The following is a 55,234-nucleotide window of genomic DNA, read 5'->3' as shown; positions in this document are numbered from 1 at the left end:
AACCATTGACCCCGCCGGCCCAGCTGCTGGCCATGCTGCCCTGCGACGACGAAGCCTCCGATACCGTCAGCGCCTCGCGCGCGGCCCTGCACGAGATCCTGCACGGCCGCGACGACCGCCTCGCCGTGGTGATCGGCCCGTGCTCGATCCACGACCCCATCGCCGCCATCGAATACGCCCAGCGCCTCAAACCGCTGCGTGATGCCTTTGCCGACGAGCTGGAAATCGTCATGCGCGTGTACTTCGAAAAGCCGCGCACCACCGTGGGTTGGAAGGGCCTGATCAACGACCCGGACCTGGACGGCAGTTTCAACATCAACAAGGGCCTGCGCGTGGCGCGTGGGCTGCTGCGCGACATCAACAAACTCGGCCTGCCGGCGGGCGTGGAATTCCTCGACGTGATCTCCCCGCAGTACATCGCCGACCTGGTGGCCTGGGGCGCGATTGGCGCGCGCACCACCGAAAGCCAGGTGCACCGCGAGCTGGCCTCGGGCCTGTCGTGCCCGGTGGGCTTCAAGAATGGCACCGACGGCAACATCAAGATCGCCGCCGACGCCATCGGCGCGGCCTCCAACCCGCATCACTTCCTGTCGGTCACCAAGGAAGGCGGCACCGCGATCGTGGCCACTGCCGGCAATCCGGATTGCCACGTCATCCTGCGCGGCGGCAAGACCCCCAACTACGACGCCACCCATGTGGAAGCCACCAGCCAGACCCTGGCCAAATCGCACCTGGCCGCGCGCATCATGATCGACGCCAGTCACGCCAACAGCAGCAAGAACCCGGAGAACCAGCCCAAGGTCATCGCCGACATCAACGCGCAGTTGGCCAATGGCGAAGAACGCATCGTCGGCGTGATGGTGGAAAGCCACCTGTTCGCCGGTCGCCAGGACCTGGTCGAGGGCCAGCCGCTGACCTACGGCCAGAGCATCACCGATGGCTGCATCGGCTGGGACAGCTCGCTGGCGGTGCTGGAGAGCCTGGCCGAAGCCGTGCGCGCGCGCCGTGCCGCGCGGATCAGCGAAGCGGCCTGACGCGCTGCGTGTGACCGGACAACCACGAGGCTCTGGTAGAGCCACCCCATGGGTGGCTGCCCCCGTGACAGTCCGCAAGCCCACCTGGGTAGAGCCACCCCATGGGTGGCTGCTCTGGGGTCGGTAATCGCCGCACGCCCCGGCTCTGTTTGACAACGATTCTGTTTCGTTGTTACAACGCTCCTCGCTAGCTGCCCCAGCAACTGGGGCGGCAGGGAATGGCTCAGGGGAACAGGGATGCAGCACGTCGCACGGTATCTGGCCGGGCTCGGCCTCGCGTTGTCGTTTGGTTTTGCCCACGCACAAACACCTGGTTCGTATGGTCTGCACGAACGCTCCATTGAGCGTATCAACGGTGCAAAAGACCTGGGTGTGTTATCCGTCGACACACTGTTCGGTGAGCAGGTCAGCCTGTTCAACGGCAGCACCACGTTCGAGAACGTGGATATCAGCGTTCCGGGCAACAGTGCCTTGCCCGTGGAGCTTCGGCGCAAGCTCAATGTGGATGATCGGTCACGCCTGAACGGTCAACATTTGCTTGGCTTCGGCGAATGGGACATCGATGTGCCCTTCATGTCGGGCGTCTTCGCCACCGTTGCTGGCGGATGGCGACCGGCCGGCGGTACCGTTTTGGACGGCTGGAAAAGGGGAGCCCGGCTCAACCGCTCGCGAGGAGTCAGCTAATTCATTTGCTTTCGTGCATATTTCTGGACGGGACCGGAGGGAAATAGAGTGTGCAAATTGCAAGTAACTCAATGCGTCGGTTTCGTTCTTTTGATTGCCATGATTTTTTCAGGTCATTCGATGGCCGGGAATGTCGCCCCCCTGGATATCAAGGTATTTTACCCGGATGGCGAGAGTCGGGATGACGGATATGTTGTGTTGATGGATGTTTCTGGACAGAAGATTGTAGTCAATGGGGATGGTTTATTGATGAGGCCCTGCGGCGCCGTTGTTCCAGGCCGCGGATGCATTAATTCCGATTACTTCACTTTCTTTCGGGGTGATGGTGAGCTCGCGGCCTGGAGTTTTGGTGAAGTTTCCTTCGAAATGGTTGGCTCTTGCTCCCTCTCGTCAAGCGATGGAGGGCTCAATGCTGTCAAGGTTTCATCCGCGCAGAAAGGTAAGTACATCGATTTCTACACGGATCCTTCGGGTGAACTCTATGGTTGGACCGTGAGCTACCTAGGTGAGGTTGTTTCATTCTTGAGGAAGGGGGTGAGGCTTGGGAATTGCGCTGCCGGGAAGCCCGTCAGCCCTTAGGGATCATCTGATCAAGGCTCTCATACGCCGCATTTTCAGCAGTGCCGCAGTATGCGACGGGCTCAGTTCTTGGCCAGGCCGCGGTAGCGGACCTTTGCGTAGCCGAACTGACGTTGGATTACCCGAAACGGATGCTCGACCTTGGAACGTATGCTGGCCTTGCATGTCTCCCAGCGCTCTACCTGCTTGCGTTCACGCGCGTTGCCGATCGCCTTCACCCTCGACCGCTTTGCAGGGATGAAAAATGTTGCTTTACAAGCTTCCAATTCCAGTCTCTTGGCCGCACCGGTATACCCGCTGTCGCCAAACACGGCGTCCTCCTTCCCATGCAGCAGCGCGTGCGTCATCGTGACATCCCCCACGTTTGCGGCGGTACATATGGCGTGGTGGACCAGACCGGAGAACTCGCCCACGCCGATGTCCGCCTTCATACCGAAGTACTACTGTTTGCCCTTGCGGGTTTGGTGCATCTACGGATCCCGCTTCTTGTCGGCGTTCTTTGTCGAGCTGGGGGCATTGATGATCGTCGCGTCCATTCGAGTGGAATTTCAGGTGACGAACTATGAAATTGATTTCAGCATTTATCATCTTGTCACTGGTCGCCGGATGCTCCTTGGCAAAGTCGAGGAGTGATCCGGAGGGTTATCACCAAATACTTGATTCCTATTTTGAGGAAAACAGTGTATGCAGTGCTGCGTGGGAGCCCATCGTTGATGAATGGGTAGCGCACGGCGGCAGCATCAGTGATGATATGGCCGCTACCCGGGACAGAGTAGTAGATGACCGGGCCACCCTGTTCGCGTCGCTCATCCGCGAGGTTTGGAAGAGTCAGGACGCAGCGGGAACGGAGGGAGACCGGTCAAGCGCTTTCTCTGAAGTGCTTCTTTCCAGAAAGGTAGTGCCCGAGCGTTGTGCTTACCAGTTCTGGGTGCAAGGCGCTTTGATCGATACGCCAGGCGCCTTCGCTGCGGGTGCAATGACTGCAATCCAGCAAAGGCTGGGTATCGCAGACGACCGTTTGCAAACCGCTAGCTGGGCGATGTCCCAGTTGCTCATATCACCAGCCAATGCGCGGAAGTAGCTGTCAGCTTCGGTCAGAACGATCCGAGTCGATTGGCGCTGAAGGTCATGCAGGCGTTGCTCAACCCGGTGGATGGGGTGGCAGAGGAGCAGGTCACGTTGGAGCAGTTCGATCACCGCAAAAGGATCTGATGAGGCCTGTCATGGTGAGTTCCAGTCGCGAAGTGCGTTTTCTCCACGCGATGCGTCTTCTGGACGATGGACGCGCCCAGGAAGCGTTGCAGATCGGAAATGCGCTTGTTTCATCGGACGACGAGGGGGATCGGCTGTCCGGATATCTTTGCCTGGGGTTCACTTACGAGGACGGTGGCGAAGGGCATCGGCCAGATATGGAGAGAGCCATCCACAACTATCGTCAGGCGGCGTTGATAGCGCCAGATCCCGTGACCTTCTGTTGCCTGGCGCGGTCGAGCATGAAGCGGAGTGACGGCGACGGGTACCAGGATGCGCTCAGGTTCCTGCAGGAAGCGGCGAAGCTCCGGCTGACCCCGGCAGTTGCTCTCGGATTTGCCCACTACCATCGCGTGAAGCCACACAGGGATCTGGAGGAGGCGAAGAAGTTCTATCTGCGCGCGGCAGTGAGTGGCAGGTTCAGCGGTTTCTTCGGCTACTCGGCGGTGGCAAGGGAACTGAGTCAGCAGGGGCGCGCGCTCGTCGCGGATTGCATCCGCACCGTGCTGGGTCCGCTGATAGCCCTGCTGCTGGGAAGGCGTGCACAGGACAGGTTCTGATCAAGGGGTGAGCGATGAAGAAAACGAGATGCGCGAAAATTCTAGTCGTTGCTCTGATTGTTTCGGCAACTGGGGGTGCATCTTCCCAGGAGTACGAAAGGATCTCGGGCAGTTACGCGATTGTGTCGCAGAACATTGTTGATCCCGCGCCCGGTGAAAAGAAGGACAGGGTTGCCCTTTCATTCGACTCGGACACCGCCAGGCGTATTTTCATGAGCATGCCAGCGGCGTCCAGAAGAAATGCGTGTTCGGCCGACCTGGTGACCAAGTCATCGGGAGGGCTGGTGTGCTCCCATGACGTAAAGCGAGGTGAGTATCAATGCACCGTTGGCATTCTGTTGGAGACGGGCGATGCTGTCGACGTGAGTGTCTGTTGATGCTCCGCGCGCACTGCCCCCCTTGAGCTGCGATCAGCGTGGCACGTAGCGTCCAGAGGGAAGGAGCGCTTGGCACACTGGGCGCCATGGCTGCGCATGTGCTCTTGGGAGGCCTTCAGGTGAGTCAGTTCGGGAAGCCCTGTGAATAAAAAGACGATGGCTCTGTTGCTTGTGATTGGATTGATGTCAGTCGCATCCCTTGTCAATTCGGTTCGGGTCATGAGGCCCAATGAATGCCCCTGGCGCTCTTCGCAGTGGTGTGCGACCTCCTTTTTGCGAATAGCGTCCAATCCGGAAAGGTATGACGGCCGCCACCTCTACACGTTCGGATACGTGGCGGTATCTGCGGGAAACGTCTATCTCTATCAAAGTGAGGCTGCTTACATGCGGGGCGAGCCGTTTGATCGCATCCTGATCGACCTTTCGACGCTGGGGAAGATCGCTGAGTTGGAACATCATCTCTATACCTACAACGATATCTCCGGGGTGATGCATGAAGGCTTCGTTGGCAAGGAAGGGCCCGCAGCAGGTCGTTTCGAACACGCGGTGGTATCCCTGCCCATCGGAAAGCCTGAATCCAGGGAGGGTTGGGATGTCGTCGGCATTCCGGTTGAAAGGATCGGTCCAGACGGAAATCCCAGGTGAGGGTCCGTGCATCATGGTCGCCCAAGGGATGAAATGAATAAGGACGCGAGTGTTCCTGACGGCTGTCGGCTGACGTCGCTGTGTCCGGCGATTGTTCTGTCCACCACCGCGAGCTGTTCAACGGTCGGTACCTCTTCGTCCCGCCGCGATATTTCAAGCGAGATCGCGGCTCACAACGCCGTTTGTGCCGGGGCCTGGCAGGGGCTTGTGCAGGAGTGGCTGCAGAATGGGGGCGGTGTGGGGCCGGACGTCGACGAGACCCGTCAGCGGATTGCAGCAGATGGCGCCTCCCGGTTGTCCTTGATGCTGCAACAGGCGTGGGGGAGTCAGGACCCCGCGGACGTCAGAGCCAGTAACGCTCTCGACTGTTACGGCAATTGCAGCGCGCCCAATGCCAGGCGGGATGCCTTCGGCCACATGAGCAGCAGCGCGGTGTTTGGGATGGTTAAGCGCTCGGAGCGCCTGGCCGTTGGCGCTCGTCTGGCCATCCGAGATCAGTGCGCCTGCGTGTGAGTTTTCGGGCGGTCCATCTTGCGGTGTCCATAACGATGTTCAGCCGAATGAGGAAGATCTAACGAAGGTCAAGCAACGGGATGGAAATAAGGTTGCTCAGGATGCTGGATATGATGATGCGCATGATGCAAAGAAAGGTCGAGGTGAGGGCGGCGTTGGTATCTATCGCGACAAAAGTGGTGGGAATTGGCTCTGGGATGGCGTTCCGGGCGGAGAAAAGGAGTCGTTATGAACAAGAGCATGAAATCAAAGATCGCCTCACTCACCTTTAGGGGATTTGAGGTCTCGCCTCATGTGATAGAGGAGATGCTCAGTGTGAAAGCCAGTGAGACAGGCGAGCGGGGTCCCACGTGAGAGCGGGAGTTTCCGCGTTGCTGAAGCGATCCTTCGCGAGGTTCTCCATTGAACTGGAACCAGACTGCAGGCTGGATCAAGCAGTTCCAATACTGCTAGCCCACGCGGGTGGCTTGCAGCGCCTGAAATCCGTGCGAGAGGTGGTCACGCCCGAATGTCTTGAGCTGGATATCACTTGGCCGGTCAAAGGGTCCGATGAGCAGGAGGGCGGCTTTCTGCCTATCGCCGTGCTCTCGGATCTGGCGAACCTCGAATGCTCCCTTTCATTCGGTTTCATCTGACGCCCTATGGACATCCGGCCATTGCTACCCCGCCGCAACCGCGCCAACACCAGATAGATCGCCGGCGTCGTATACAACGTCAGCCCTTGGCTCACCAGGAACCCGCCCACGATCGCGATCCCCAACGGCTGCCGCATCTCCCATCCTTCGCCGGTGGTCAGCATCAACGGCAACGTGCCCAGTAATGCCGCCACGCTGGTCATCAGGATCGGCCGGGACCGCAGCCGCGCCGCCTCGCAGATGGCGTCATACGAGGACAGCCCGCGCTCGCGTTCGGCCGACAGCGCGAAGTCGATCATCAGGCCTGTCAATCAACGTTCCTTGCCACGAACGAGGCGCTGGAAGCGAGACGTGGCACTTCCTTGGGTGGTAGCGCGCATCACGACGCGTCTGTTTTCGTGGCAGCCTCTGTTTACAAATTCGCCGGGTGAAGGTGTCGAGGAGGTTCTTTGAAAGCTAGAGCGGTTTTGCTCATTGTCATGGTGTTGATGGTATTTCTCTTCTGTATCCTTATGTCGCTCAGGATCGCGATTCCTGGCGAGTGTCCTTGGAGGTTCTCTGAGAGATGCCAGACGTCATTTTCCAGGATCGCTGCGAACCCTGAAAGATATATCGGAAGATATCTGTTTACCTATGGGTACATCGCAGTGTCCGATGGTAATGTTTACCTTTATCGCAATGAGGCCAGTTATCGGGCCGGTGATTACTTTGATAGAATTTTAATCAACCTTTCAACTATCAAGAAGATGGATGAGGTAGAGAAGAGCCTTTACGTCTATACCTCGGTTTCTGGCGTGATGTACGCGGATGTCGTTGGAAAGGAGGGACCTGCAATTGGGGGCTTCGATGAGGTAAGTATCTTTGATCCCGACGTCAGGGTTACGAAGCGAGAGGGTTGGGGCGATGTCGGCATCCCGGTAGGAAGGATCGGTCCAGACGGGAATCCCCGATAAGATTCTGTGCACCGTCGGTTCGGCTGAGATGACGCTCATCACCAGCACCCATGCTGTGCAAGGCGTGGATGCACCGTGTGCCGTTCAACAACCAGGAGGGAGGAGGCGCCATGAAGATCAACGCAGGTGTCGCGATGTCGGCAGTTGCGGTATGCCTCGCGATTGTCGTCACGTTGACCGGGGCTGTCTTCAGGAACTACACCTACTTCGACTTCGAGCCCGCCCGATGCGGCAGTGACGACACTTGGCTGCGCGTGGATATGATGGGGACGTTCAGCGGAGCGGCTCCTTCTGTGAGAGGAAGCCCTTACTACCTGCGCGTACTGCGGGTGCCGGCGTCCGAATCTGGAGCCCAGCATCCGACCTTGCAGGGGCTGACCCTATCCTCGGTATCCACGGGGGTTGAAGTGGATTCAAGTCGATTCAAGCGATACGAGAAAACGCTGGCGGACGGAAGCACGGCGATGGGATACATCGCGGAGGGCCTTGACCTGCCTTACGACGACTATCGACTGACCGCCTTTCGTACGCGCGATTTCCCAGGCGAAGGGGCGGATGTGCCTGTCTCATGCCTGTTGAAGAAGAGCTACCGCGAGGAATGGAGGTTGCCTTGGTTGGATGCCCTCATGAGCGTTTGATGGGGTGCGGAATGGCTCTACCCACAGTGGGTCGCCTGCCCGCTGATCACGCGGTGCGCCTCAACCGCGCCAACGCCAGATAGATCGCCGGCGTCGTATACAACGTCAGCCACTGGCTCACCAGCAACCCACCCACGATCGCGATCCCCAGCGGCTGGCGCATCTCCCAGCCTTCACCGGTTGCCAGCATCAGCGGCAACGTGCCCAGCAACGCGGCCACGCTGGTCATCAGGATCGGCCGGAAGCGTAGCCGCGCTGCTTCGCAGATGGCGTCATACGAGGACAGCCCGCGCTCGCGTTCGGCAGACAGGGCAAAGTCGATCATCAGAATGGTGTTCTTCATCACCACGCCCACCAGCAGGAACAACCCCAACAGCGAAATCAGGTTCAACTCGTTGCCGAACGCCATCAGCGCCAGCAGCGCACCCACGCCGGCCGAGGGCAGGGTGGACAGGATCGCCAGCGGCTGCACGAAGCTCTCATACAGCACGCCCAGCACCAGGTACACGGCCAGCATCGCGCCCACGATCAGCCACAGCTGCCGCTCGCGCAGTTTTTCGAAGCCGCCGGCCTCGCCACTCAGCCTGGCCTGCACATGGGTAGGCAGCATGATCCCGGCCATTGCCCGGTCCACGGCTTTCACCGCCTGGTCCAGGGTCACCCCCGGTGCGAGCGCGAACTCGATCCACACCGAGGCGAACTGCTGGCTGTGGTAGATCCGGTCCGGCGCCATGCCGTAGGACCAGCTGGCGATCGAAGACAGCGGCAGGCGCTGGCCGTCCTTGCCGATCACATGGATCTGCTCCAGCGTGGACGGGTCCTGGGTGTAGCGCGGGTCCAGCTCCATCACCACGCGGTACTGGTTGAGCGTGTCGTACAGGGTGGCTACCTGGCGCTGGCTGAAGGCGTTGTTGAGCACCGAGGCGATCATGCGCATGTCCACGCCCAGCCGGGCGGCGGCGTCGCGGTCGATGTCCAGCACCACCTGGCGCATGCCCTCGTCGCCCTTGGATTCCACGTCCACCAGCTCGGGCAGGGCGCGCAGTGCGTCGGCCACCTTGGGCGCCCATTGCCGCAGCGGCTCCAGCTCGCCGGACAGGAGCTGGAACTCGTACTGGCCGCTGTCGCCGCCGCCCTCCAGCTTGATGTCCTGGTCCACCCACAGGAACATGCCACCGCCCGGGATCTTCGGCATGTTCACGCGCAGGCGGTCGATCACCTGCTGGCTGGAGACCTTGCGCTCGGCCAGCGGCTTCATCTTGATCATGATGAAGGCGTTGTTGACCCCGCTGCGCCCGCCGATGTAGCCGATGATGTCGCTGATTGCCGGGTCGGCCAGCAGCAGCTGGCGGTAGGCATCGATCTTGGGCTGCATCACCTGGAACGAGAGCCCGTCATCGCCGCGCGCGAAGCCGCGCAGCTGCGCGGTGTCCTGCTTGGGCACGATGCCCTTGGGCACCTGCTGGAACAGCCACACGTTCAGCCCGATCACCGCAGCAAACAGCAGCAGCGGCACCGCCAGCCAGCGCAGCATCTTCTGCAGGCTGGCCACGTAGCCGCCACGCAGCCGCTCGAACAGCGCGGTCCCGCCGCGCTGCAGCGCGTTGCCCGTGCCCGGGCGCTGCCGCCCGAGCAGCCGCGCGCACAGCATCGGGGTGAGGCTCAGCGAGACCAGCAACGACACGCCCATCGCCGCCACCAGCGTGAGCGAAAACTCGCGGAACAACTTCTCCACGAAGTCGTCCAGGAACAGGATCGAGACGAACACCACGGCCAGCGCGATGTTCATCGACAACAGCGTGGCGCCCACCTCACCGGCACCGCGCAGGGCGGCCTCCATCGGCGAGGCGCCGTTCTCGCGGTGGCGGGCGATGTTCTCCAGCACCACGATGGCATCGTCCACCACCAGCACCGCGGCCACGATCAGCGCCATCAGCGACAGCGTGTTGAGCGAGAAGCCGAGCAGGGCGATCACCGCCAGCGCGCCCAGCAGCGACACCGGGATGGCCACGGTGGGCACCAGCGCGGCGCGCCAGTGGCCGAGGAAGGCCAGCACCACCAGCACCACCAGGGCGATGGCCAGCAGCAGGGTCAGCTCGGCCTCGTGCAGGGTGGCGCGGATCACCGGCGAGCGGTCCATCACCACCTGCATGTCCACGCTGGCCGGCAGCAGCGCCTGCAGGTTCGCCATCTGCGCGTTGATCGCATCCACGGTCTGGATGATGTTGGCATCCGGCTGCCGGCTCACGATCAGCAGCACGGCCGGGCGCTCGTTGTGGAAGCCGCTGGCATAGCGGTCCTCCACGCCTTCGCTGACCGTGGCTACGTCCTGCAGGTGCACTGGGCGCCCGTCGCGCAGGGCCACGATCAGGGCGCGGTACTCGGCCGCCGTGCGCAGCTGCAGGCTGGCCTCCAGCTGCCATTGCCGGCTGTCGCTGGCCACGTTGCCCAGCGGCTTGAGCGCGTTGGCATTGCGGATGGCGGCGGCCACGTCGTCCAGCGCGACGCGATACTGGTTGAGCGCGTTGGGGTCCAGCGACACCCGCACCGCCGGCAGCGAGCTGCCGCCCACCTGCACTTCGCCCACGCCGGGAATCTGCGCCAGCTTCTGCGCGATCACGGTGGAGGCCACGTCGAACACCTGCCCGGGCGACAGGCTGTCCGAGCTCAGTGCCAGCGCCAGGATCGGCGCCTGCGAGGGATTGACCTTGTGGTACTGGGGCATGCCCGGCATGCCGCTGGGCAGTTGCGCGCGCGCGGCGTTGAGCGCGGCCTGCACGTCGCGCGCGGCGCTGTCCACGTCGCGGCCGAGTTCGAACTTCAGCTCGATCTGCGCCGAGCCCTGGGTGCTGGCCGAGTCGATCCGGCTCAGCCCGGGGATGGTGCCCAGCGCGCGCTCCAGCGGCGTGGCCACGTTGGCCGCCATCGACTCGGGGCTGGCCCCGGGCAGGCTGGCGCTGACATTGATGGCCGGGTAGTCCACCTGCGGCAGCGGTGCCACCGGCAGCAGCCGCAGCCCCAGCAGCCCGGCCAGCACCACCGCCACCGACAGCAGCAGGGTGGCCACCGGGTGCTGCACGAACCAGCCGATCGCCCGCGACAACGGACTCACGCCTGGGCCTCGGCCACGTCGTCGGCCGCCGCCGCGGGGCGCTGCCGGAAGCGGTCGAAGAACAGGTAGATCACCGGCGTGGTGAACAGGGTCAGCACCTGGCTCACGATCAGCCCGCCCACCATCACCACCCCCAGTGGCTGGCGCAGCTCGGCGCCGGAGCCGCTGGCGAACATCAGCGGGATCGCGCCGAACAGCGCGGCCAGGGTGGTCATCAGGATCGGGCGGAAGCGCAGCAGCGCGGCCTGGTGGATCGCCTGGCGCGGGGCCATGCCGGACTCGCGCTCGGCCTCCAGCGCGAAGTCGATCATCATGATCGCGTTCTTCTTCACCAGCCCGATCAGCAGCACGATGCCGATCACCGCGATCAGGTCCAGGCTGCGCCCACTCAGCAGCAGCGCCAGCAACGCGCCCACCGTGGCCGAAGGCAGGGTGGAGAGGATGGTGATGGGGTGGATGAAGCTCTCATACAGCACGCCCAGCACCAGGTACATCACCACCACCGCGGCCAGCACCAGCCACAGCGTGCTCGACAACGACGCGCGGAACGCATCGGCGGCGCCCTGCAGGCGCAGCTCCACCCCGCTGGGCAGGCCGATCGCCGCGCGCGCGCCCTCGATGGCATCCACCGCCTCGCCCAGCGACGCACCGGCGGCCAGGTTGAAGGAGAATGTCACCGCCGGGAACTGGCCCACGTGGTTGATCAGCAGGTGCGCGGGGCGTTGCTCGATCCGCGCGATGCCGCTCAGCGGCACCTGCCGGCCATCGGCACCGGCCACGTGCAGCCGCGCGATCGCCTCCGGCCCGAAGGCCACGTCCGGGCGCGCTTCGAGCACCACGCGGTACTGGTTGGCCTGGGTGAAGATGGTGGAGATCTGGCGCTGGCCGAAGGCGTCGTACAACGCATCGGCCACCGCGTCCACGCTGATGCCCAGCCGCGCCGCGGCCACCCGGTCGATCAGCACGTGCGCCTGCAGGCCCTGGTCCTGCAGGTCGCTGGCAACATCGGCCAGCGCACCGGACTGCTGCAGATGGGCCAGCAGTGTTGGCGTCCAGCGCGCCAGCGCGTCGCTGTCCGGGCTGGTCAGGGTGAACTGGTACTGGGTGCGGCTAATGCGGTCTTCGATGCCCAGCTCCTGCACCGGTTGCAGGTACAGGGTGATGCCGGGCACACGCGCCACGCGCTGCTGCAGGCGGGCGATGATCGCCTGGGCGTCGCTGCTGCGCTGGGCATGCGGCTTGAGCTCGATCAGCAGCCGGCCGTTGTTGAGCGTGGCGTTGTTGCCGTCCACGCCGATGAACGAGGACAGGCTGGCCACGTCTTCATCGGCCAGCAGCGCATCGGCCAGCGCCTGCTGGCGCGTGGCCATGGCCTGGAAGGAGATCGACTGCGGCGCCTCGCTGATGCCCTGGATCAGGCCGGCGTCCTGCACCGGGAAGAAGCCCTTGGGCACCCACACGTAGAGCGCGGCAGTGAGTACCAGCGTGGCCACGGTGGCGCCCAGCATCAGCGGCTGGCGCTGCAGCACCCACTGCAGCTGGCGGTCGTACAGGGCCACCACGCGGTCGAACGGGTCGCCCTGCTGCGCCGACTCGTGCCCATCGGCGTCGCGGCGGGTGGCATGGCCGGCCTTGAGCAGGCGCGCGCACATCATCGGGGTGAGGGTCAGCGAGACCAGCAGCGAGATGCCGATCGCCACCGCCAGGGTGATGGCGAACTCATGGAACAGCTTGCCCACCACGTCGGCCATGAACAGCAGCGGGATCAGCACCGCGATCAGCGACAGCGTCAGCGAGACCAGGGTGAAGCCGATCTGGCGCGCGCCCTTCAGTGCCGCCTGCATCGGCGTGGCGCCGCGCTCGATGTGGCGGGCGATGTTCTCCAGCATCACGATCGCATCGTCCACCACGAAGCCGGTGGCGATCGTCAGCGCCATCAGGGTGAGGTTGTTGAGCGAGAAGCCGGCCAGCAGCATCACCCCGAAGGTGCCCACCAGCGACAACGGCACCGCGATCGACGGAATGATCGTGGCCGGGATGTTGCGCAGGAACACGAACGTCACCATCACCACCAGCGCGATGGCGATCACCAGCTCATGCTGCACGCCGCGGATGGAGGCACGGATGGACTCGGTGCGGTCGCTCAGCACTGCCACGTCCACGCCCTTGGGCAGGGACGCCTGCAACTGCGGCAACAGCGCGCGCACCTGGTCCACCACCGCGATCACGTTGGCGCCGGGCTGGCGCTGGATGTTCACCAGCACCGCCGGCGTGGTGCCCGACCAGGCGGCCAGCTGGCGGTTCTCCGCGCCGTCTTCCACCGTGGCCACATCGCCGAGCCGCAGCGGCGCGCCCTCGCGGTAGGCCAGGATCAGCGCGCGGTACTCGGCCACCGAGCGCATCTGGTCGTTGGCATCGAGCATGATCGCGCGGGTGGGGCCGTCGAAACTGCCCTTGGGCAGGTTGACGTTGGCCGCGCCGATGGCGGTGCGGATGCTGGCCATGCTCAGGCCGTTGGCCGCCAGCGCCGAAGGATTCACCTGGATGCGCACGGCCGGGCGCTGGCCACCGGCCAGGCTGACCAGGCCCACGCCGGGCAGCTGCGACAGGCGCTGGGCCATGCGCGTGTCCACCAGGTCGTACACCTGCGGCAGCGACAACCCCTGCGAGGTCACCGCCAGCGTCAGGATGGGGGTGTCGGCCGGGTTGACCTTGCGGTACACCGGCGGCACCGGCAGGTCGTCGGGCAGGAAGCTGCCGGCGGCGTTGATGGCCGCCTGCACCTCCTGTTCGGCCACGCCCAGTTCCACCGCCAGGGTGAACTGCAGGGTGATCACCGAGGCGCCACCGGAGCTGGTGGAGGACATCTGCTTGAGCCCGGGGATCTGCCCGAGCTGGCGTTCCAGTGGCGCGGTCACCGCGCTGGTGGTCACCCCCGGGCTGGCGCCGGGATACAGCGTGGTCACCTGGATGATCGGGTAGTCCACCTGCGGCAGGGCGGCGACCGGCAGCAACCGGTAGGCCAGGATGCCCGACAGCAGCAGCGCCACCATCAGCAGCGTGGTGGCCACCGGGCGCTCGATGAAGGGACGCGACAGGTTCATGCGCCAGCCTGTGGCGTGTCCGTTGCGGCCTTGGGCGCGTCGATCACCTCCACCTTGGCGCCTTCGCGCAGGCCGTCGATCCCTTCCACCACCACACGCTCGCCGGCCTTGAGGCCTTCGCGCACCGACACGCGCTCGCCGTCGGCCGGGCCCAGCACCACCTTGCGCAGCTGCGAGGTGGCGTCGGCGGCCACCACGTACACATAGCTGCCCTTGCTGCCGAACTGCACCGCGGCGTTGGGGATCACCACCGCATCGCTGCTGCTCACCTGCAGGCGGATGTTGACGAACTGGTTGGGGAACAGCGCCTCGTCGGCATTGGCGAACTGCGCGCGCAGCTTGAGCGTGCCGGTGGCGGTATCGATGCGGTTGTCCAGGCTGGACAGCACGCCGTCGCCGAGCGCCTGGCGCTCCTCGCGGTCCCAGGCTTCCACGGTCAGCGCCGGGTTGGCACGCACCGCCGCCACCACCGCCGGCAGGTCCGGCTCGGGCACGGTGAACAGCACGCTGATCGGCGCGGTCTGGGTGATGGTGGCCAGCGGGTCGGCGTCGCTGCTGCGCACCAGGTTGCCCACGTCCACGTTGCGCAGGCCCATGCGCCCGGCCACCGGCGCGGTGATGCGGGTGTACTGCAGCTGCAGGCGTGCCTCATCGACGGCGGCCTGGTCGGTCTGGCGCCGGCCCTGCAGCTGGCGCACCTTGCTCTGCTGGTCGCTCAGGTCCTGGGCGGAAACGAAATGCTTGGCCTGCAGTTCGCTGTAGCGCTTGAGCTGGGTCTGGGCGTTGTCCAGCTCGGCCAGGTTCTGCTGCTGGGTGCCCAGCGCACGCGCCAGTGCCACCTGGTAGGGGCGCGGATCGATCTCGGCGATGAGGTCGCCGGCCTGCACCTGCGCGCCTTCGCGGAACGCCAGCCGCAGCAGTTCGCCATCCACGCGGCTGCGCAGGCCCACCGTATGCAGCGGGGTCACCGTGCCCAGCGCCTTCAGCCGCACCACCAGGTCTTCGCGCACCACCGTGGCCACGCGCACCGGGGTGGCGTTGGCGGGCGGCGCGGCCGGCGCCGGCGCGGCGGGCGCAAGCCGCCACCACGCCAGCACGGCCAGGGCGGCCACCACGATGAGCCACAGGAGCGGCCGCGCAAACCGGCGGCGGGACGAGGACGAAGCGGGCAGTGGAGCAGTCATGGGGCATCCTGCGCGCCGGCGACAGACAGGCGCGTCCATGGGTCACCGGCCGGTGGGGGCAGGCGTGGTGAAGTGGGGGTTGTCTGGCGGGGCCGCTGGAACATGCCGCGGCGTGGCTGGATGCCGTCCTGCGTGGACGGGGTGCACATAGTAGCGTGCAGATGTGATCGCTTTCACATGACCTTGGTCATGCCCGCGTGCTCGATGCGACGCTTGGCGATTGATGTTTTCTACCGTTGTTCGACAGGTGCCGGCTCAATGCACCTCGTCGCGATACACGAACTTGGGCATTTCCCATTTGAAGTGGATCGCCAGCAGGCGCAGCAGGAAACCACCGCCCAGGCACCACAGCGTGGCCGCGTTGAGCGACACCCCCAGCTCCAGCAGGCCCAGGTAGGCCGCGCCGGTGAACAGGGTGATCACCGCATACAGTTCCTTCTGGAAGATCAGCGGCACCTCGTTGCAGAGGATGTCGCGCAGCACGCCGCCGAAGGCACCGGTGAGCATGCCGGCGATCAGCACGATGGGCATCGCATGGCCGGCCTCGCGCGCGATCGAACAGCCGATCAGGGTAAAGGCGATCAGGCCCAGCCCGTCCAGCACCAGGAAGGTGCGGCGGAAGTGGTGCATCCAGCGCGCCACCCAGGTGGCGATCAACGCCGCGCAGATGGTGAACCCCAGGTACTCGGGGTGCTTCACCCAGCCCAGCGGATAGTGGCCCAGCACGATGTCGCGCAGCGAGCCGCCACCCAGCGCGGTGACGCAGGCGATGATGACCACGCCGAACAGGTCCATGCGCCGCCGGCCGGCCGACAGGGCACCGGTCATGGCTTCGGCGGAGATGGCGATGAGGTAGATCAGGGAGAGCAGCATGGCAGGGGCATCCGGACGCGTCGGGCGGGGACGGAAACACGCACCGGGCACGCCAGCGCCGGGCACTGTCGTGGGTGGGGTTACCGTTGCCGCTCCCGCTGTCCTTTTGCCTGAGAGTTCGGTGGCCAAGGCCACGTGCCCCTTCGGCGGGTCATTGAAGACCTCTCTCCAGATCGGCGTATCGGATGCATGGTTGGTGGCGTGTGCTGCCACCGGCCTGAGCGATTATGGGAGCCTGCGCCTTCGGCGGGCGCCAGCGCGGCGCCTCTCTCCTGCATCCGGGGCGGATTCTAGCAGCCAGCGGCCCCGCGCCGGTGGATAATCCCGGTATGCCCGCTGAACCCGCCCCCTGGTACGTGTACCTGCTGGAATGCCGCAACGGCAGCTATTACGCCGGCATCAGCAACGACGTGGCGGCGCGTTTCCAGGCGCACCTGGCCGGCAAGGGCGCCCGCTACACGCGCGCCAACCCGCCGTTGAAACTGCTGGCCATGCGCGCCTATCCCGATCGCGCGGCCGCCTCGAAGGCCGAATGGCAGCTCAAGCGCCAGCCCCGGGCGCGCAAGCTGGCCTGGCTGCAGGCCACCGACGCGTTGCCCTGAGCGCAGGCGCCGGTACTGGCTGGCGGCGGTGGCATGGGCCACAATCGGCGGCATCCGCAGGAGGGACCCTGGATGGCCGCTCTGTATCGACGACTGCTTGCCTGGCTTCGCGCCCGCACTACCTCGCCGCCGCCGCCGCGTGCGCCTGGACAGGCCGACGACGCCCCCGCCGCGCCGGGCCCTTACTCGCCGGCACTGCGCCATGGCGAGATCGCCACCGCCGCGGCGTTCCGCGCCCGGCTCACCGACGACGCCGTCGCCCACGCCCGCATCCCGCTGGACCCGGCCAAGGTGCCCGTCGCGCTGCGCGCGCTGGTGCCGCTGGCCGCGTATTGGGGCATCTGCGATGACGCCATCCGCGAGGAGATGCAGGAGGCGGAAAGCCAGGCGGACAAGCAGGCCATGGCCGACGCGGTCAACCCGCACAACGCGGCGATCACCGCCTGGCTGGACAGCTGGCCGCCCGGCCAGGTGATGAGCGATGAGGCCGCCGCCTTCATGTACATGCAGTTGGGCCTGACCGAACTGGATCTGTTCGCGTTGGAGTAAGCACCCTTTCGCCGTAGGACACCCCGCCATGACCCCGCTTGCCCTGCTGCTCGCCCTGGCCGGCGCCACCGCGCCCGAGCCCGCCGCCGTACTGCCCACGGTCAACGCCGCCACGCGCGCGGCGATCGAGGCCACCTGCCTGGATTATGTGGACGGCCAACTGGAAGGCGACCCGGCCCGCGTGGCGCGGTCGCTGCACCCGGACCTGGCCAAGCGCGCCGTACTCGGCGACACCCCGGACGAGCGCCTCGGCCTGCGCCGGATGTCGCGCGAGGAACTGGTCGACCTCACCCGGCGGGGCGCGCTGAAGACCCCCAGGGACCAGTGGAATCGCCGCTGCACCCTGCTCGACGTGACCGGCAATGCGGCCTCGGTGCGGCTGGAAACACCCTGGTTCGTCGACTACTTCCACATGGGCCGGTTTGGCGAGCGCTGGGTGATCGTCAACGCGCTGTGGTACCCCAAGCCGAAGGCGGATTGAACGATGCGTGCCGCCGGTTGGGCGTGGGTGTCGGTCATCGTGCTGGTCGTCGGCATCGCGCTGTTGCCGGGCCTGCTCTACCTGCTCGGGCTGGCCTGGGTGGAAGGCTGGCCGACGCCGGCCGATCGCGTGCCCAGTGGACACGCCGCCTGCAGCGATCAACCGCGCACGGGGCGGCAGCCGATGAATCCCTGGGGATTCACGATGCGCTTCTTCGATGCCGGTCCGCCGAAGAAGCAGGACGAGGTCGAGGTGGAGGCGTTCTGGGTCGCCCGCCAGCATCTGGACCGGCAGCCGCAGCACGCCACGGTGCGGCGGCACTTGAGCACGACGGCGCTGGCGATCTGGATCACCCGGCATTGGAGTGCGGCACAGATCGCCGATACGGCCAGCAAGGAGGACGCCTGCCGGAGCTGGCAAAAACGGCGCGTGCCTGGCGGGCCGATGAAGCGTTAGCGCTGCCGGGCGGGCGGCCGCGTCATGCCCGCAGGGCCGGGCGTCACCGCCCCGGCCGGCGATCGTCCTGGTCGTCACCGAAAATGATCCGCGCGCTGCGCTGGTAGCTCCAGTAGGCCACCGCCCAGTTGAGCAGCACCACGATGCGGTTGCGGAAACCGATCAGGAAGAACACGTGCGCGGCCAGCCAGAACCACCAGGCCAGCACGCCGGACAGCTGCAGCCTGCCCAGGTGCACGATCGCGGCCATGCGCCCGATCGTGGCCAGGTTGCCGAAGTCCTGGTAGGCGAACGGGCCCGGCGCCGGTTTGTCGTCCAGGCGCGCGCGGATGATCGCGGCCACGTGCTTGCCCATCTGCTTGGCGGCCGGGGCCACGCCCGGCACCGGCTTGCCGTCGGCCTGGCGCAGGGCGGCCAGGTCGCCGGCGACGAAGATCTCCGGGTGGCCCTCGATGGTCAGGTCCGGCCGCACCGGCACGCGCCCGGCGCGATCCAGCGGCACGTCCAGCGTGCGTGCCAGCGGCGAGGCGGCCACGCCGGCGGCCCACACCACGGTGCGTGCGGGCACGAACTGGGCGCCCAGCTGGAAGCCCTCGCCATTGATGTCGCTGACGGGGGTACCGGTGAGCACCTCCACGCCCAGCTTCTCCAGCTGGCGGCGGGCCTTCAGCGAAAGCACTTCCGGGAAGGTGGACAGCACGCGCGGGCCGGCTTCGACCAGGCGCACCTTGGCGCTGGCCGGGTCGATGTGGCGGAACTCATTGCGCAGCGTGTGCCGGGCGATCTCGGCCAGGGTGCCGGCCAGTTCCACCCCGGTGGGGCCGCCGCCGACCACCGCAAAACTCAGCCAGGCCGCCTTGCGCGCCGGGTCCGGCTCGGCCTCGGCGCGCTCGAAGGCCAGCAGCAGCTTGCGGCGCAGCGCGATGGCATCGTCCAGCGTTTTCAGCCCCGGCGCATCGGCGGCCCACTCGTCGTGGCCGAAATAAGCGTGCGTGGCACCGGTGCACAGCATCAACAGGTCATAGCCGAGCGGGCGGCCGTCGGCCAGGGTGATCTGGCGCGCCTGCTTGTCGATCGAGGTGACCTCGCCCAGCCGCACTTCCACGTTGCGCTGGTCGCCCAGGATGTGGCGCAGCGGCGCGGCGATATCCGGTGCGGACAATCCCGCGGTGGCCACCTGGTACAGCAGCGGCTGGAACAGGTGATGGTTGCGGCGGTCTACCAGGGTGATGCGCAGGCGCGCGCTGGCCAGTGCACGGGTGGCCCAGAGGCCGGCGAAACCGCCACCGATGATCACCAGGTGGGGCCGAGTATCGCGGGTCATGTGGGAGGCTCCTTGGCAGGGGCCGGCCATCCGGCCCCGGGGTTCATGATCGAGGCCACCATCCTCGCACGTGAAGCCGGATGTTCACGTGGATGACAGATACTGGGTTCAGGGGCCGTCGCCGTTGCCGCCGGCCGTGTTCTTTCGCCGTGGAGACGAACATGACCGAACCGGAAAAGCGCATCGCCCTGTTGATCGATGCCGACAACGCGCCTTCGTCCAAAATCGACGTGGTGCTGGCCGAGGTGGCGCGTTACGGGGTGGCCAACGTGCGCCGTGCCTACGGCAACTGGAAGAGCCCGCGGCTGAAAGGCTGGGAGTCGGTGCTGCACGAATACGCGATCCGGCCCATCCAGCAGTTCGCCTACAGCCGTGGCAAGAACGCCTCGGACATGGCCATGGTCATCGATGCGATGGACATGCTTTACGCGCGCAACCTGGACGGGTTTGCGATCGTGTCCAGCGATGCCGATTTCACCCCGCTGGTGATGCGGCTGCTCACCGACGGGGTGAAGGTGTATGGCTTTGGCGAGAAGAAAACCCCCGAGCCGTTCGTCAACGCCTGTTCCAAGTTCACCTACCTGGAAGCGCTGGGCCAGGGCCACGCCACCGACCCGGAAGTGGAGCAGGACAGCGAGGAAACGCGCCCGCGCAAGAGCGGCCCGGAACTGCGCAGCGATACCCGCCTGGTGCAGATGCTGCGCCGCGCGGTGACCTCGGCCGAAGCCGAGGACGGCTGGTCGCACCTGGGCCCGGTGGGCAGCCAGATCGGCAACCAGGCCTCGTTCGATTCGCGCAACTATGGCTACGGCAAGCTCAGCGAACTGCTGGCGGCCACCGGCCTGTTCGAGATGAAGAAGGACGGCAAGTCCACCTACGTGCGCGCGTTGCCGAAGAAGAGCGCGGCCAAGCCGGCCAAGTGAGCCGGCACCGCGCTTACAGCGTCCGCGTCTCCGCGCCCCGGTAGCCATCGACGAACCCGCGGCCAACGTCCTGCAGCGTGCCGAACGACATCAGGACCAGGGCGGCGACCAGCATCAGGTTGCGGTGGTTGCGGCGATAGCCCACCACCAGAAGCACCAGGCCGACGCACAACAAACTGATTTCGAGGATCTGCGCGAACATTCCATTTCATCCGTGAGGTGACGGTCCCGCCGTCGGTGGGCGTATCGTAGCTGCACCGCGCGGCCACCTGCCACGCCCATTTACGACAGGACACCAACCATGCTGAAGATCTGGGGTCGCCATAATTCGAGCAACGTGCGCAAGGTGCTGTGGTGTGCCGAGGAAATCGGCCTGCCGTACGAGTCGATCCAGGTCGGCGGCGCATTCGGTGGCACCCAGTCGGCAGAGTACCGGGCGATGAATCCCAACGGGCTGGTGCCGGTGATCGAAGACCACGGCCTGCCGTTGTGGGAGTCCAACACGATCGTGCGCTACCTGGCCGCACGCTATGCGCTGGGCCGGCTGTACCCCGAGGACGTGGTGGCGCGGGCGCGGTCGGAGAAGTGGATGGACTGGACCACGGCCACGTTCTCGCCGGCCTTCCGCGACCTGTTCTGGGGCACGCTGCGCACCGCCCCGGCCGACCGCGACGAAGCCCGCATCGCCGCTGCGCTGGTGCGCTCGGGCGAGCTGCTGGCGATGGCCGACGAGGCGCTGTCGCGGCAGCCATGGCTGTCCGGCGAGGCGTTCGCCATGGGCGACATCCCGCTGGGCGCGTTCGCCTATGCGTGGTTCGAGATGCCCATCCAGCGCCCCGACCTGCCGCACCTGGCAGCGTGGTATGCGCGGCTCAAGCAGCGCCCGGCGTACCAGCGCGGGGCGATGACCGAGCTGACCTGAGGCCGCGTGCCGATCAACGGTCGACACCTACGCAGTGTCCGGTAGATGCGGAACGGTGGTCCGCACACCGCGACACCGGCCTCAATACAGGTCGGTGGGATCCACATCCAGCGACCAGCGCACCTTGCGCGCCTGCGGCAGGCCATGGATCTGCGGGGTGATCAGGTCCAGCACCGCGTGCAGCGGGCGGCGTGAGGGCGCCGACAGCAGCAGCTGGGTGCGCTGGTAGCCGGCCCGCCGCGGCATCGGCGCGGGCATCGGCCCGTAGCGCTCCACCGGCGCATCCCCGGGTACCAGGCCACGCACCGCGCTGAGCATGGCGTTGGCATGCTCCACCTGCTGCGCCTCGGCGCGCAGCAGCGCCAGGTGCGCGAACGGCGGGAACCCGGCCGCGTCGCGCTGCTCCAGTTCGGCCTCGGCGAAGGCGTGGTAGCCGCCGTTGACCAAGGTCTCCAGCAACGGATGCCCGGGGTGGTGGGTCTGCAGCCAGACCTCGCCGGGATCGCGGGCGCGGCCGGCCCGCCCGGCCACCTGGATCAGCTGCTGGGCCAGCTTCTCGCTGGCGCGGAAATCGGCCGAGAACAGGCCTTCATCGATGCCCACCACCACCACCAGCGTCAGCTTGGGCAGGTCGTGGCCCTTGGCCAGGATCTGCGTGCCCACCAGGATCCCGGCCTGGTCGCCGAGCTGGGCCAGCTGGGTCTCCAGCGCATCGCGGCGCAGCGTGGTGCCACGGTCGATGCGGATCACCGGGTAGTCGGCGAAGGCCTGGACCAGGTGTTCCTCCAGCCGCTCGGTGCCGATCCCCTGCGGCTGCAAGGCCAGGCTGGCGCAATCCGGGCAGGCCAGCGGCGCGGCTTGGCGCGCGCCGCAGTGGTGGCATTGCAGGCGCCGCCCGCCGGCATGCACGGTCATCGGCGCATCGCAGCGCTGGCACGGCGCGGTCCAGCCGCAGTCGTGGCACAGCAGCACCGGGGCGTAGCCGCGCCGGTTCTTGAACACCAGCACCTGGTGGCCGGCCGCCAGGTGCGTGGCGATGCCCTCCAGCACCTCCGGCGACAGCCCGTCGCGCAGCGGCCGCTTGCGCACGTCCAGCACGCGCACCCGCGGCGGGCGTGCATCACCGGCGCGCACCTTGAGGCGCAGGTGGCTGTAGCGGCCGGCGCGCGCGTTGTGCAGCGATTCCAGCGACGGCGTGGCGCTGCCCAGCACCACCGGCACGTCCAGCGCCTTGGCGCGGACCAGCGCAAGGTCGCGCGCGTGGTAGCGGATCCCATCCTGCTGTTTGTAGCTGCCATCGTGTTCTTCATCGACCACGATCAGGCCGGCGTTGGGCAACGGGGTGAACACCGCCGAACGCGTGCCCACCACCACCTGCGCCTCGCCGCGCGCGGCTGCCGCCCACACCCGTGCGCGCTCGTTGTCGTTCAGGCCCGAATGCAGCACGTGCACGGGGATGCCCAGGCGGCTGCGGAAACGCGACAGCGTCTGCGGGGTCAGGCCGATCTCCGGCACCAGCACCAGCGCCTGGCGGCCGCGCGCCAGGCAGTCCACGATCGCCTGCAGGTACACCTCGGTCTTGCCGCTGCCGGTCACCCCGTCCAGCAGGTAGGCGCCAAAGCCGCGGGCCGCGGTGATCGCGGCGATCGCCGCGGCCTGTTCCGGATGCGGCGGCGGCCCGGCGCTGGCGCGCGCCACCGGCGCCTGGTGGGCCAGCGCGATCCGCTCCACCAGGCCTCGCTTGGCCAGTGCGCGGGCGGCGCTGCGCCAGGCGTCCATCTGCGTGTCCAGCACGTCCTCGTCCAGCACGCCTTCGGCCAGCAGGGTGGCCAGGCGCAGCGGGCGGGTGCCGGCGCGCAGGCGGGTGCGCTGGTCGTGGCCGTCGGCCGTCAGCTGCCAGCCCCAGCGGTGGGTGTCGGGCAGCGCCTCGCCGCGCCGCAACGGCGCGGGCAGGGCGGTGCTCACCACTTCGCCAAGCGGGGCATGGGTGTAGCGCGCCAGCCACTGCAGCGAGCTCCACAGTTCGCCGCCGAGCAGCGGGGTGGCATCGATCCAGTCCAGCGCGGCGCGCAGGGTGCCGCCGTCGGCGACCGTCCCGATCCCCGCCACCACCCCCACCAGCTCGCGCGCGCCGAACGGCACCCGCACCCGGCGCCCGATCATGCCGGCATGCGGCGGCTCGCCCGGCGGCGGCGCGTAATCGAACCACTGGGGCAGGGGGACCGGCAGCGCGACCTGCAGGGTTGGCGCATTCAGCAAAGGGGCGGGGCCACCGTCCAGGGACAGGGAAGGGGCCGGATCGGAACTGGGCATCGCAGCAGTGTAGCGGCCCGTCCGCGCCCCGGCAGCGGGGGGCCGTCGGTGGCCGCACGTAACGCGACGAACCTAAATAGCGGCTAAATATCTGTCCCGTCGAGAGATTCAGGCTTATCCACATCTTCTGTGGATAAGTCTGTGTGCCACTCGCTTTCTCTGGGCGGCGCGTCAGGGAGTTCCGACGTCTCCCTCAACTTGGTCAAAAAATAGCCACACAACAATAGTCAATAAAAACAACAACATGGCTGTGAAACAAAGCTGAAACATGCACACCGGTCTCCTCACATGACTGTCTACCCATGTTTTCCTTGATGCTGTGCACAACCTGCGCCCGCCATGGCCGGCGTCCACCCCGCCGGTCTTCACACGTGACCTACATCGGCACGCCCTATCGATGGCGCAATCGCTATCATTTCGGCACTTGATGGAGTTGCTATGACGGCTGCGACGGCCCCCGTTTCTTCTACCGCAGCCGGCGCGCTGTCGGCTTTTCTGCGTGGCGTGGAGCGCCGCGCCCTGGTGGTGGCCGAGCTGCAGTGCGGCGACCCGGCCGTGGCCGAGCAGGCGCTGGTCTCGGTGATGCGTGCCTTTGCCGGGATCGCCAGCGACGTGCCGATGGCCCAGTGGCCGGACCGGTTCTGGATCCTGCTGGCCCACCGCACCCCCATCCGGCAACCGGCCGCCGGCGGCCACTGGCCGCCGGCGCTGGCCCACCTGCCCGCGTTGTCGCCGCCGGTCCGGCTGGCGCTGCTGCTGCGCATCGGCGGCGGGCTGGATGAAGCGGCCGCCGCGCAGATCCTCGACCTGCCCGTGGCCGACTACCAGCAGGCGCTGGCCGAGGCCTGTCCGCGTGATGCCCAGGGCCACCCGGACGCCGGCGCCTGGCGGGCGCTGGCCGAGCAGGTCCAGCAGCGCCTGCGCGAGTTGCCGCTGTCACGCCTGCAGCGCCTCCAGCAACCGGTCGCCACGCCCACCGCGCCGGCCGATACCGCCTCCTGGCGCACCCCCCACAAGGCCGACGCCACGCGCCCGCGTCCGCGTCGCGGCGCGGGTCGCCGCGTGCCGTGGAAGGGCCTGCTGATCGTGGGTGTCACCGTGGGCGTGCTGCTCGGCGGTGCCGCCTGGTGGAAACACGCGCGTGAGGGCGGCGCGGCCGTGCCCACCGCGCCGGCCGGGGCGCTGGTGGACACCGGCCCGGTCCAGGTGGAGGCGCTGCCGGCCGAGGACCTGCCGGTGACCGCGCCGGCCGACCCGCCGCACGCCGCCGCCGACGCGGCCATGTTGGCCGACCCGGACCTGGCGCTGGCCCGCGACGCCGACCTGTACGCCTGGTTCGCCGCCGGCGGGCCGGTGCCGGTGGATGAATCCCAGCCCCAGCCCAGCCGCCCGGAACCGGCCACCGCCGGCCTGGAGACCAGCACCGATGAGTAAGACGACCCCGTGCCTGGCCCTGTTCCTGTCCGCCTCGGCGCTGATGGCAACGGCCTCGGCCGCGCCCCAGCCGCTGGCGTTGCCTCCGCCCGCCGCCGCCGGCACGCCGGTCCCGGCTTCCACCCCGGCCATTCCGGCCACGGCCGTCGCGCTGGACCCGGCGCAGCTGGCTGAACTGCGCCGCCGCTATGCCGCCTGGCAGGCACTGCCCGAACCGGAGCGCGCCCGCCTGCGCGACGCCGCCCGGCGCATTGCCAGCCTGCCGCCGGCGCAGCAGCAGACGCTGCGCGCACGGTTCGCCGAGCAGGACCAGCGCTTCCGCGACGGTTGGCTGCTCGGCCCGCAACTGGGCCAGCTGTTTCCCAAACTGCAGGGCCTGTTCGGCTACGTGCCCGCCGAACAGCGCGAACCGGCGTTGGCGATCCTGCGCCAGCTCAGCGTGGACCAGTTGGCCCAGTTGAGCCTGGTCGCCCAGCGCACGCCCCCGCAGGAACGCGACCAGGTCCGCAGCCAGTTCCTCGCCCTGGCCCCGAGCGCCCGCGATGCGTGGTTGAAGCAGCACGTGGGGCATTGACCGGCGCGGCTGGCGCGCCGTCGGGCTTCAGCGGTCAGCGTGGAGGCCGATCACGGCCCCGGTGCGGATGTCCACATCGACATGCACGCCGCCCACGTCCGCCATGCTGACGGACATCCAGTTTTCCTGCGTGACCTCGCCCCTGCAGAAGCTGAGGGTGTAATACGACTGGCCATCGCGCTCATGTATCACGTCTTCAAAGCGCACATGGCACGCGGCCAGGTCGATGAAGCCGATCCTGACCCACTCGCTGTCGGACACCGCCGCCATGGCCGTGAACAGGAAGCGGGAATACTTTTTGTCGAGGTTGATCAAGGTCGCCATGTTCATCCCTGTAGCGGCAGCAAGGTGGCCGCGCAGGGGCGGGCCGGGGACGCAGCATAGTCGCTGGCGGTGTTTGCCACCCGGCAGGTGTAAGATGCTCGCCTGCAACCCGGTGCCTGTGCCCTTCGCGCGCGACTGCAGTTGCCGCCTGTGATCTTCATGTCCAACCCCCTGTCTACGCCGCGCCTTTCCCGGGAAGTGCGCGCCACCGGTCTGCTTGCGTTGCCGCTGGTGCTTGGCCATGTCTCCACCGGCCTGATTTCCTTTGTCGATAACGTCATCGCCGGCCACCACGGCACGCAGACGCTGGCGGCGGTGACCATCGGCACCGCGCTGCTGTGGCTGCCGATGCTGATCCCGATCGGCACCCTGATCTCGCTCACCGCCTCGGTCTCGCAGCTGCACGGTGCCGGCCGCGAGCGCGAGATCGGGCCGTTGTTCCGCCAGGCGCTGTGGTTGGCGCTGGGCCTGGGCCTGATCATGTTCGCCTTCCTCACCGTGGTGCCGCCGCTGCTGCCGGCCTTCGGCATCGCCGCGGACATCGTGCCCGGCGCCACCGCGTTCCTGCATGCGGTGCGCTGGGGCGGGCCGGCGCTCACGCTGTACTTCTGCATGCGCTATCTCAGCGAGGGCATGCACTGGACGCTGCCGACCATGATCCTGGGCTTCGGCGGCCTGCTGGTGCTGGCGCCGCTGGGCTACATCCTCTGCTACGGCAAGCTGGGCTTCCCCGAACTGGGCGCCGAAGGCCTGGGCATGGCCTCGGCGATCATGATGTGGATCCAGGCGCTGTGCTTTGCCGGCTACCTGTGGAAAACACGGCGTTTTGCCCACCTTGCGCTGTTCTCGCACCTGGAGCCGCCGCGCTGGGCGGCCATCTGGGACCTGCTGCGCACCGGCCTGCCGATCGGCATCACCGTGCTGATGGAAGGCGGTCTGTTCATCGTGACCGCGCTGCTGATCGGTCGCCTGGGCGCCACCGAGGCCGCCTCGCACCAGATCGCGATCAACGTGGCCCAGCTGTGCTTCATGATCCCGATGGGCGTGGCCGAGGCCACCACCGTGCGCGTGGGCCATGCGGTGGGCAGTGGCAACGGGCTGGGCGTGCGCCGCGCGGCGATCGCCGGGCTGGTGATCATCCTGGGCACCCAGACGCTGTCGGCGCTGGTGCTGCTGTTGGGCCATGACGCCATCGTCGGGGTGTATACCGCCGACATGGGCGTGGCCGCGCTGGCCTCCACGCTGCTGCTGTACGCGGCCGCCTTCCAGTTCCCCGATGGCGTGCAGGTGCTCTCCGCCGGTGCGCTGCGTGGGCTGAAAGACACCCGCGTGCCGATGTTCATCGCCATGTTCTCCTACTGGGGCCTGGGCATGCCGCTGGGCGCCGGGCTCGGCCTGGGGCTGGGCATGGGCCCGCAGGGCATGTGGCTGGGCCTGATCCTGGGCCTGACCGCGGCGGCCATCCTGATGGCCTGGCGCCTGCGCGTGAGCAGCCGCCGGGTGGGCCTGGCGCTGCCGCCCGCCGCCTGAGGGCCCCCTTACTTGTGTCCGATGCCGGCCCGCCCGGCACCGGCTATGCTGGTACCACGGCAAGATGCCAACTGGAGTTTTCCCCATGAACCAACCCGCGCGTCGCAACCCCGTGGCCAGCTTCTTCATCGGGCTGTGGGATGTGATGAACTTTACCCGCAGGCTGATCCTCAACCTGATGTTCTTCGGCCTGCTGCTGCTGGTGCTGATCCTGTTCGTTTTCGCGATGGGCAAGGGCGCCAGCGCCGGCAAATCGCTGCAGGACCGCACCACGCTGGTGATCGCGCCCGAAGGCCGGCTGGTCGAGCAGTACAGCGCCGATCCGGTCAGCCGCGCGCTGGCCAAGGCGGTGGGCGACAACGGGTCGGAGGAAGTGCAGCTGCGCGACCTGGTCCGTGCGATCGAAGCGGCGCGCGATGACAAGAAGATCGAGCGGGTGGTGCTGGAGCTGGACAAGCTGCAGCCCAGCGGCTTTGCCACCATGCGTGAAGTGGCCGCTGCCCTGCAGGGCCTGCGCGCCTCGGGCAAGCAGGTGGTGGCCTTCAGCCAGAACATGAGCCAGTGGCAGTACCTGCTGGCCGCGCAGGCCAACGAGGTCTACCTGGACCCGATGGGCGGGGTGATGCTCGAGGGCCTCGGCCGCTACCGGCAGTACTTCCGCACCGGCCTGCAGGACAAGCTGGGCGTGGACGTGCACCTGTTCAAGGTGGGCGAGTACAAGTCCGCCGCCGAGCCGTACGTGCTCGACGCCGCCTCGGCGCAGGCCAAGGAAGCGGACCTGTTCTGGATGAATGATGTGTGGCAGCGCTACCTGGGCGACATCGCCACCGCGCGCAAGCTGGATGCCGCGCAGCTGGCCGCTGGCATCGACACCCTGCCCGAGGGCATCGCCGCCGCCGGTGGCGACCTGGCCAAGTTCGCCCTGCAGCAGAAGCTGGTGGACGGCCTGAAGACCCGCGAGGAAGTCGAAGACCTGCTGGCCGACCGCGGCGTGGCCGATGAAGACGCCGAGGGCGGTTTCCGCAGCGTCAACCTGGACGCGTACCTGTCCGTGCTCGACACCCGCCGCTCGCCGGTGGATTCGCGTCCGCAGGTGGCGGTGATCGTGGCGTCCGGCGAGATCGCCGGCGGCGACCTGCCGGCCGGCCGCGTGGGCGGCGACTCGACCTCCGCCCTGCTGCGCGAAGCCCGCGACGACAAGGACGTGAAGGCCGTGGTGCTGCGCGTGGATTCGCCCGGTGGCGAAGTGTTCGCCTCCGAGCAGATCCGTCGCGAAGTGGTGGCGCTGAAGGCCGCCGGCAAGCCGGTGGTGGTGTCCATGGGTGACCTGGCGGCCTCCGGCGGCTACTGGATCAGCATGAACGCCGACCGCATCTATGCCGACCCCTCGACCATCACCGGTTCGATCGGCATCTTCGGCATGATCCCCAACGTGGCCCGTTCGCTGGACAAGATCGGCGTGCATACCGACGGCGTGGGCACCACCCGCTTCGCCGGCGCGTTCGACATGACCCGCCCGATGGACCCGGCCGTGGGCCAGGTGATCCAGTCGGTGATCAACAAGGGTTACGCCGATTTCACCGGCAAGGTGGCCGACGCCCGCAACAAGCCGGTCGAGGCGGTCGATGAAGTCGCCCGCGGCCGGGTGTGGAGCGGTGCGCAGGCCAAGGAACGTGGCCTGGTGGATGACTTCGGCGGGCTGAAGGTCGCCGTGGCCGATGCCGCCAAGCGCGCCAAGCTGGGCGACGTGGACAAGGTGCGCGTGCGCTACATCGAGAAGGGCGCCACCCCGTTCGCGCAGTTCCTGAGCGGCTTCGCCGGCAGCCATGCCGGTGCCTGGATGCTGGGCGAGTCGGGCATGGCCCGCCTGATCCTGGCCCGTTCGATGCCGGAGCTGAACACCCAGCTGCGCTTCGTCGAAGACGCCGCCCGCGACCCGCGCGGCAGCAGCCCGGTCACGGCCCTGGCGTACTGCTTCTGCGGCTTCTGACCCGCACCACGGCACCGATGAAAAAGCCCGGCAATGCCGGGCTTTTTCTTGATGCAGGCTGGTAGAGCCACCCCATGGGTGGCTGCTCTCCCATCCAGTACCGCGCGCCGCCACCCATGGGGTGGCGCTACCGGGGCGCTTTGCCTTCGGCTTCGTCGGCGGCGCGGGTGTCTGGCGCCTGTTCGAGCGATTCGCGTGCGGCGTTGGCCTTGTCCAGCGGCTGTTGCATCGCATCGCGCAGTGCGGAGGCCTGCGGTTCCGGGGGCTTTTCCGGCGACGGCGGCGCCGGGCGGTTGCAGCCGGCCAGCGCCAGCAATGCCGCAAGCGGCAGGACAATACGGATGTTCATGTCACGCTCCTCAAGGGCCTGGCGCGCAGTGTCGCACCGTCGCCAGGCCGGTGTGTGATGGCGTCGACCGGCCAACCCGGCGCGCATGCTGCGTTATCCTGCGCACAGCGTGCGGCACGGTGCCGCGTGCAGGCAACACGGGGCACCGCCCCGACGCAGGAGAGGCATGTGAGCGCGCAACGTTGGCGGCTGGACGGACAGACCGCATTGATCACCGGCGCCAGCGCCGGCATCGGCCTGGCCATTGCGCGGGAACTGCTCGGCTTCGGCGCCGACGTGCTGATCGTCGGGCGCGATGCCGACGCCCTGGAAATGGCGCGCGATGAGCTGGCCGACGCCTTTCCCGATCGCGAGGTGCACGGCCTGGCCGCCGATGTTTCCGACGACGAGGACCGCCGCGAGATCCTGGACTGGGTGGAAGACCACAGCGATGGCCTGCACCTGCTGATCAACAACGCTGGCGGCAACGTCAGCAAGCCGGCCACCGAGTACACCGAAGACGAATGGCGCGGCATCTTCGAAACCAACCTGTTCTCGGCCTTTGAACTCTCGCGCTACGCACACCCGCTGCTGGCCCGGCACGCGGCGTCGGCCATCGTCAACGTGGGCAGCGTGTCCGGCCTTACCCACGTGCGCAGCGGCGCCGTGTACGGCATGACCAAGGCCGCCATGCACCAGATGACCCGCAACCTGGCGGTGGAATGGGCCGAGGACGGCATCCGCGTCAACGCCGTGGCACCGTGGTACATCCGCACCCGGCGCACCTCCGGCCCGCTGTCCAACCCGGACTATTACGACGAAGTGATCGAACGCACGCCGATGCGGCGCATCGGCGAGCCCGAGGAAGTGGCCGCCGCGGTGGGCTTCCTGTGCCTGCCCGCGGCCAGCTACGTCACCGGCGAATGCATCGCCGTGGACGGTGGCTTCCTGCGCTACGGGTTCTAGCAGGCGATCAGCCCGGGACCGGGCACTCGCTCGCGGCCAGGATCGCCTGCAGGCGCTCGCGCTCGGCAGTGGCGGCGGCCTGGTTTTCCGGCGTGGCAAAGCGCTCGCTGCCGCGCGCATCGCGGAACCGCTGCTGCCACCGGTTGCACCGCTGCGCCTCGGGCGTGGCCTGGCAGGTGTCGCGCACCACCTCGCAGCCGGCCGCGTTGACCGGCGTGTTGCCACCCAGGCCGGTCACGGTCATCAGCACGCAGTGCGGCGGCGCCGGTTCGCGCTCGTGCAGGTAGCCGTTGCCGTCGCGGTTGATGCACGCATAGATCTCCGGCAGCGGCGCCTTCGGTGCGGCGTTGTCGGCCTCGGCCGCCGCAGCCTTCTCGCGGGCCTGCTGGCGCAGCACGTCACTGTCGAGGATCTCGTTGCCTTCGGCCTCCACCGAGGTCTGCACGCCGCCCTGCAGCACCGGCAGCGGGGACGACTGCAGCATCGTGCTCGGCGCGGCCGGCACCGGTAACGATGACGATGCCGGTGATGGCGCGGGGCCTGTCGGCGCGGCCGGCACCGCCGAGGTGGCGTCCCCGCTGCCCGCGGCCACTGCCGGCGGCGGCGTCCCCGTGGCGGCCGCGGCGAAGCGCTGGATGCGCTGGGTGCTGCCCGCCGGGCACGGCGCGTTCTGGATGGTCAGGGCGCCATTGACGTCGGTGCATCGGAACAGCACCACCTCATCGGCGCGTGCGAGGCCGGGCATGGCGCCGCACAGGGCGGCCAGGCCCAGCGCCAACGCAGGCAGGACGCCAGGGCGCAGGCGGAACGATAATGGTTGGGAGTGCAGGAAGGGCATGGAAAGCGAAGACCAGGATCAGACGTGCGGATCAAGCAGGCGGGGGAAATGACCGGGTTGCATTGCCCTGCACCTCGGGGCGGTGAAGGCGTCAGCGGCAATCACGCTGCAGCCGGGCATCGATGCTGCGCTGTTCGCGGTCGAGCGTCTCGCGCTCGCCCTGCAGGGCGCTGTTGTACTGGCGCACCAGCGTCCAGCGGCGGTCCTGCAGCCGCGCACAGACGTCCTCCTGCGGCAGCAGGCTGCACTGGTCGCGCACCAGCACGTTGCCGGTGGGCACCACGGTGTCGGTGTAGGTGCCCGGGTAGGCCTGGCGGCTGCCTTCCCACTGCGTGCTGCCACTGCCGATGCTGAGGCTGGCCCCGCCGTGGGCGCCGCCGCCGGAGACCGTCAGGCCGCCGCCGCTGCTGGTAAGCGTGCCGCCCATCGGCGCGATCGGTGGCAACGGCGGCGAGGGCCGGTAGCCACCACCGCCGCCACCCGGCGGACGATGGCCGCGGCCGTAGGGCACGTACACGCTGGTCCAGACCGGCACCCAGCGCGGATTGCCCTCGCCGTTGTCGCTGGTATAGCGGCTGCCGTCATCGCGCACGCATTCGAACAGCGGCTGCGGCGGCTGCACGTACACATGGCGGACCTCGCGCGGGGGGGCAGCGGCCGGCGGCGTGGTCGGGTCGGCGTCGCTGCGCACCACCCGTTGCGGCCGGTCGCGCGGGCGTTGCATGTCGCGCACTTCCTGGCGGCCCTCCCGGCAGGGCGCATCCTGCAGCGACACCGCCCCGGTGCTGCCCACGCAGCGGTAGATGCGCACGTTGTCCTTGCTGTCCTTGGCATCCTGCGCGCCAAGCGGCGCGCTGGCGACAAGCAGCACGGACAGGCTCAGGGCGGGGAAGGGGGGCATGGCCACAGTGTGCCGCTTTGCCGGCAGGCGCGCAAAAGCCCGGTTCAGGTACGCAGGACCTGCCCGCTGAGGGCATCGCGGATCGGCGTGGGCTGGGCCAGGCCGCCGGTGGCGCCATCGATCAGCCCATCAAGCTGGCGCAGCAGGGCCGGGTCCAGCGCGGCGCGGGTGCGGGCGGGCGGGTGCCCGGCCAGGTTGGCGCTGGTGGACACCAGCGGGCCGCCCCATGCGCGGCACAGGCCCGCCACCAGCGGGTGGGCGCTGACCCGCACCGCAATCCCACGGTGCTCGCCGGTGATCCAGCGCGGCGCGCGGTCGCCGGCCGGCAGGATCCAGGTATGCGCGCCGGGCCAGCTGGCCTGGACCTCACGCTGGCGGTCGGCCGGCAGCGCGTCCATCCGCACCCAGCCGTCCAGCTGGGCCAGCGTGGCGGCCACCAGGATCATGCCCTTCTCGACCGGGCGCTGCTTGAGCTGCAGCAGTTTCATCACCGCCGCCTCGTTGCCGGGATCGCAGCCCAGGCCCCAGACGGCTTCGGTCGGATAGGCGATCACCCCGCCGGCGCGCAGCGCAGGCAGGGCAGTGTCCACAGTGAGTTCGTTCATGGCGGCTGGGCGGCGGCAGGGAAGGGCATTATCCGCCGGCCGCGCGGCGGCGGTAGTGTCCGGGTGGGCCGGTCGCGCCGGCCCTCCCAGGCTCAGGCCTTCTTGACCGCTTTCTTGGTCGCGGTCTTCTTGGCGGCCTTCTTTGCCGGTGCCTTCTTTGCCGGTGCCTTCTTGGCCACGGCCTTTTTCGCCGCCGCCTTCTTGGCGGGCGCCTTCTTGGCCGCCGCCTTCTTCGGCGCGGCGTCCTTCTTCACGGCCGCCTTCTTGGCCACCACTTTCTTGGCTGCCTTCTTGCCGAAGCCCTTGCGCACCGGCTTGCCGGTTTCTTCCATCAACTGCTGCACTTCAGCCAGGGTCAGCGAGGCCGGCTCGCGATCCTTGGGGATCTTGCCGTTCATGCGGCCATCGCTGATGTACGGGCCGAAGCGACCGTTGAGCACCTGGATGTCGCTGCCCTCGAACTCCTTGATGATCCGGTTGCGCGCGATCTCTTCCTTCTCTTCGATCAGGAACACGGCGCGGGCCAGGTCGATGGTGTACGGGTCGTCTTCCTTCTTCAGCGAGGCGTAGGTGCTGCCGCGCTTGGCGAACGGGCCGAAGCGGCCGATGCCCACGCTCACGTCCTCATCCTTGTCCTGGCCCAGCGCGCGCGGCATCAGGAACAGCTCCAGCGCGTCTTCCAGCGAAATGGTGTGCATCGACTGGCCCGGGCGCAGCGAGGCGAACTTGGGCTTGTCCTCGGCGTCCTCGGCGGTGCTGCCGATCGCCGCGTACGGCCCGAAGCGGCCCAGGCGCACGCTGACCGGCTTGCCGGTCTTGGGATCGGTGCCCAGCTCGCGCGCGCCACTGGCTTCGGCGCGGTCGACCGACTCGTTCTTTTCCTCGACCAGCTTGTTGAACGGGTCCCAGAAGCGGGCCATCAACGGGATCCAGTCTTCCTCGCCGCGCGAGACGGCATCGAGCTCGTCTTCCAGCTTGGCGGTGAAGTCGTAATCCACGTACTGGGTGAAGTGGCTGGACAGGAACTTGGACACCGCGCGGCCCACGTCGGACGGGCGGAAGCTGCGGCCTTCCATTTCCACGTACTTGCGGAACAGCAGGGTCTGGATGATCGAGGCATAGGTCGACGGACGGCCGATGCCATATTCTTCCAGCGCCTTGACCAGCGCCGCTTCGGTGAAGCGCGGCGGCGGCTGGGTGAAGTGCTGGTCGGCCACGATGCGGTCCAGCGGCACGCGGTCGCCGGGCTTCATCGCCGGCAGCTTGCGGCCTTCGTCGTCATCCTCGGCGCTCTTGGTGTCCTTGCCTTCCTCATAGACGGCCAGGAAGCCGGGCACCACCACGGTGGTGCCGCTGGCGCGGAACACGTGCTCGCTGCCGGCCGAGAGGTCCACGCTGACGGTGTTGAGCGTGGCCGGGATCATCTGGCAGGCCACCGCCCGCTTCCAGATCAGCTCGTACAGCTTGCGCTCGTCATCGGTGAGGAAGCGCGCCACCTGTGCCGGGGTACGCAGGGCCGAGGTCGGGCGCACGGCTTCGTGGGCTTCCTGGGCGTTCTTGGACTTGGTCTGGTAGGTGTTGGGCTGGTCGGGCAGCGAGGCGATGCCGTAGTCGCGCGCGATCACGTCGCGGATCTCGGCCAGCGCGTCCTGGGACAGGTTGACCGAGTCGGTACGCATGTACGAGATCAGGCCGACGGTGCCTTCTTCCTCGCCGATGGCCACGCCTTCGTACAGCTTCTGCGCCACCTGCATGGTCTTGCGCGTGGTGAAGCCGAGCTTGCGCGAGGCTTCCTGCTGCAGCGTGGAGGTGGTGAACGGCGGGGCCGGGCGGCGCTTGCGCTCCTTGCTGGCCACGTCGGTGACGTGCAGCGAACCCTGCGCGGCCTGCTGGATGCGCAGGCGCGCGGCCTCGGCGGTGTCGCCGTCGGTCACGGTGAACTGCTCGAACTTCTTGCCGTCCAGCTTGGTCAGGCGGGCAGTGAACGGCTGGGACGGATGCGCGCACGCCGCATCGATGCTCCAGTATTCGCGGGCGATGAACGCCTCGATCTCTTCCTCGCGCTCGACGATCATGCGCAGCGCCGGGCTCTGCACGCGGCCGGCGGACAGGCCGCGCTGCACCTTGCGCCACAGCACCGGGGAGAGGTTGAAGCCCACCAGGTAATCCAGCGCGCGGCGCGCCTGCTGCGCATCGACCAGGTCGCCGGCGATGGCACGCGGCTGGCCCATGGCCTCCTTGATCGCGCGCGGGGTGATCTCGGTGAACACCACCCGCTGCATCGGCTTGTCCTTGACCAGCCCACGCTCCTTCAGGATCTCGGCGATGTGCCAGCTGATCGCCTCGCCCTCGCGATCCGGATCGGTCGCCAGGAAGATGTCGTCGGCGCCCTTGGCGGCCTTGACGATGGCATCGACGTGCTTTTCGTTCTTCTCGATGAGGTCGTAGCGCATCGCGAAGTTGTTGTCCGGGTCGACCGCGCCCTCCTTGGGCACCAGGTCGCGCACATGCCCATACGAGGCCAGGACGGTGAAGTCCTTGCCGAGGTATTTGTTGATCGTCTTGGCCTTGGCGGGCGATTCGACGATGAGCAGGTGCTTGGGCATGTCAGTTATTTCTGTGGGCAGCAGCCCGGGAGAGGGCGCTAGGGTGGAGCAAATGGCCGCATTAGTGAAGGGCAGCGGGCGATATCCATAAACTGAACGCCCGGGTATGCGCCGGGCGTTCAGCTTTAATGCTTATTAGAGGAATCACGACCGAGCCATCCGTGTCAAGCGGCCCGGTGTGAGGAAGATCGCCGCCAGGCGGTGATCGGCCCGCGCCCACAGGCTGTGGCGCGGTGGGCGGGGCCGGGCCGGGATCAGGATTGTGCGGCGGCCATCACAATGGTCATCACGATCAGGCCGGCATAGGCCAGCACCGCCAGCGCGGTCAGGCCGATGATCACCAGGGTCACCGTGCCCAGTTCGCGGCGCTGCAGCTGCGGCTGGTCGGTATAGGCCCATTTGTCCACCACCAGGGTGTCCACGATCATGTCGTGCAGGCCCTGCTTGCGCTGGGTCACGCCGGCCATGATGGCCGAGGCCAGGTAGGCCAGGCCGCAGCTGAGCAGGTAGGAGAAGAACAGCGCGGCCCATCGGCCGAAGCTGCGCCCGTTGCTCAAACGCTGGCCGTCGGTGCGCACCACCTTGATGCCGACCGCCATCTTGCCCAGCGTGGCCTGGCGGGTGGAGGCATGCATCAGGCTGAAGTACAGCGCCTGCACGATCACCGGCAGCACGTACACGCCCAGCACGATGAACACCGCCATCCCCGGGGAGTCCTCCGGATCGCTCAGCCCGCCCATGAAGGCGGCCATGCCACCGAACATCAGCATGCCCACCAGGAACACCAGCACCAGCACGCCGGACATCACCACGCCATCGATCGTGGCCGCGGCAAAGCGCTTCCAGAACCCGGCATAGACCACGTCGCCGCCGCTGACCACCATCGGATCGGCATAGGGGCCACCGGAAGTGGGCGCGGTATAGGGCGAATGGGTGCCGCCCCCGGTGCCCGGCAGCGGCGCGGTGCCGTTGTCGATGGCGGTGTAATCCCCGCGCAGGTCGATGCCGTTGCCGAGGTTGTCGGCGGCACTGGCCAGGTTCTGCAGCTGCAGCTCGTCGACCGCCTCGGCCAGCGGCTTCCACTGCGGGTAACCCTCGCGCCACACCAGCGTGGCCAGGCTGATCTGCGCGCGCTGGAAACGCAGGCGCAGTTCGTCGGCGCTCAACGGGCCCTGGCGATCCTGGCCATCGGCGTAATACCACTCAGTCATTGCATCAATCCCCATGTGTGTTCATCCGTGGACATCCGTCCGTTTTCAGCCGCGGCATTCCAGCGGCAGGTACTTGTCATCGACATCGGAGGTGCACTCCCAGTGCTGCTGGTCCGGATCGAAATCCAGCCAGAGCAGCTTGCCGTCCAGCTTGTCCTGGCCCGGCACCGTCAGTTCGGCCTCGATGCCGCAGTGGCTGTTGTCGAAGCGGCCGACATGCACCGCGCTCAACGCGCCGCTGGCATAGCCGTCGGCGGCCAGGAAGCCGTCATCGTCGTTGACCGGGCAGCGCCCGTTGGCCACGAAGGACTCGGCGATCTGCACCTTGAGCGAGGCCAGTTCGGCCACCGCCTGGGTGGTCTTGGCGCGCAGGGTGTATTCCTGGTAGGCGGGCAGGGCGATCGCGGCCAGGATGCCCAGCACCGCCACCAGCACCACCAGGCAGGCACCGCCGATGATCGCGGCGATCGCGCACCCGGACATGCCCTTGGCGGAGGCGGGCACCGGGCTGGCGGCCGGGCGCGGCGCAGCCGGTGCGGCGGCTACGGGGGGCGGAAGCGGGATATCTGGCGGCACGGCCACCGGGGCGACCGGAGTGATGTCGGCCACCGGTTCGGCAACGGGATCGACAGGGGGATCGGGCAGGCTGGTCGGCGGCGGCGCCAGCACCAGGCCGATCTCCTCGGCCACCTCGCGCAGCGGTTGCCACTGCGCCATGCCGTCGCGCCAGACCAGCGTATCGGCCGCGATGCGGCTGGACTGGTACAGCGCGATCAGCTCTTCAGACGCCAGCGGCCCGCGCTGCTGGCGATTTCCTTCTGCATAGAACCACTGGCCCACGACACGCTCCTGAATGCGCAAGGCGCCCAGTGTACGGTCAGTGGAGGGGTTCCGGTTCGTCAATGAACATCTGGGTTTCCATCCAGGCGTACGCCGCCTCGGACCCGGGCTGGTTGAACAGCACCATCAGCACCACCCACTTGAGGTCGTCCAGGTCCAGTTCGTCCTGGTCCAGGGCCATGGCGCGGTCCAGCACCAGCTCGCGCTGGTTGGCATCCAGGATGCCGTGCTGCTCCAGGAACATCAGGAACCCGCGGCCTTCCACGTCGAGCTTGTCCAGCTCCGGGCCATGGTAGATGCGCACCGGGCCATCCACGCGGGCCAGGGTGACGGCCGGGCGCTGCTCGGACAGGGCATCGAGCCAGTCGAAGGCTTTCTTGATCTCGGTGGGGCTGAAGCCGGCCTGGATCAGGCTGTTCTGGAGGGTGTCGCGGTCACGGACGAGGTCCGGGTCCTCGCTGAAGTAATGTTCGAACAGGTACAGCAGGACATCCAGAATGCTCTCTTTCATTGCCCCTCGGCCTGCGTCAACGACGCTGTGGAGGTGAAGAAACTAGGGTTTTCGACAGTAGCGCCCATATGCGGCAACCACCTTTCCATCCAGTTCCATGACCAGCAGCATGGCCGACAGCTGGGCCGTCGTCAATCCGCTGCGCTGGATCAGTGAATCCATACCGGTTGGGTTGTCATCCAGTGCCTGCCACAAGCGCTGGTAGTCGGGGTCGGAATGGGCGGGGGCGCTGGGCGGCGCCGGGCGTGCCTGTTCAGTGGGGGCGCCGAGCCGGCTTCGCAAGGCCTGGCCCAGGCTGCCGGCCAGGGCGGTCAGCCCGGCGATCACCTCATCGGGGTGTTCCACCAGCTGGGCGCCGTCGCGGATCAGCCGGTGGCAGCCCCGCGCGCGCGGGTTGCGGACCGAGCCGGGCACGGCGAACACCTCCCGCCCGGCCTCGCTGGCCAGCCGCGCGGTGATCAGCGCCCCGGAGCGGGCCGCCGCCTCGATCACCAGCGTGCCCAGCGACAGGGCGGCGATGATCCGGTTGCGGGCCGGGAACTGGTGCGCGGCCGCGGCCAGCCCGGGCGGGTACTCGCTCACCACCGCGCCGCGCGCCGCGATCCGCGCCTGCAGGGCGGCATGGGCCGGCGGGTAGGTGCGGTCCAGGCCGGTGGCCACCACGGCCACGGTGCGCCCGCCGGCCACCTTCAATGCGGCCTCGTGGGCGCGCGCGTCCACCCCGGCGGCCAGCCCGCTGACCACCGACAACCCGCTGCGCGCCAGGGCCCCGGCGAAGTCGGCGGCCAGTTCGGCGCCCGTCGGCGAGGGTGTCCGGCTGCCCACCACCGCCACGCCCGGGTGCCACAGTGCGGCCGGGTCGCCCTGCACGAACAGCGCCGGGGGCGCTTCGGGCAGGTGGCGCAGCAGGACCGGGTAGTCCGGGTCGGTGATCGCCAGCAGGTGGTGGCCCGGCTCGGCCAGCCAGGCCAGCCCGGCGGCCAGCCAGGCCGGCTCGGGCTGGGCCAGGCGCGCGCACTGGGCCGGGATGCAGCCGGCCGCGCGCCAGGCGGCCGGCCCGGCGCGCAGGGCCTGGCCGGCATCGCCGTGCTGGTCCAGCAGGCGCCGCCGGGGCGTCGCGGCGCCGCCGGCCAGGACCAGGCGCAGCAGCGCGTGGGTGTCATCGGAATAGAGGGGGCACATCCGGTCAGGCTAGGCCGGAAACAACGACGGCGCCCTGGGGCGCCGTCGCAGTGTTGCGTAGGGCAATGCCGCGTTACTTCGCGTCCGGGTGCTTGGCCGCGTAGCCCACCTGGACCGGCTTGACCCCCTGCATGACCAGCGCGTAGCTGACCTTGTCGAAGGTGCGGAACACCATCGCATGGGCGGCGTACTCGTCCGGCAGGGTGATGCGGCCAGCGCCGTCGGTCAGCGAATCGTCCATCCGCGACGAGCCGGGGTACTTCATCTTGTTGGCCACGTGGCGGCCCTGGCGCCACAGCGACACCACGGTGCCGTTGTCGATGCCATTGGCGCTGCCGGCCGACAGGGCGATCACGTCGCGCGGACCCCCGGCCAGGAACATGTCCGTCACCGCCAGCACACGGATGTCCAGGCCCTCGCTCTGGGCAGCCGGGACGTGCGGGAAGAACTGCAGGTCGTAGGGGTTGGCCTCGACCGGGACCAGGCGGTCGCCGTTGCGCACTTCGCGCCCGCCGACCTGGGTCTGCAGGGCGATGGTGGTCACATCCACGTCGCCGGCGGCGACCTTGGTGACCGTGCCCACGTTGACCTGGACCAGCTCGTAGCCCAGCGTCTGGTGACGCTTGCTGGGCACGATGTAGTTCTTCCAGAGGTTGCCGCTGCCCGGGGTGACGTCACCGCGGAAGGTGAGGTCCTCGGTCGGCTTGGGCAGCGCGTACTGCACGGTCGGCCGGACCACGGCCCAGCGCTGGCCCACTTCGGCCCCGTCCAGGCCGCGCACGTAGGCGACCTGGCCGCTGGTGGCACGCAGGCGGTTGTCTTCCAGCCCGGCCACGAACGGCAGCGACTTGACCTCATCGACCACGCTGAGCTGTTTCAGGAACGGCTCGACCTGGTCCAGCGGGATGCCGTTGATCGGCGCTTCCTGGCGCGGGCCGGGCTGGGCCACGACGCGATCCAGGTAGGCCAGGCTCAGCACGTCGCCGGGGTAGATGAGATGCGGGTTCTTGACCTGCGGGTTGGCTTGCCAGATCTCCGGCCACAACCACGGCTTTTTAAGGAAGCGCGCGGAAATGTCCCACAAGGTATCGCCCTTGCGGACGACGTAGGTATCCGGGTGCCCGCCATTCATTTCAACGGCGGTAGCATAGGTAGCGACGGTCAACATCGCCACGGCGACGACCGTACGAGTACGTTCAAACATAAGTGTGGTGCCTGATTCCCCAACAGGTTCGCGCACTATAGTCCAGAAACCGGGGCGCAGGGCAAGCGTTGGCGATAGAATTGCGACGTACGCCGCTTTGACCGGCGCCCCCTACCGGTATTTGCCATGGCCATCCTGCCCATTCTCGAGTTCCCCGATCCGCGCCTGCGCACCAAGGCCGCGTTGATCCAGGCCGCCGACGTCACCGTCCCGGCCTTCCAGGAACTGATCGACAACATGTTCCACACCATGTACGACGCCCCCGGCATCGGCCTTGCCGCCAGCCAGGTGGACGTCCACCAGCGCTTCATGGTCATCGACGTCAGCGAGGAGAAGGACACCCCGCTGGTGTTCATCAACCCGGAGATCGTGGCCAACGAAGGCGGCCAGGTGTACCAGGAGGGCTGCCTGTCGGTCCCGGGCATCTTTGCCGATGTGACCCGCGCCAACCAGATCACCGTGCGCTACCTGGACCGCCAGGGCCAGCCGCAGGAACTGACCACCGACGGCGTGCTGGCGGTGTGCATCCAGCACGAGATGGACCACCTGGATGGCAAGCTGTTCATCGATTACCTCTCGCCGCTCAAGCGCGAGATGGTGCGCAAGAAGCTGGCCAAGCAGCGCAAGCACGTTGCCTGAGATGGCCACGGGCGCGGCCGCGCGGGCTGACCGCGCGCCGTCCCCGGTTGTTCGGCGCCGGCCACCGGCGCCGTTTTTCTTTCTGCAAGTGGGGTCGCCATGAAAATCGTCTTTGCCGGTACGCCGGAGTTCGCCGTGTCCTCGCTGCGCGCGGCGGCGCGCCACCATGAAGTGGTGGCCGTCTACACCCAGCCGGACCGCCCGGCCGGGCGCGGGCGCGGGCTGATGCCCTCGCCGGTGAAGCTGGAGGCGATCGCCCGCGGCATCCCGGTGTTCCAGCCGGAAAACCTCAAGACCCCCGAGGCGCAGCAGCAGCTGCGCGACCTGCAGCCGGACCTGATGGTGGTGGTGGCCTACGGCCTGATCCTGCCCAAGGCGGTGCTGGCCATCCCCACCCACGGCTGCTGGAACGTGCACGCCTCGCTGCTGCCGCGCTGGCGCGGCGCCGCGCCGATCCAGCGCGCGATCCAGGCCGGCGACAGCCAGAGCGGGGTCTGCCTGATGCAGATGGAGGCCGGCCTGGACACCGGCCCGGTGCTGCTCACCCAGCAGCTGGCGATCGGCCCCAACGACACCGGCGGCCAGCTGCATGACCGCCTGGCCGAGCTGGGCGCGCAGGTGCTGTCCGACGGGCTGGGCCTGCTGCGTGCGGGGATCAAGCCGATCGCCCAGCCGCAGCCCGAGGCCGGCGTCACCTACGCGCACAAGCTGGACAAGGCCGAGGCCCGGTTGGACTGGGCGCAGGACGCGGCCGCGCTGGAGCGCACCGTGCGCGCCTTCAACCCGTGGCCCATCGCCGAGGCGATGCTGGCCGGCGAGCGCGTGCGCATCCATGGCGCGGTGGCCATGCCGGACAACCAGGGCAAGGCCCCGGGCACCCTGCTGGCGGCGGCGCGCGAAGGCATCGACATCGCCTGCGGGCAGGGTGCCCTGCGCCTGCGCGTGCTGCAGCGGGAAGGCGGCAAGGCGATCACCGCCGCCGACTACCTCAACGCGCGGCGTGACCTGGGCGTGGGCGCCTGAGATGACCCGGACCCCGCAGGACAAGCAGGCCGCGCCGCGCGCGGCGATGGCACCGGGCGTGCCGACCCGCGTACTGGCCGCCAAGGTGCTGGCCCAGGTGATCGGCCGTGGCCGCTCGCTCAAGGCCGAGCTGGCCAAGGCCCTGCCTGAGCTGGATGACAGCCGCGACCGCGCGCTGCTGGAGGCGCTGTGCTTTGCCGTGCTGCGCCGCCGCGGCGCCTACGACGCCGCGCTGGCGCAGTGGATGCAGCGCCCGCTGGGCGTGCGCGAAGACGAACTGCGCGCGCTGCTGCTGGTGGGGTTTGCCCAGCTGGATGCGCTGCAGCTGCCGGCGCATGCGGCGCTCTCGGCCACGGTGGACGCCGCCCGCGCGATGGGCCGCGACCGCCAGGCCGGCATGGTCAACGCGCTGCTGCGCCGCGCCCAGCGCGACGGCATTCCGGCACGTCCGGCGCGCGAGGCCTTCCCGGACTGGATGGCCGAGAAGATCGAACAGGACTGGCCCGAACAGGCCGAGGCGGTGTTCAGCGCCAGCCTGGTGGCCGCGCCGCTGTGGCTGCGCGTCAACCGCCAGCAGGGCAGCCGCGAGGCGATGCTGGAACAGCTGGCCGCCGCGGGCATCGCCGCCGAGGCCTCGCCGCTGGGCAGCGAGGCGATCGCCCTGCCGGTGCCGGTGGCGGTGTCCACCCTGCCGGATTTTGCGACCGGCGCGCTGTCGGTGCAGGACCTGTCGGCCCAGCAGGTCGCCGACGCCCTGGCCCCGCGCCCGGGCGCGCGGGTGCTCGATGCCTGTGCCGCCCCGGGCGGCAAGTCGGCGCACCTGCTCGAGCGCGACCCCACCCTGCAGCTGCTGGCGCTGGACATCGACCCGCGCCGGCTCAAGCGGATCAGCGAGACCTTCGCGCGGACCGGCGTGGGCGCCCACGCCCGCGTGCTGGCCGCCGATGCGACCGATCCGGCCAGCTGGTGGGACGGCCAGCCGTTCGACGCGATCCTGCTGGACGCGCCGTGCTCGGCCACCGGCATCATCCGCCGCCAGCCGGACGTGCTGCTGCATCGACGCCCGACCGACATCCCGGCACTGGTCGCGCTGCAGGCGCGGCTGCTCGATGCCTGCTTCGGCATGCTCGCCCCGGGTGGCACGCTGCTGTATGCGACATGCTCGATCCTGCGCGAAGAGAACCAGTTCCAAGTCGAGGATTTCCTCCAGCGCACCCCCCGCGCAGGCTTCCTGCCGTTGGATGAGCGCTTCGGCCACGACTCCTGGGCCGGGCGCCAGCGGCTGCCCGGCGAGGCCGGTGCTGACGGTTTCTTCTACGCGCGTCTGCTAAAAAAGGGCTGATCGATACCGTCTGCCATGCGTCCCATGCTCAATAACCGCGCGTCCCGAGAGTTCTGGCTGCTTGCGTTGATGGCCTTGCTGGTCCTGGGGACCGGGCTGGGCCTGCGCGATCCGTGGCCGTCCGATGAGCCGCGCTTTGCGCTGGTCGCCAAGCAGATGGTGCTCAGCGGCGACTGGCTGTTCCCGCATCGCGGCACCGAGCTGTACTCGGACAAGCCGCCGATGCTGATGTGGGCGCAGGCGACCTTCTACAGCCTGTTCGGCAACTGGCGGGTGGCGTTCCTGCTGCCCTCGCTGCTGGCCGCGCTGGGCACGCTGGCCTGCGTCTACGACCTGGGCCGGCGGCTGTGGACGCGCCGGGTGGGGCTGTATGCGGCCTGGGCGCTGCTGTTTGCCGTGCACTTCACCTTCCAGGCCAAGAAGGCGCAGATCGACCCGCTGGTGGTGTTCTTCATCACCGCCGCCAACTACGGGCTGTTGCGCCACCTGCTGTGCGGGCCGTCGTGGCGCTGGTGGTGGGTGGGCTGGTTCGCCGCCGGGCTGGGGGTGATCACCAAGGGCGTGGGCGTGCTGGCGCTGCTGATGATCGCCCCGGCCGCGCTGGCCTCCCTGCTGGGCTGGTCGCGGGTGCGCCTGCATGTGCGTGACTGGCGCTTCTGGCTGGGGCCGCTGGCCTTCGCGCTGCCGGTGCTGCTGTGGCTGCTGCCGATGGTGCTGACCGCCACCGGCAGCGGCTCGGCCGAGTACCGCGCCTACATGGACGACATCCTGTTCCGGCAGACGGCCAAGCGCTATGCGCAGTCCTGGGACCACCACCAGCCGTGGTGGTACTTCCTGGCCACCATGCCCTCGATGTGGGTGCCGGCGATCCTCGCCCTGCCGTGGGCGATCCCGGCCTGGTGGCGCCGGCTGCGCCGGCGCGACCCGCGCTACCTGGTGCTGCTGGGCTGGTGGCTGCTGATCGTGCTGTTCTTCTCGATCCCGCACGGCAAGCGCGACGTCTACATCCTGCCGGCGCTGCCGATGTTCTGCCTGGCGCTGGCCCCGCTGCTGCCGGGCCTGCTGCGCCGGCGCGGGGTGCAATGGCTGCTGGGTGGCTTCGTGGCCCTGCTCGCGGTGGGGCTGCTGGGCGCGGGTATCGCGATGCTGACCGGCCAGCCCGGCTTTGAAAGCCGGCTGATCATCGAGCGCGGCATCGACACCGCGCTGACCTCGGCACTGGGCTGGGTGGGCGTGGCGCTGGGCTGCTGGGCGGTGGCCAGCCTGTGCGTGGCCGGCGCGCGCCGCTTCCACCTGGCCGCGGTGGCGACGTTGACGATGGCCTGGGTGGCCTATGGGCTGGTCGGGTATCCGCTGTTCAACGATTCCAGCTCCGCGCGCGGATTGATGCAGCAGATCGGCCAGCGGATCGGCCCGGATGCCGAGCTGGGGCTGGTGGCCTGGAAGGAACAGAACCTGTTGATGGCCGACCGCCCGGCGACCACGTTCGGCTTCAACCGGCGCTGGGACCGGCAGCTGCGCGACGGCGTGGCCTGGCAGGCCGCGCAGCCCGCGCGGCGCTGGCTGGTCGTACAGGAAGACGCGCTGCTGGGCTGCGTGGACCGTGACAGCGCCACCCTGGCCGGGGTCGCCAACCGCCGCCGTTGGTGGCTGGTGAAGGCCGCGGACATCCGCGGACCGTGCGTGGCCACCGCTGCCGAGGCCCAGCGCGAGCGCGCGCTGCACAGGATCGATGGCGATGAGGATTGAGCCGCATGAGGGGCCGCGCGCCGCAACGCGCATGCACCCTGCCCGGGGACGCCGGTCGCGTCCGAACAGCGCGCGCGCCTGCCTGCCTGTGTCTGGTCGAGAGAGGCAATGAAACACGACGACACCGCGGCCACGCTGGCCGACCCGCTCCTGCCACCGCTGCACGGCCGTGGTCGCATCGCCCACCAGATGGCCAACGTGGGCCTGTTCTGCCTGCCGGCCCTGATCCTCACCGTGCCGCAGAACCTGCTGCCCTACGGCATCGTGCTGCTGCTCAGCACGCTGCTGGCGCCGGAGCTGCTGTGGCGCGCGCGTGCGCTGGCCGGCCGGCCGGTGGCGCTGCTCACCTGGATGATGCTGGCGGCCATCGGCTTCGGCCTGTTGTCGATGGTGCTCTTCGACCAAGGCCTGCGCGACATCGACAACCGCTCGCGCTTTGCGGTGATTCCGTGGCTGGCGCTGTGGGTGTGTGCCTTCCGGCCGGACCTGCGCTGGCTGTGGGCCGGTGCCCTGGTGGGCCTGCTGGGCACGCTGGTGCTGGCCATCGTGCAGGTGGCTGGCGGCGCACCGCGGGCCGAGTTGAGTACCAATGCGATCGTGCTGGCCGACATCGTGCTGATGCTGATGGTGCTGCTGGTGTTCTGCCGCCCGCACCGGCGCTGGACCTGGGTGATCGTGGGCATGCTGGCCGGCTGCGCCACCATCGTGCTCAGCGGCAGCCGCGGGGTGTGGCTCGCCCTGCTAGCCCTCTTGGCGGTGATGGCGATGAGCCTGCGCTGGCGGACCGGACCGGCCCGTTTCGGGGTGCTGGTGACCCTGCTGGCAGTGGCCACCGCACTGGCGCTGACCATCCCCGGCCTGCGCGAGCAGGTGCGGCTGACCGAACTCAAGCATGACGTGGTGCGGATGGAGCGCGGCGACAGCGATTCCTCGGCCGGCGCGCGCGTGGAGCGGCTGCAGGTGGCCTATGAGACCTTCATGGACCACCCGCTGACCGGCGTGGGCATCGGCCATTTCGACAGCGCCATGCAGCGCCTGCCGGTGTGCCGCGATGATCCGGGCGAGCTGCGCTGCCACCTGGGCCACGCCCATAACGACCTTGCCGAATGGTCGGCCACCCAGGGCCTGCCCGGGTTGCTGCTGCTGCTGGCCGTTTACGGGGTGCCGCTGTGGGTGTTCTGGGGGCTGCACCGGCGCAGTGGCCAGGGCACCTTCCGCGGGCCGGCCGCGGCCGGGATCATGATCGTGGTGGCCTACGTGCTGTGCGGCATCACCCAGTCGATGTTCGCGCACCAGATCACGGCCAGCTTCTACGTCACCATCGTGGCGCTGCTGGCCGGGCTGTCGGTGCTGCAGGGCCACCGGCATCGGCATGCCCTGGCCCAGGCCAGCGCCGGGGCGGCGGGTCAGGCGCCGGGCTGATCGCGCGGCGGGTCGGTCACCGGCCGGCCGTGCTGCAGCATCCACAGCATGATGGTCTTCTGGCGCACGTAGTTGGCGCGCACGTAGGCATAGACCAGGCCGTGCCAGCCATCGCGGAAACCGCCGCGGAACACCAGCCCGCGCCAGAACCGCCAGGCCGGGGCCAGCACCAGCTTGGCCAGGGTGGCGCGCTTGCCGCGGGCGAACTCGTGCTCGGCCATCATCCGCGCATAGCGCTGGGTCTTGAGCAGCTGCTGCTCCAGCGAGCGGTAGGGGTAGTGGATCAGATCCCCGTGCAGCCGTCCGGTCGGGCCGTCCACGCTGGCAGCCTCGTGGATCTCGCGCGCGCCGCGCCAGCCACCGTGGCGGCGGTCGAACAGGCGCAGCACGCGGTCGGGGTAGGCATTGCCGTGGCGCAGGAACTTGCCGAAATACTCGGACAGCCGCGCGAAGCGGTAGCCGTGGTGGCCGGCAAAGCCGTCGGCCTGGGCGGCCAGGATCGAGGCGCGCAGCGCATCGCTGATGCGCTCGTCGGCATCCAGGCACAGCACCCAGTCGAAGCGGGCCTGCGCCACGCAGAAGGCCTTCTGGCTGCGGAAGCCGTCGAAGGGCCGCAGCAGCACGGTGGCCCCGGCGGCCGTCGCGATCGCCACGGTGGCATCGGTGGAACCGGAGTCCACGACGATGATCTCGTCGCAGAAGGCCAGCGAGGCCAGGCAATCGCCGATGCGGTCGGCTTCATTGAACGCGATAATGCAGGCCGAGATGCGAGGCCGTTCAGTGGGAGCGGTCGTGGAGGACATGATGGCCGAGTACCTGCTGTTTGCGACGGAGCGTTATGCGCTGCCCATTCTCGCCCCACTGGCCCAGGCGTTGCACGCGTCCGGTCAGTCGGTGTCGGCCTGGTTCGCCGATGGCGCGGCCGGATCGCAGCTGCCCGGGGTGCCCAACGTGGACCTGCGCCAAGCGTTGGCGCTGCGCCCGCGCGCGGTGTTCAGCGCGGCCAACTGGGTGCCGCCGTTCATCGCCGGGGCCAAGGTGCAGGTCTTCCACGGCTTCAACGTGCAGAAGCGCGACAGCGCGCGCGGCCACTTCCGGGTGCGCGGCCTGTTCGACCTGTACTGCACGCAGGGGCCGGCCACCACCGCGCCGTTCCGCGAGCTGGCCGCGCGCGAAGGCCATTTCGCCGTCGCCCAGACCGGCTGGCCGAAGCTGGACCCGCTGTTCCGCGATGACGGCGGCGCGAGTGCGGCGCTGCGCGCACCGGCCGGCGAACGCCCGGTCATTCTGTTCGGTTCCACCTTCACCGAGCGCCTGAGCGCGGCCCCCCACCTGTACGACCCGATCGCCGCGTCCATCGCACGCGGTGACCACTACTGGCTGCTGACCCTGCACCCCAAATGCAGCGAGGAACTGTTCGCGCGCTACCGGGCGCTGGCCGGGGCCAACGCGGCCTTCGTCGAGCCCGAGCAGGTGATGGCAGCCCAGCGCGCGGCCGACGTGCTGGTGTCGGACACCTCCTCGATCGTGTCCGAGTTCGTGGTGCAGCACAAACCGGTGGTGACCTTCCGCAACCGGGTGCCGCAGCCGCACATGATCGACTTCGACCAGGCCGACGACTTGCCGGCGATGCTGGCGCGCGCGCTGGCGCCGGAGCCGGCGTTGATGGCCGAGATCCAGCGCTATGCCGACACCATCCATCCCTATCGCGACGGGTTCTCCAGCGAGCGGGTGATCGCGGCCACCGAGGATTTCCTGGCCGGCGAGCTGGGCGTGCTCAAGCGCAAGCCGTTCGGGGCGTGGACGCGCGGCCTGCAGATCCGCCGGGACCTGGGGTATTGGGGGCCGGCGAAGCGGTAAGGAGCGGTTGGCGGGCGGGCGCGGGTGGGTTGGGTTGGGTTGGTTGAGGTTGCCACGCATGGCGTGGCACTACCGGGTGCATCGGGATTACGCGACCGGGCGCGTCGGCACGATGGGGGTAGAGCCACGCCATGCGTGGCCGCGCCATCACCAGTGCAGGCGGCGCCTGGCCAGGGCCTGGCCCAGCTGCGCGTAGACGGCGCGGGCGTCGGCTTCGGGCAGGTAACGCAGGCACAGGGCGATGCTGCCGCCGGCGCCGGCGGTGTCCAGCCAGACGCTGGCGGTGCCCAGCCAGCGGTCCAGCGGCGAGCGGCTCAGGCGCAGCGACTGCAGCTTGTCCAGCTCGGCAAACCGCCACCAGCGCTGCCACCAGCCACCGCGCACGGCCACGTACTGGTCGTCCAGGTGGTAGCCCATGCGGGCCATCTGGCGGTGGGCGCGGAAGGCCGACCACGGCAACCACAGCAGGATCAGCGCGCCCATCGGGAACTGCTGCCACACCGCCGCGGCCGCCACCACCGGCAGCCACAGCAGTGCCGGCAGGCACAGCCGCCACCAGCCACGGCGCTGCACCGGTTGCCACTGCGCCGGCGGCCACTGCAACTGCGGCAGCAGGCGCTGCACCAACGCGTCGCAGGCCTCCGGCGTGGCCAGCGGAGCCAGCTCGCGGAGGTCGCGGCGTTCGTTCTCCACCGCGGCGCCGGCGGCGATGTCGATGCGCAGCTGGCGGCGCCGCGCCCAGCGTTGCAGCGGGCTCTCGCGCAGCGTCCAGGCCTGGATGCGACGGCGTGCCACGCTGCTGCGCAGGCGGGTGAGCAGGCCGCTCACCACGGTCAGGCGCCGCTCGTGCTCGCTCAGCTGGAAGCCGTGGTAGCGCAACAGCGCCAGCGCCACCGACAGCGCCCGCAGCAGCAACCAGAACGCCAGCACGCCGACCAGCGCCAGCACCGCCCACACCCAGGTGGCCGGGTGCAGGTGGCTGGCGTAGCCGAATGCCTGGCGGCCGCCCTGTTCGATCGCATCGGACATGGTGCCGCGCGGGAACAGCTGCATCGTCGCGCCCAGCGCCGCCAGCACCACCACCCAGCCACGATTGGAGAGCAGGCCGATGCGGATCACCTCCGCCGTGCGCAGGCGCAGCAGCACCGTCTCGCCTGGCGATGCCGCCACCGGTGCGGTCAGGGGGTCGCCCATGGCCGGGTCGGCCGCCGCATCGGCAGGCGCGGTCGGCGCCTGGCCGCGATGGCGCACCAGCTGCTCCAGGGCCAGCGCCTGGGACAGCTTGAGCACGCGCATCTCCGCTTCGGGGCGGGCACCGCCAGCCGATTCCAGGCGCAGCTCGGCCACCCCGAACAGGCGATGCAGCGGGTTCTGGTGCACCACCACGTTGTGGATGCGCGCGAACGGGATCTCGCGCCGGTTGCGCGACACCACCCCGCTGCGCACGCTGATGCCATCGCGCCCGATCCGGTAGTGGTAGGTGAGGTACTGCAGGATCGAGGTGCCCACCAGCACCGCGAGCACGATCACCGCCGCGAAGTAGGACCACATCTCGTCGCGGTCACCGCGGTTGCCGAACACCAGCAGCGCCACCAGCGGCAGCAGGAACTGGCGCATCTGCATGATCAGCACGAACAGCCACGACCACGGATGCAGGCGCTGCTCCTGCGCGGGCTCGACGGCGCGGGTTTCCATCGGCGGTCCCTCGCTCACAGGGCGTCGTCGTCCTGGTCGAGCTGGCGGGCCAGCGTGTCGCGCAGGTGTTCGGCATCGCCGGCATCCAGGCCGCTCAGGGTCACCGCGCTGAAGCGGCTGCCGGCGGTGTGCACCACCAGCGTGGCCAGGCCGGCGCCGCGTTCGATCGGGCCGCGGCGCAGGTCCAGGTGCTGCACGCGCGAGATCGGCACGCGGGTTTCCAATTGCCACATCAGGTCACGGCGCATGCCCAGCCCGGCCTCGTCCAGCCGCCAGTAGGTACGGCGCTGGCGACGGAAGCCGAACGCCCCGCCGATCAGCCCGCCGAGCACCAGCATGGCGGCCGCGCCGTACCAGCGCAGCGGCAGGTCGAGCACGATCCAGCCCACCGCGCACGCGCCGCCGATCAGCGCCGTGCCCCCGATCGCCCCGGCGAGGGCGGCGATGCTGGCCGCGCGCAGCGGCAGCGGTTGCCATTGGGGCGTGTGGCGCCACGGCGGCAGCGGGGGCGGGATGGCAACGTCGGGCGTGTCGATGGCGTCGGGCAAGGCAGGGCGCTCGGCAAGGGAATGCATACCGGGCGTGGTCGGCTGTGCGGCGCCCGTCGCGCAGACGGTAGCAGGTTGCCGTGCGCTATTGCGCGGCCTGGATCAGCGCGTCCACGTCGAGCAGGTGGCCGGCGCGCTCGGCCTTGGTGCGCAGGTAGTGTTCGTTCTCGAGGGTGATATCGCCGGTGACCGGCACGCAGCCCAGCACGTCGATGCCGGCATTGCGCAGGCGCTGGGCCTTGGTCGGGTTGTTGCTGAGCAGTTGCACCCGGCTCACGCCCAGCCCCTGCAGCATCGCCACCGCGCTGCCGTAGCGGCGCTCGTCGGCGCCAAAGCCGAGCTGCGCATCGGCATCGATGGTGTCCAGCCCGTCGTGCTGGTAGCCATAGGCGCGCATCTTGGCCGCGATGCCGGTGCCGCGGCCCTCCTGGTCCAGGTACAGCAGCACGCCGCCGCCGAGTTCCTTCAGCTTGCGCAGGCCGCGCCGCAGCTGGTCGCCGCAGTCGCACTTGAGCGAGCCGAACAGGTCACCGGTGAGGCAGGACGAGTGCACGCGCACCGGCACCACGCCGGACAGGTCCGGGTTGCCGACGATGATCGCGACCTGGTCGCGCTGGGCCACGCCGCCGCGGAACACGGCAAACTCGGTCATGCCTACCTCGCGCAGCGGCACCGGCGAGCGCGCCACCAGTTCGTAGGCGTGGGCGGCCTGCTCGGCGCCCTGCTGCAGGTCGCACAGCGACACCTGCGCGCAGCCCGCGAAGCGGGTGTCGGCCGGGTCCAGCAGCACGCCCACCATGGCCGGCAGCAGCAGGCCCAGTCGCGCCACTTCCACCGCGCCGTGGTCCAGCGCCTGGCCGGCGCTCCAGCCCGGCGGCATCGGCTCGGGTTCGCGCAGGTAGCTCAGCGAGGGCAGGGCATCGAAATCGATCCCGGCCAGCGGCACCCGTGCGCCATGCTCGGCGGCCACGCCCAGCACCCGCGCGCGGGTGGCGGTGAGGAACAGGTAATGCCGCTGCCCGGCGGCCTCGGCAAAGGCGCCGAAGCTGCTGCGGGTGCTGCTGTCCAGGGCAATGAAGGCCAGGCGCTGGCCCTGGCTGTCATCGATCACCACCGGGCGGCCGGCGCGCAGTTCGGCCACCGCGCGCTCGCAGCGGATCGCGGCCGGGTCGCCGAACAGGAAGGAAGCGGGGTCAGGCATGGCAGGGGCCGTGGGGGACATCGTGGGTTCCACAATGGGGACGGAGGGCGCGCATTCCAATCGCGCCGGGGCGCGACACAGCGTCGCATTCAGTGCGGATGTTCCTCGGTGGCATAAGGGTCCACTTCACCGCTTTCCGGCGGGCGCAGGGTGTAGCGCTTGTAGGTCCACTGGTACTGGCTGGGATCGCGGCGGGCGATCCGTTCCAACCCGGCATTGAGCGCGGTGGCCGCCACCCGCGGGTCCGGGTCGGCCACCGCCGGCGGGGCCGGCTCGATGTGCAGGGCGAACTGCATGTCCGGGCCCACCCGCTCGCACCAGCCATACAGCACGGTGGCGCCGGTGCGTTCGGCCAGCCGGTTGACCAGGGTCATGGTCAGCGCTTCCACGCCGAAGAACGGCGCGAACACGCCGTCACCGGCCTTGGGCTGCTGGTCGGGCAGGATGCCGGTGGCGCCGCCGTCCTTGAGCACCTTGAACAACTGGCGCACGGCCGGGCCCTCGGCACGGACCTGGCGCACGTTGTCGCCGCCGCGCACCTGCTGCAGGAAGGCGTCGCCGACCGCTTCATCGGGCGCCTTGTAGACGATCGCGATCGGCCCACGCGAGGCCAGCCACTGGTTGAGCAGTTCCCAGTTGCCGTGGTGCGGGGCGGCCACGATCACGCCCTTGCCGGCCGCCAGCGCCGCGTCATACAGCGCCTCGCCATGCCGTTCGACCAGGCAGGCCAGGTTGTCCTCGCGGGGCCGCGTCCACAGGCGCAGGGTTTCCACCGCCTGCATCGCCGTGGAGCGCAGCACCTGCCGGTGCAGGGCGGTGCGGCGGGCCGGGTCCATGTCCGGGAAGGCCAGTTCGAGGTTGCGCCGGGTGACGCGGCTCTCACGGGCATTGAGACGGATCCACAGCCCGGCCAGCGCGGCGCCGAAGCCACGCAGCCAGGACCAGGGCAGGCGGGTGAACAGGGCGGCGGCGCGATAGGCCAGGGCGGCTTTGGTATGCGGTTTCATCACCGTGAAGTCTAGCCGCTGGCCGCGTTCCCCGTGGCCGCCCGTGCGCGTTAAGGTGGCTGCCCCCCGCAACCGGACCCTCTTCCATGCTCGTTCTCATCCAGCGTGTCAGCCAGGCCAGTGTCACCGTCGAGGACACCGTGGTGGGCCGGATCGGCCCGGGACTGCTGGCCCTGGTCGGCATGGAGCCCGGCGACAGCGAGGCCCGGATCGCGCGGATGGCCGATCGGCTGCTGGGTTACCGTGTATTTGCCGATGAGGGCGGGAAAATGAACAGGTCGCTGGCCGAGACCGGCGGCGGGTTGCTGCTGGTGAGCCAGTTCACCCTGGCCGCGGACACCTCCAGCGGCATGCGCCCGGGTTTCAGCACGGCGGCGCCACCGCCGGAGGCTGAACGCGGATTCAACCGACTGGTGGAGATCTGCCGGCAAAAACACGCTGCGGGGGTGGAAACGGGCCGGTTTGGTGCCCATATGGTTGTCAGCCTGATCAACGATGGTCCGGTGACCTTCCTGCTCAGACCCTGACCCCCGGGACCACCGCCCGGGCCGGCAGGGCCACGGGCTGGTATAATGCTAGGTTCTATTCCTCTCCCTGCCGGTGGCGCGAGCACTACATGGCCAACGAACGTCCTGCCCAGCAAAACGACATCAAGCTTCTGATCAGCAAGGGCCTGGAACAGGGCTACCTGACCTACGCCGAAGTCAATGACCACCTGCCCGACGACATCGTCGACCCGGAGCAGATCGAAGACATCATCGGCATGATCAACGGCATGGGCATTGATGTCCATGAAGTAGCGCCCGATGCTGAAACCCTGCTTCTCAATGACGGTAACACCGGCAACCGCGAAGTTGACGATACCGCCGCTGAAGAAGCCGCCGCCGCGCTGAGCGCGCTGGATACCGAAGGTGGCCGCACCACCGACCCGGTGCGCATGTACATGCGCGAAATGGGCACCGTGGAGCTGCTGACCCGCGAAGGCGAAATCGCCATCGCCAAGCGCATCGAAGAAGGCCTGGGCCAGGTCCAGGCGGCCCTCGGCACCTTCCCGGTGTCGGTGGAATCGCTGCTGTCGGATTACGAAGCGCACAAGGAAGGCAAGAAGCGCCTGGCCGAAGTGATCGTCGGCTTCAACGACCTGGTGGAAGAAGTGCCGGCCCCGGCCGTGGCCGAGGACACCAGCGACGACGCCGATGACGACGCCGACGAAGACGATGACGGCGACGACGTCGAAGAAGAAGCCGGCCCGACCGGTCCGGACCCGGAAGAAGTGGCGCGCCGCATGCAGGCGCTGGGCGAGGCCTATGCCGCGTTCAAGAAGGCCGCCGCCAAGGGCGACCGCAAGCCGCTGGCCAAGCTGCGCGATGACATGGCCGCTGTGTTCGTCACCCTGAAGCTGCCGTTGCCGCTGACCGACGTGCTGGTCAAGCAGCTGCGCGATGTGATGGCCGACATCAAGTCCCACGAGCGCCGCGTGCTGAACCTGGCCACCGTGACCGCGCGCATGCCGCGCAAGGACTTCATCCGGTCCTGGGAAGGCAACCAGACCAACCTGGAGTGGGTGGAAGACGCACTGAAGCGCAAGCAGAAGTGGTCCTCGGCCCTGCGCGATGTGAAGGACCAGATCATCGCCGAGCAGCAGGCCACGCTGGACATCGAAAAGACCACCTGGCTGGAACTGGACGAGCTGAAGGAAATCAGCCGTGCCATGGCCTACGGCGAGGCGCGTGCGCGCAAGGCCAAGAAGGAAATGGTCGAGGCCAACCTGCGCCTGGTGATCTCCATCGCCAAGAAGTACACCAACCGCGGCCTGCAGTTCCTCGACCTCATCCAGGAAGGCAACATCGGCCTGATGAAGGCCGTGGACAAGTTCGAATACCGTCGCGGTTACAAGTTCTCGACCTATGCCACCTGGTGGATTCGCCAGGCCATCACCCGTTCGATCGCCGACCAGGCGCGCACCATCCGTATTCCGGTGCACATGATCGA

At 68.4% G+C, this 55,234-nt stretch carries 53 protein-coding genes, 1 pseudogene and 2 riboswitches (1 of these 56 cut by a window edge); of the genes and pseudogenes, 29 read left to right on the top strand and 25 right to left on the bottom strand.

The features are described from left to right. The 3 genes from aroG to RSA25_RS02420 form a co-directional block, all read left to right on the top strand. Nucleotides 1–1,034 carry the 3' portion of a 3-deoxy-7-phosphoheptulonate synthase AroG gene (aroG, locus tag RSA25_RS02430; protein ID WP_332807329.1) on the top strand. Its footprint begins 40 nt before the window's first position, so the window shows 1,034 of its 1,074 coding nt (coding positions 41–1,074); its start codon lies off the left edge, out of view; the stop codon is at nt 1,032–1,034. Nucleotides 1,035–1,271: 237 nt separating this feature from the next. Then, the gene (locus RSA25_RS02425) at nt 1,272–1,718 is read left to right on the top strand and encodes a hypothetical protein (protein ID WP_332807328.1); all 447 of its coding nucleotides are present in this window, start codon (nt 1,272–1,274) and stop codon (nt 1,716–1,718) included. A gap of 48 nt (nt 1,719–1,766) precedes the next feature. Further along, the gene (locus tag RSA25_RS02420; protein ID WP_332807327.1) at nt 1,767–2,297 is read left to right on the top strand and encodes a hypothetical protein; all 531 of its coding nucleotides are present in this window, start codon (nt 1,767–1,769) and stop codon (nt 2,295–2,297) included. 62 nt (nt 2,298–2,359) lie between these two features. On the opposite strand, the pseudogene RSA25_RS02415 reads toward RSA25_RS02420, so the two are convergent. After that, nucleotides 2,360–2,845: pseudogene (locus tag RSA25_RS02415) on the bottom strand (IS5 family transposase); the annotation flags it as partial. Between the two features lie 14 nt (nt 2,846–2,859). On the opposite strand from RSA25_RS02415, the gene RSA25_RS02410 reads away from it, so the two are divergent. The 5 genes from RSA25_RS02410 (at nt 2,860) to RSA25_RS02390 (ending at nt 5,915) form a co-directional block, all read left to right on the top strand. Continuing rightward, the gene (locus RSA25_RS02410; protein ID WP_332807326.1) at nt 2,860–3,378 is read left to right on the top strand and encodes a hypothetical protein; all 519 of its coding nucleotides are present in this window, start codon (nt 2,860–2,862) and stop codon (nt 3,376–3,378) included. Between the two features lie 142 nt (nt 3,379–3,520). Then, the gene (locus tag RSA25_RS02405; protein ID WP_332807325.1) at nt 3,521–4,108 is read left to right on the top strand and encodes a hypothetical protein; all 588 of its coding nucleotides are present in this window, start codon (nt 3,521–3,523) and stop codon (nt 4,106–4,108) included. A gap of 533 nt (nt 4,109–4,641) precedes the next feature. After that, complete coding sequence (locus RSA25_RS02400) at nt 4,642–5,130, top strand: hypothetical protein (RefSeq protein ID WP_332807324.1); 489 nt, start codon at nt 4,642–4,644, stop codon at nt 5,128–5,130. A gap of 33 nt (nt 5,131–5,163) precedes the next feature. Then, nucleotides 5,164–5,643 (top strand): hypothetical protein, encoded by a 480-nt coding sequence (locus RSA25_RS02395; RefSeq protein WP_332807323.1) that lies wholly within the window; start codon nt 5,164–5,166, stop codon nt 5,641–5,643. A 101-nt stretch (nt 5,644–5,744) separates the two neighbouring features. Beyond that, complete coding sequence (locus RSA25_RS02390) at nt 5,745–5,915, top strand: hypothetical protein (protein WP_332807322.1); 171 nt, start codon at nt 5,745–5,747, stop codon at nt 5,913–5,915. A 158-nt stretch (nt 5,916–6,073) separates the two neighbouring features. Here the strand turns inward: RSA25_RS02390 and RSA25_RS02385 are convergent, their stop codons facing one another. Then, nucleotides 6,074–6,577, bottom strand: a complete 504-nt coding sequence (locus tag RSA25_RS02385; RefSeq protein ID WP_332807321.1) for an efflux RND transporter permease subunit — start codon at nt 6,575–6,577, stop codon at nt 6,074–6,076. A gap of 189 nt (nt 6,578–6,766) precedes the next feature. Between RSA25_RS02385 and RSA25_RS02380 the strand changes: the two genes are divergently transcribed. Further along, entirely contained in the window at nt 6,767–7,231 is a 465-nt protein-coding gene (locus tag RSA25_RS02380) for a hypothetical protein (RefSeq protein ID WP_332807320.1), read from the top strand. A 110-nt stretch (nt 7,232–7,341) separates the two neighbouring features. Continuing rightward, nucleotides 7,342–7,869 (top strand): hypothetical protein, encoded by a 528-nt coding sequence (locus RSA25_RS02375; RefSeq protein ID WP_332807319.1) that lies wholly within the window; start codon nt 7,342–7,344, stop codon nt 7,867–7,869. Between the two features lie 46 nt (nt 7,870–7,915). Here the strand turns inward: RSA25_RS02375 and RSA25_RS02370 are convergent, their stop codons facing one another. The 4 genes from RSA25_RS02370 to RSA25_RS02355 form a co-directional block, all read right to left on the bottom strand. Next, nucleotides 7,916–10,981 carry an efflux RND transporter permease subunit gene (locus tag RSA25_RS02370; RefSeq protein ID WP_332807318.1) on the bottom strand — a complete coding sequence of 1,022 codons (3,066 nt, stop codon included), beginning with the start codon at nt 10,979–10,981 and terminating at the stop codon, nt 7,916–7,918. Beyond that, nucleotides 10,978–14,085: an MdtB/MuxB family multidrug efflux RND transporter permease subunit gene (locus RSA25_RS02365; protein WP_332807317.1), complete on the bottom strand. Its 3,108-nt coding sequence runs from the start codon at nt 14,083–14,085 to the stop codon at nt 10,978–10,980. Before RSA25_RS02365 ends, RSA25_RS02370 begins: the two co-directional genes overlap by 4 nt. Further along, nucleotides 14,082–15,269, bottom strand: a complete 1,188-nt coding sequence (locus tag RSA25_RS02360) for an MdtA/MuxA family multidrug efflux RND transporter periplasmic adaptor subunit (protein ID WP_332807316.1) — start codon at nt 15,267–15,269, stop codon at nt 14,082–14,084. The genes RSA25_RS02365 and RSA25_RS02360 overlap by 4 nt, the downstream gene beginning before the upstream one ends. 255 nt (nt 15,270–15,524) lie before the next feature. After that, nucleotides 15,525–16,142 carry a trimeric intracellular cation channel family protein gene (locus tag RSA25_RS02355; RefSeq protein WP_332807315.1) on the bottom strand — a complete coding sequence of 206 codons (618 nt, stop codon included), beginning with the start codon at nt 16,140–16,142 and terminating at the stop codon, nt 15,525–15,527. A 90-nt stretch (nt 16,143–16,232) separates the two neighbouring features. Further along, nucleotides 16,233–16,324, bottom strand: a riboswitch (glycine riboswitch). Nucleotides 16,325–16,338: 14 nt separating this feature from the next. Further along, nucleotides 16,339–16,427: riboswitch (glycine riboswitch) on the bottom strand. A 44-nt stretch (nt 16,428–16,471) separates the two neighbouring features. Here RSA25_RS02355 and RSA25_RS02350 point away from each other — a divergent pair. From RSA25_RS02350 to RSA25_RS02335, 4 genes are all read left to right on the top strand, one after another. Continuing rightward, nucleotides 16,472–16,744 carry a GIY-YIG nuclease family protein gene (locus tag RSA25_RS02350; protein WP_332807314.1) on the top strand — a complete coding sequence of 91 codons (273 nt, stop codon included), beginning with the start codon at nt 16,472–16,474 and terminating at the stop codon, nt 16,742–16,744. A gap of 72 nt (nt 16,745–16,816) precedes the next feature. Further along, entirely contained in the window at nt 16,817–17,293 is a 477-nt protein-coding gene (locus tag RSA25_RS02345) for a hypothetical protein (RefSeq protein WP_332807313.1), read from the top strand. A 28-nt stretch (nt 17,294–17,321) separates the two neighbouring features. Then, nucleotides 17,322–17,774 carry a nuclear transport factor 2 family protein gene (locus RSA25_RS02340; protein WP_332807312.1) on the top strand — a complete coding sequence of 151 codons (453 nt, stop codon included), beginning with the start codon at nt 17,322–17,324 and terminating at the stop codon, nt 17,772–17,774. 3 nt (nt 17,775–17,777) lie between these two features. Continuing rightward, entirely contained in the window at nt 17,778–18,230 is a 453-nt protein-coding gene (locus RSA25_RS02335) for a hypothetical protein (protein ID WP_332807311.1), read from the top strand. Between the two features lie 43 nt (nt 18,231–18,273). Here RSA25_RS02335 and RSA25_RS02330 read toward each other — a convergent pair whose 3' ends face one another. Further along, a complete protein-coding gene (locus RSA25_RS02330) occupies nt 18,274–19,554 on the bottom strand; it encodes an NAD(P)/FAD-dependent oxidoreductase (RefSeq protein ID WP_332807310.1) in 1,281 nt (426 codons plus the stop codon). 161 nt (nt 19,555–19,715) lie between these two features. On the opposite strand from RSA25_RS02330, the gene RSA25_RS02325 reads away from it, so the two are divergent. Beyond that, a complete protein-coding gene (locus RSA25_RS02325; protein WP_332807309.1) occupies nt 19,716–20,477 on the top strand; it encodes an NYN domain-containing protein in 762 nt (253 codons plus the stop codon). Nucleotides 20,478–20,490: 13 nt separating this feature from the next. Here RSA25_RS02325 and RSA25_RS02320 read toward each other — a convergent pair whose 3' ends face one another. Then, nucleotides 20,491–20,679, bottom strand: a complete 189-nt coding sequence (locus RSA25_RS02320) for a hypothetical protein (protein ID WP_332807308.1) — start codon at nt 20,677–20,679, stop codon at nt 20,491–20,493. A 99-nt stretch (nt 20,680–20,778) separates the two neighbouring features. Between RSA25_RS02320 and RSA25_RS02315 the strand changes: the two genes are divergently transcribed. Next, a complete protein-coding gene (locus RSA25_RS02315) occupies nt 20,779–21,399 on the top strand; it encodes a glutathione S-transferase (RefSeq protein WP_332807307.1) in 621 nt (206 codons plus the stop codon). A gap of 81 nt (nt 21,400–21,480) precedes the next feature. On the opposite strand, the gene RSA25_RS02310 is transcribed toward RSA25_RS02315, so the two are convergent. Then, nucleotides 21,481–23,655 (bottom strand): primosomal protein N', encoded by a 2,175-nt coding sequence (locus RSA25_RS02310; protein ID WP_332807345.1) that lies wholly within the window; start codon nt 23,653–23,655, stop codon nt 21,481–21,483. A 495-nt stretch (nt 23,656–24,150) separates the two neighbouring features. Between RSA25_RS02310 and RSA25_RS02305 the strand changes: the two genes are divergently transcribed. Next, nucleotides 24,151–25,146, top strand: a complete 996-nt coding sequence (locus tag RSA25_RS02305; protein WP_332807306.1) for a hypothetical protein — start codon at nt 24,151–24,153, stop codon at nt 25,144–25,146. After that, nucleotides 25,139–25,720 (top strand): DUF3106 domain-containing protein, encoded by a 582-nt coding sequence (locus RSA25_RS02300; protein WP_332807305.1) that lies wholly within the window; start codon nt 25,139–25,141, stop codon nt 25,718–25,720. Before RSA25_RS02305 ends, RSA25_RS02300 begins: the two co-directional genes overlap by 8 nt. 27 nt (nt 25,721–25,747) lie before the next feature. Here the strand turns inward: RSA25_RS02300 and RSA25_RS02295 are convergent, their stop codons facing one another. Continuing rightward, nucleotides 25,748–26,044: a hypothetical protein gene (locus RSA25_RS02295; RefSeq protein ID WP_332807304.1), complete on the bottom strand. Its 297-nt coding sequence runs from the start codon at nt 26,042–26,044 to the stop codon at nt 25,748–25,750. Between the two features lie 159 nt (nt 26,045–26,203). Between RSA25_RS02295 and RSA25_RS02290 the strand changes: the two genes are divergently transcribed. Both RSA25_RS02290 and sppA read left to right on the top strand, forming a co-directional pair. Beyond that, entirely contained in the window at nt 26,204–27,574 is a 1,371-nt protein-coding gene (locus tag RSA25_RS02290; RefSeq protein ID WP_332807303.1) for an MATE family efflux transporter, read from the top strand. A gap of 85 nt (nt 27,575–27,659) precedes the next feature. Further along, nucleotides 27,660–29,564 carry a signal peptide peptidase SppA gene (gene sppA, locus RSA25_RS02285; RefSeq protein WP_332807302.1) on the top strand — a complete coding sequence of 635 codons (1,905 nt, stop codon included), beginning with the start codon at nt 27,660–27,662 and terminating at the stop codon, nt 29,562–29,564. Nucleotides 29,565–29,691: 127 nt separating this feature from the next. Here sppA and RSA25_RS02280 read toward each other — a convergent pair whose 3' ends face one another. Then, nucleotides 29,692–29,913 carry a hypothetical protein gene (locus RSA25_RS02280; RefSeq protein ID WP_332807301.1) on the bottom strand — a complete coding sequence of 74 codons (222 nt, stop codon included), beginning with the start codon at nt 29,911–29,913 and terminating at the stop codon, nt 29,692–29,694. A gap of 168 nt (nt 29,914–30,081) precedes the next feature. Here RSA25_RS02280 and RSA25_RS02275 point away from each other — a divergent pair, with 168 nt between their 5' ends. Next, complete coding sequence (locus RSA25_RS02275) at nt 30,082–30,858, top strand: SDR family oxidoreductase (RefSeq protein WP_332807300.1); 777 nt, start codon at nt 30,082–30,084, stop codon at nt 30,856–30,858. Nucleotides 30,859–30,865: 7 nt separating this feature from the next. On the opposite strand, the gene RSA25_RS02270 is transcribed toward RSA25_RS02275, so the two are convergent. The 9 genes from RSA25_RS02270 to RSA25_RS02230 all read right to left on the bottom strand — a co-directional run bounded on the left by RSA25_RS02270 (nt 30,866) and on the right by RSA25_RS02230 (nt 40,756). Then, complete coding sequence (locus RSA25_RS02270) at nt 30,866–31,696, bottom strand: hypothetical protein (RefSeq protein ID WP_332807299.1); 831 nt, start codon at nt 31,694–31,696, stop codon at nt 30,866–30,868. A gap of 91 nt (nt 31,697–31,787) precedes the next feature. Further along, nucleotides 31,788–32,597, bottom strand: coding sequence for a DUF4124 domain-containing protein (locus RSA25_RS02265; RefSeq protein WP_332807298.1), 810 nt, complete (start codon nt 32,595–32,597; stop codon nt 31,788–31,790). Between the two features lie 44 nt (nt 32,598–32,641). After that, nucleotides 32,642–33,202: a Sua5/YciO/YrdC/YwlC family protein gene (locus tag RSA25_RS02260; protein ID WP_332807297.1), complete on the bottom strand. Its 561-nt coding sequence runs from the start codon at nt 33,200–33,202 to the stop codon at nt 32,642–32,644. A gap of 92 nt (nt 33,203–33,294) precedes the next feature. Further along, nucleotides 33,295–35,808 carry a DNA topoisomerase I gene (locus RSA25_RS02255; RefSeq protein ID WP_332807296.1) on the bottom strand — a complete coding sequence of 838 codons (2,514 nt, stop codon included), beginning with the start codon at nt 35,806–35,808 and terminating at the stop codon, nt 33,295–33,297. Between the two features lie 254 nt (nt 35,809–36,062). Beyond that, nucleotides 36,063–37,019, bottom strand: coding sequence for an RDD family protein (locus tag RSA25_RS02250; RefSeq protein ID WP_332807295.1), 957 nt, complete (start codon nt 37,017–37,019; stop codon nt 36,063–36,065). 45 nt (nt 37,020–37,064) lie between these two features. Further along, a complete protein-coding gene (locus tag RSA25_RS02245) occupies nt 37,065–37,859 on the bottom strand; it encodes a pilin (protein ID WP_332807294.1) in 795 nt (264 codons plus the stop codon). Between the two features lie 37 nt (nt 37,860–37,896). Beyond that, a complete protein-coding gene (locus tag RSA25_RS02240) occupies nt 37,897–38,370 on the bottom strand; it encodes a DUF494 family protein (RefSeq protein ID WP_332807293.1) in 474 nt (157 codons plus the stop codon). A gap of 42 nt (nt 38,371–38,412) precedes the next feature. Then, nucleotides 38,413–39,552 (bottom strand): DNA-processing protein DprA, encoded by a 1,140-nt coding sequence (gene dprA, locus RSA25_RS02235; protein WP_332807292.1) that lies wholly within the window; start codon nt 39,550–39,552, stop codon nt 38,413–38,415. A 73-nt stretch (nt 39,553–39,625) separates the two neighbouring features. After that, the gene (locus RSA25_RS02230) at nt 39,626–40,756 is read right to left on the bottom strand and encodes a LysM peptidoglycan-binding domain-containing protein (RefSeq protein WP_332807291.1); all 1,131 of its coding nucleotides are present in this window, start codon (nt 40,754–40,756) and stop codon (nt 39,626–39,628) included. Nucleotides 40,757–40,882: 126 nt separating this feature from the next. On the opposite strand from RSA25_RS02230, the gene def reads away from it, so the two are divergent. The 5 genes from def (at nt 40,883) to RSA25_RS02205 (ending at nt 46,931) form a co-directional block, all read left to right on the top strand. After that, the gene (gene def / locus RSA25_RS02225) at nt 40,883–41,395 is read left to right on the top strand and encodes a peptide deformylase (protein ID WP_332807290.1); all 513 of its coding nucleotides are present in this window, start codon (nt 40,883–40,885) and stop codon (nt 41,393–41,395) included. A gap of 99 nt (nt 41,396–41,494) precedes the next feature. Further along, entirely contained in the window at nt 41,495–42,418 is a 924-nt protein-coding gene (fmt, locus tag RSA25_RS02220; RefSeq protein ID WP_332807289.1) for a methionyl-tRNA formyltransferase, read from the top strand. A gap of 1 nt (nt 42,419) precedes the next feature. Further along, on the top strand, nt 42,420–43,760 hold the full coding sequence (gene rsmB, locus RSA25_RS02215; RefSeq protein WP_332807288.1) for a 16S rRNA (cytosine(967)-C(5))-methyltransferase RsmB: 1,341 nt from the start codon (nt 42,420–42,422) through the stop codon (nt 43,758–43,760). Nucleotides 43,761–43,784: 24 nt separating this feature from the next. Then, a complete protein-coding gene (locus tag RSA25_RS02210) occupies nt 43,785–45,509 on the top strand; it encodes a glycosyltransferase family 39 protein (RefSeq protein WP_332807287.1) in 1,725 nt (574 codons plus the stop codon). A gap of 189 nt (nt 45,510–45,698) precedes the next feature. Next, a complete protein-coding gene (locus tag RSA25_RS02205) occupies nt 45,699–46,931 on the top strand; it encodes an O-antigen ligase family protein (RefSeq protein WP_332807344.1) in 1,233 nt (410 codons plus the stop codon). Here the strand turns inward: RSA25_RS02205 and RSA25_RS02200 are convergent. Further along, on the bottom strand, nt 46,916–47,734 hold the full coding sequence (locus RSA25_RS02200; protein ID WP_332807286.1) for a glycosyltransferase family 2 protein: 819 nt from the start codon (nt 47,732–47,734) through the stop codon (nt 46,916–46,918). The genes RSA25_RS02205 and RSA25_RS02200 overlap by 16 nt on opposite strands. On the opposite strand from RSA25_RS02200, the gene RSA25_RS02195 reads away from it, so the two are divergent. Beyond that, the gene (locus RSA25_RS02195; protein ID WP_332807343.1) at nt 47,733–48,791 is read left to right on the top strand and encodes a CDP-glycerol glycerophosphotransferase family protein; all 1,059 of its coding nucleotides are present in this window, start codon (nt 47,733–47,735) and stop codon (nt 48,789–48,791) included. The genes RSA25_RS02200 and RSA25_RS02195 overlap by 2 nt on opposite strands. A 147-nt stretch (nt 48,792–48,938) precedes the next feature. Here RSA25_RS02195 and RSA25_RS02190 read toward each other — a convergent pair whose 3' ends face one another. The 4 genes from RSA25_RS02190 to RSA25_RS02175 all read right to left on the bottom strand — a co-directional run bounded on the left by RSA25_RS02190 (nt 48,939) and on the right by RSA25_RS02175 (nt 53,242). Further along, a complete protein-coding gene (locus RSA25_RS02190; RefSeq protein ID WP_332807285.1) occupies nt 48,939–50,486 on the bottom strand; it encodes a PH domain-containing protein in 1,548 nt (515 codons plus the stop codon). 14 nt (nt 50,487–50,500) lie between these two features. Further along, a complete protein-coding gene (locus RSA25_RS02185) occupies nt 50,501–51,061 on the bottom strand; it encodes a PH domain-containing protein (RefSeq protein WP_332807284.1) in 561 nt (186 codons plus the stop codon). Between the two features lie 58 nt (nt 51,062–51,119). Beyond that, nucleotides 51,120–52,256, bottom strand: coding sequence for a GTP cyclohydrolase II RibA (gene ribA / locus RSA25_RS02180; protein ID WP_332807283.1), 1,137 nt, complete (start codon nt 52,254–52,256; stop codon nt 51,120–51,122). Between the two features lie 68 nt (nt 52,257–52,324). Then, nucleotides 52,325–53,242: a lauroyl acyltransferase gene (locus RSA25_RS02175; protein ID WP_332807282.1), complete on the bottom strand. Its 918-nt coding sequence runs from the start codon at nt 53,240–53,242 to the stop codon at nt 52,325–52,327. A gap of 86 nt (nt 53,243–53,328) precedes the next feature. Between RSA25_RS02175 and dtd the strand changes: the two genes are divergently transcribed. Further along, nucleotides 53,329–53,769, top strand: a complete 441-nt coding sequence (gene dtd, locus RSA25_RS02170) for a D-aminoacyl-tRNA deacylase (protein ID WP_332807281.1) — start codon at nt 53,329–53,331, stop codon at nt 53,767–53,769. 89 nt (nt 53,770–53,858) lie between these two features. Next, on the top strand, nt 53,859–55,234 hold a 1,376-nt coding region (locus RSA25_RS02165), incomplete at its 3' end, for a sigma-70 family RNA polymerase sigma factor (protein ID WP_332807280.1).

The organism is Stenotrophomonas sp., from assembly GCF_036662295.1.
In the GTDB taxonomy this organism is placed as follows: Bacteria; Pseudomonadota; Gammaproteobacteria; order Xanthomonadales; family Xanthomonadaceae; genus Stenotrophomonas.
The sequence above is the reverse complement of the archived record's forward strand: the minus strand, read 5'-3'. Positions and strand labels throughout refer to the sequence as shown.

Excerpts from the sequence above, each read along its gene's own strand:
- RSA25_RS02425 (WP_332807328.1), top strand. The coding sequence starts at position 1,272 with ATGCAGCACGTCGCACGGTATCTGGCCGGGCTCGGCCTCGCGTTGTCG.
- RSA25_RS02410 (WP_332807326.1), top strand. The coding sequence starts at position 2,860 with ATGAAATTGATTTCAGCATTTATCATCTTGTCACTGGTCGCCGGATGC.
- RSA25_RS02405 (WP_332807325.1), top strand. The coding sequence starts at position 3,521 with ATGGTGAGTTCCAGTCGCGAAGTGCGTTTTCTCCACGCGATGCGTCTT.
- RSA25_RS02400 (WP_332807324.1), top strand. The coding sequence starts at position 4,642 with ATGGCTCTGTTGCTTGTGATTGGATTGATGTCAGTCGCATCCCTTGTC.
- RSA25_RS02395 (WP_332807323.1), top strand. The coding sequence starts at position 5,164 with ATGAATAAGGACGCGAGTGTTCCTGACGGCTGTCGGCTGACGTCGCTG.
- RSA25_RS02390 (WP_332807322.1), top strand. The coding sequence starts at position 5,745 with ATGCTGGATATGATGATGCGCATGATGCAAAGAAAGGTCGAGGTGAGG.
- RSA25_RS02385 (WP_332807321.1), bottom strand. The coding sequence starts at position 6,577 with ATGATCGACTTCGCGCTGTCGGCCGAACGCGAGCGCGGGCTGTCCTCG.
- RSA25_RS02380 (WP_332807320.1), top strand. The coding sequence starts at position 6,767 with ATGGTATTTCTCTTCTGTATCCTTATGTCGCTCAGGATCGCGATTCCT.
- RSA25_RS02375 (WP_332807319.1), top strand. The coding sequence starts at position 7,342 with ATGAAGATCAACGCAGGTGTCGCGATGTCGGCAGTTGCGGTATGCCTC.
- RSA25_RS02365 (WP_332807317.1), bottom strand. The coding sequence starts at position 14,085 with ATGAACCTGTCGCGTCCCTTCATCGAGCGCCCGGTGGCCACCACGCTG.
- RSA25_RS02360 (WP_332807316.1), bottom strand. The coding sequence starts at position 15,269 with ATGACTGCTCCACTGCCCGCTTCGTCCTCGTCCCGCCGCCGGTTTGCG.
- RSA25_RS02355 (WP_332807315.1), bottom strand. The coding sequence starts at position 16,142 with ATGCTGCTCTCCCTGATCTACCTCATCGCCATCTCCGCCGAAGCCATG.
- RSA25_RS02350 (WP_332807314.1), top strand. The coding sequence starts at position 16,472 with ATGCCCGCTGAACCCGCCCCCTGGTACGTGTACCTGCTGGAATGCCGC.
- RSA25_RS02345 (WP_332807313.1), top strand. The coding sequence starts at position 16,817 with ATGGCCGCTCTGTATCGACGACTGCTTGCCTGGCTTCGCGCCCGCACT.
- RSA25_RS02340 (WP_332807312.1), top strand. The coding sequence starts at position 17,322 with ATGACCCCGCTTGCCCTGCTGCTCGCCCTGGCCGGCGCCACCGCGCCC.
- RSA25_RS02335 (WP_332807311.1), top strand. The coding sequence starts at position 17,778 with ATGCGTGCCGCCGGTTGGGCGTGGGTGTCGGTCATCGTGCTGGTCGTC.
- RSA25_RS02330 (WP_332807310.1), bottom strand. The coding sequence starts at position 19,554 with ATGACCCGCGATACTCGGCCCCACCTGGTGATCATCGGTGGCGGTTTC.
- RSA25_RS02325 (WP_332807309.1), top strand. The coding sequence starts at position 19,716 with ATGACCGAACCGGAAAAGCGCATCGCCCTGTTGATCGATGCCGACAAC.
- RSA25_RS02320 (WP_332807308.1), bottom strand. The coding sequence starts at position 20,679 with ATGTTCGCGCAGATCCTCGAAATCAGTTTGTTGTGCGTCGGCCTGGTG.
- RSA25_RS02315 (WP_332807307.1), top strand. The coding sequence starts at position 20,779 with ATGCTGAAGATCTGGGGTCGCCATAATTCGAGCAACGTGCGCAAGGTG.
- RSA25_RS02305 (WP_332807306.1), top strand. The coding sequence starts at position 24,151 with ATGACGGCTGCGACGGCCCCCGTTTCTTCTACCGCAGCCGGCGCGCTG.
- RSA25_RS02300 (WP_332807305.1), top strand. The coding sequence starts at position 25,139 with ATGAGTAAGACGACCCCGTGCCTGGCCCTGTTCCTGTCCGCCTCGGCG.
- RSA25_RS02295 (WP_332807304.1), bottom strand. The coding sequence starts at position 26,044 with ATGGCGACCTTGATCAACCTCGACAAAAAGTATTCCCGCTTCCTGTTC.
- RSA25_RS02290 (WP_332807303.1), top strand. The coding sequence starts at position 26,204 with ATGTCCAACCCCCTGTCTACGCCGCGCCTTTCCCGGGAAGTGCGCGCC.
- sppA (WP_332807302.1), top strand. The coding sequence starts at position 27,660 with ATGAACCAACCCGCGCGTCGCAACCCCGTGGCCAGCTTCTTCATCGGG.
- RSA25_RS02280 (WP_332807301.1), bottom strand. The coding sequence starts at position 29,913 with ATGAACATCCGTATTGTCCTGCCGCTTGCGGCATTGCTGGCGCTGGCC.
- RSA25_RS02270 (WP_332807299.1), bottom strand. The coding sequence starts at position 31,696 with ATGCCCTTCCTGCACTCCCAACCATTATCGTTCCGCCTGCGCCCTGGC.
- RSA25_RS02265 (WP_332807298.1), bottom strand. The coding sequence starts at position 32,597 with ATGCCCCCCTTCCCCGCCCTGAGCCTGTCCGTGCTGCTTGTCGCCAGC.
- RSA25_RS02260 (WP_332807297.1), bottom strand. The coding sequence starts at position 33,202 with ATGAACGAACTCACTGTGGACACTGCCCTGCCTGCGCTGCGCGCCGGC.
- RSA25_RS02255 (WP_332807296.1), bottom strand. The coding sequence starts at position 35,808 with ATGCCCAAGCACCTGCTCATCGTCGAATCGCCCGCCAAGGCCAAGACG.
- RSA25_RS02250 (WP_332807295.1), bottom strand. The coding sequence starts at position 37,019 with ATGACTGAGTGGTATTACGCCGATGGCCAGGATCGCCAGGGCCCGTTG.
- RSA25_RS02240 (WP_332807293.1), bottom strand. The coding sequence starts at position 38,370 with ATGAAAGAGAGCATTCTGGATGTCCTGCTGTACCTGTTCGAACATTAC.
- dprA (WP_332807292.1), bottom strand. The coding sequence starts at position 39,552 with ATGTGCCCCCTCTATTCCGATGACACCCACGCGCTGCTGCGCCTGGTC.
- RSA25_RS02230 (WP_332807291.1), bottom strand. The coding sequence starts at position 40,756 with ATGTTTGAACGTACTCGTACGGTCGTCGCCGTGGCGATGTTGACCGTC.
- def (WP_332807290.1), top strand. The coding sequence starts at position 40,883 with ATGGCCATCCTGCCCATTCTCGAGTTCCCCGATCCGCGCCTGCGCACC.
- fmt (WP_332807289.1), top strand. The coding sequence starts at position 41,495 with ATGAAAATCGTCTTTGCCGGTACGCCGGAGTTCGCCGTGTCCTCGCTG.
- rsmB (WP_332807288.1), top strand. The coding sequence starts at position 42,420 with ATGACCCGGACCCCGCAGGACAAGCAGGCCGCGCCGCGCGCGGCGATG.
- RSA25_RS02210 (WP_332807287.1), top strand. The coding sequence starts at position 43,785 with ATGCTCAATAACCGCGCGTCCCGAGAGTTCTGGCTGCTTGCGTTGATG.
- RSA25_RS02205 (WP_332807344.1), top strand. The coding sequence starts at position 45,699 with ATGGCCAACGTGGGCCTGTTCTGCCTGCCGGCCCTGATCCTCACCGTG.
- RSA25_RS02195 (WP_332807343.1), top strand. The coding sequence starts at position 47,733 with ATGATGGCCGAGTACCTGCTGTTTGCGACGGAGCGTTATGCGCTGCCC.
- RSA25_RS02200 (WP_332807286.1), bottom strand. The coding sequence starts at position 47,734 with ATGTCCTCCACGACCGCTCCCACTGAACGGCCTCGCATCTCGGCCTGC.
- RSA25_RS02190 (WP_332807285.1), bottom strand. The coding sequence starts at position 50,486 with ATGGAAACCCGCGCCGTCGAGCCCGCGCAGGAGCAGCGCCTGCATCCG.
- RSA25_RS02185 (WP_332807284.1), bottom strand. The coding sequence starts at position 51,061 with ATGCATTCCCTTGCCGAGCGCCCTGCCTTGCCCGACGCCATCGACACG.
- ribA (WP_332807283.1), bottom strand. The coding sequence starts at position 52,256 with ATGTCCCCCACGGCCCCTGCCATGCCTGACCCCGCTTCCTTCCTGTTC.
- RSA25_RS02175 (WP_332807282.1), bottom strand. The coding sequence starts at position 53,242 with ATGAAACCGCATACCAAAGCCGCCCTGGCCTATCGCGCCGCCGCCCTG.
- dtd (WP_332807281.1), top strand. The coding sequence starts at position 53,329 with ATGCTCGTTCTCATCCAGCGTGTCAGCCAGGCCAGTGTCACCGTCGAG.